The sequence below is a fragment of the Flectobacillus longus genome (assembly GCF_030056705.1).
In the GTDB taxonomy this organism is placed as follows: domain Bacteria; phylum Bacteroidota; class Bacteroidia; order Cytophagales; family Spirosomataceae; genus Flectobacillus; species Flectobacillus longus.
The window spans coordinates 115,343-173,013 of sequence record NZ_JASHIC010000010.1; the positions used below are offsets into that span (position 1 = coordinate 115,343).

Genomic DNA, 57,671 nt, shown 5'->3' on the forward strand with positions numbered 1-57,671 from the left:
AAGCTAGAATCCGAATAAAGGTAGATAAGCCTTTTGGTTGTCATGGGTAAAAAGGGTTTTAATTTCGACCCAAAATACTTGAACAAAATTGAGAAAAGGTTATCGGCATGTTATCTAATTATTATTCTTTTTTCCGTTGTTTATCAGTAAGTTACATATATTTTTCTTTAATGCTAAATTAATAATTTCATAACCTGAAAGATTACTTTGGCATGCATCTTTGCCCATTAATTATGTTATCAAACCAATTTATTTTGAAAGCGTTTTATCGACCATTTTGGCTTTTTTGTATTCTACTAATTGCTTGGAATTCTAGTGCTCAAACTTATATCAAAGTGAAAGGAAAGGTAGTTGATGCCAAAACCAACGAAGTAATTCCTTTTGCGAGTGTGCTAATTCAAGGCACCAATCGTGGAACACAGACCGACCTCAACGGGAATTTCTTTATTGAAACCTCCCCACAACACCCTTCTATCAAAATTTCGATTATTGGATATCAGCCCCAAACCAAAACCTTTCAAACTGCTAAGGATGTCCAACAACTTACTGTGCGTCTTCAATCGCTCAATACCAGTTTGGACGAAGTGGTCGTAAAAGGAAAAAAGGACAAATACCGTAATAAAGATAACCCTGCGGTACAACTGGTGCGTAAGGTTATTGAGCATAAATCCACGAATCGTCCTGAGGCGCTCAATTTTTATCAATACAATAAATACGAAAAGCTAGAATTCGATTTGAGTAATATTTCTGAAAAATTTAGAAACAAACGCTCTCTTCGCAAATTTGACTTTGTATTTAACCACCTCGATACGTCTAAAATCACTGGGAAGGTTACGTTGCCTATGTATCTCAAAGAGACTATCTCTGATGTGTATTATCGTAAAAATCCAGAATCTAAAAAAGAGGTTATTACTGGAGATAAAATGACTGGTCTGGGTGGCTATGTGGATAACAATGGGATAAAACTTTATTTGGAGGCATTGTATCAAGAGGTCAATTTTTATGACAATAATATCCTATTACTTGCGAAGCAATTTTTAGGACCTACTTCGCCGATTGCGCCGCAGTTTTATCGTTATGCCATTATTGATACAACCGTCTATAAAGATGTAAAATGCATTACCTTAGGATTTGCACCTCGCAATACCAATGACCAACTGTTTCAAGGGCAAATGCTTGTAGCAATGGATTCGAGTTATGCGGTACGAAAAGTAGAAATGGGTTTTTCGAAAGATATCAATGTCAATTTTGTAACAGATCTCAAAATTGTGCAGGAATTCGAGTTTGTAGGGGATAAGGGCTTAATGCTTACCAAGGACGATTTGATTATTGAATTTAACCCTTTGAAAAAAGAGAATGGCATGAGCTTGTTTGGACAAAGAAGCGTGTCCTATCATGATTATAAACTTGATTTACCGATTGAAGCAAGCCGTTTTGAGGGGTATCGTACCGAAGTCCTCAAAGACGCTACTCAACGGAAAGATGATTATTGGTCGCAAGCACGCCACCAACCGCTCAGTACCAAGGAAATGGGTATTTATACCATGGTAGATAGTGTCAAAAGAGTGCCAGCCTTTCAGCGATTTATGAATACGGCGTCCTTTTTGATGGAAGGTTATAAGCCATTAGGTGCTATAGAAATAGGTCCCGTAAATACTTTTTATAGCTTCAACCCTGTTGAGGGGCTTCGTCTACGTTTGGGAGGGCGTACTACTGCCAAATTTAGCGAACGAATGGCTTTTGAGGTATATTCGGCGTATGGTTTCCGTGATCAAAAATGGAAGTATTTTGCCTCGGCAACGTTATCACTAACCGACCATAATATTTATACCTATCCGATTCGTCATTTACGCTTGTCTTATCAAAATGACTTGAAAATCCCAGGACAAGAATTACAGTTTGTTCAAGAAGATAACTTTTTACTTTCTTTCAAAAGAGGTATCAACAACCAACGAACCTACAACCAAGTATGGACACTCGACTGGCTACGAGAATCGAAATCTGGGGTAGCGTGGAGTGCACAAATCAAGAAAACAATTCAAACACCTACAGGCTCGTTGACCTACGAAAATGGACTAGGACAAACCGTACCACAACTCGACAATACAGAATTTGGGGTAGGTTTGAGATATGCGCCCAATGAGCAGTTTTATCAAGGGAAAAACTATCGTATCCCGATTGTGAATCAATATCCCGTTATTCAATTACGCTATAATTATTCGCCAAAAGGATTTTTGGGAAGTGAATACGAATATAGTCGCGTGATGGCACAGATGTACAAGCGAGTAAATATTCCGCCATTGGGTTATACCAATTTAACGATTGAAGGAGCTAAACTTTGGGGAAAGGTACCATTTCCACTATTGCTCATTCATAGAGCCAACCAGACATATTCGTATCAGTTAGAATCCTACAACTTGATGAATTTCTTGGAGTTTGTGAGTGACCAATATGCTACCATATTTTTTGACCACCATTTCAACGGATTTTTCTTTAATAAAATCCCCTTATTGAACCGACTCAAAATTCGCGAAGTCGCCTCATTTACAGGTTTGTGGGGAAGCGTATCTGACCAGAACAAACCTTCGTCGGATAATCAGTTACTGGCGTTTCCCAAATATACTAATGGCGACCCTATTACCTATTCCTTAGACCATCGACCTTATATGGAGATGAGCGTAGGGGTAGAAAACGTATTTAAAATTCTTAGAATAGACCTCCTCAAACGATTGTCTTATCTCGACCATCCTAATGCGCCTAGTTCGCTTGCAGTTAGATTTAGAGTGAAGTTTGATTTTTAGGAAAAGTATTACAAAAATAGAGACGTCATGTTTGGCGTCTCTATTTTTGTAATGTCCCAATCCTATTTTAACATCATCCCTATCAAGAATTACTGGAAAAACGGTCTCATAAGTTCTATCTGATTGGCAATAGTTTTACTAAAATGAGTTTTGTAGAAAGGCCATGAATTATTAGGGTCGAATAGAAAACTTCTACGAATACCCATATATTCAAACGAAAAAATATATCCGCCTTGGTCGTAAGCATCGGGATTACCAAAAACACCTCTAGGTTCAAAAAGCATCCACAAAGGAATCGTAACTAGTAAATCGGTGTTAGAATTTTCATTTCGTTTCCATTTTGTTGGCAATAGGTTACTCTGTGACCCACAGTAAGTATTTGGATAGGATTTAGATAACCCTTGGGGACTTACTTCATATACAACTGCGCATGAGTCCATACATTCACAAGCATAAAAACCATACGACTGTATAGAGGGAGTAATAGTAATTGTTAAAGACAATAAGAAAAATAGACTCAAGCCTAGAAAAATCTTTGATGAACGTTTCATGATATTAATGGGAACTACAGTTGTAGTTTACTTGCTTCCAAACCTCATTGTAAGTTGGTAGTAATAGATTTTGATTTAGCGAAATTTTAGTTTTTTGAATTCTTTTTCTTTGAAAATCAATGAATCCCAATTCACTTGTCAAATGTCCTTCTTTGGGAAAATAGGAAACGTAATACGCCCCATTTTTATCATAAATATTCTGATATTCTAAGCCATCCATATTTTCGATACTCATGAGTGTTTTATGATTTCTTAAATCGTAAATGGTCTTTGAATATCAGAGGAGTAATTAGCAAAAAGATAATGCCCATCCTTTGACACTGCAAAAGCTCCTCCTTGCAATATGGTCGCCTTTTCACTAGTATCAATCAATAGAGTTTCACCATCATAGTCACCAAATTTAGAAATGATAAAGTAGTCTTTCAGGATCTATATCATAAAATCTCTTACTTATCGTTTTACGTTTTTTTCTAATATATAACCAAGTACGACATGCAAATTCATTGGTAGTATTTTTCTTGGGATGTATCATCGTTATAATAACTTCTAGCGAACCCCACTGCAAAGTATCACTCTGAGTAATATACTTACGATTAGGATAAGCCTCCTTTGAGTAGGCTAGAAACTTATTAGATTGCCCCCAACTCTTGAAGAATAACAAAGCGAAGAGTATAACAAATGCTTTTTTCATAGGCGTTTACTAACTAGATTTTATCGATAATACAATTTATAAAAAACAATATCATTCAGCCAAATCCTACTTGAATGATAATGAGAAAATATTTTGTAAAATTTTCACCTTTGTTACAATGTCTCTTGATTTATTTGTATTTACACTCCCTTTATTATCAAATTGTTAACTCAATAATTCGTAACCTATTCATAATATTTGGGTAACAATAATTCTCTACTTTTACATCACAGAAAACACTAAATATTACTAGTATTCTGGACTCACTAAGCTTATCAATAGCGAATGCATATACCAAAGAAAATACTGTTTATCACAGGGTCGATTAACCAAACCTCGCAGATGCACCAAATCGCTCAGCAATTGCCTGAGTATGATTGTTGGTTTAGTCAGATTTTTGCAGATTCGCCCTTGGTGAACTGGGTTATTGAGCATACTTCTTGGGCTGACCGCACGGTGCTAGCAGGACAGTTTCGTCGTAATTCTGAGACTTATTGTATCGAGCACGGTTTGCAGATGGACTACAAAGCCCAAAAGAACCGTTATGATTTGGTGGTTTACTGTTCGGATTTGATAATTCCTGATAGAATGCTTCAAACCAAAACTTTGTGGGTACAAGAAGGTATGGTAGATGAATGTACTGCTATTAGTAAATGGGTCAAAAAATTGCATTTGCCACCTTACTTGGCTATCGGAACTTCGCTCAATGGTACTTCTGATATTTGTGATGTCTATTGTGCCGCATCAGAAGGCTACAAAGGATATTTCTCAAAAATGGGAACCCAAGCTCACAAAATTATGGTCACAGGTATGCCTAATTTTGATAACTGTGAAAAGTTTGTGGATAACACCCTCGATATGAAAAACTATGTGTTGGTAACAACTTCGGATATTCGCGAATGTTACCGACCAGATGATAGAATCGGTTTTATCAAACGTTGTGTTGAAATCGCTAACGGGCGACCATTGGTATTCAAATTGCATCCTAACGAGATTTTTGAAAGAGCCATTGCCGAAATCAAAGAAAACACACCCGAAGGTACTTTCATCTATACCAATGGCAACGTTAACCACATGATTGCTAATTGTGATGAATTGATTACACAATATTCGACGCTTGTATATGTGGGTATAGCCTTGGGGAAAAAAGTACATTCATATTTTGATGTCGAAGAGCTAAATCGCTTAGCCCCTATTCAAAACGGAGGTACTTCAGCGCAAAATATAGCTCGTGTTTGCCGTGATTTTTTGGAATTTAATGGTAAAAAAGAAGACTTTACCAAACAGTACCAATACAGCGCGACACCCATTGTTAAACCTAGTCTTTGCGAAATCGCATGAGTCAAACGCCAGTTATCACCATCGTCGTACAAGCTCGCATGAGTTCGAGCCGATTGCCAGGTAAAGTAATGCTCCCTATCCTAGAAGAGCCCCTACTTTATCGCATGATAGAGCGTCTTCGAATGGTAAAGCGTATATCACATATCGTTATTGCAACTTCTGACCATACGCAGGACGATGTCATTGAGTATTTTTGTAAAAAATATGAAATAGATTGTTACAGAGGAAGTCTTAATGATTTACTAGACAGACATTGGCAAGTAGGACATTTAACAGAGGCAGATGTAGTTCTCAAAATACCATCAGATTGTCCACTTATCGATCCTCGTATTGTGGATAAAGTGTTGGATGTGTATTTGACTAATCCTGAGCAATATGATTATATAAGTAACTTACATCCTGCTACTTATCCCGATGGTAATGATGTAGAAATTATGAGTTTTAAAGCCCTGACCAAAGCTTGGGAGGAGGCTGTTCGCCCTTTGGAACTAGAGCATACAACGCCATATTTCTGGGAAAACCCAGAGAAATTTAAGTTGGGCAATGTACTTTGGGAAACAGGTTTAGATTATTCGATGTCACACAGATTTACCATAGATTATCATGAAGACTACCAATTTATTAAGCGGATTTTTGAAGAGTTATATCCTCTCAAGCCTGAATTCTCTTTGGAAGATATTTTAACATTATTGGCGCAAAAGCCTGAAATTATGGCACTTAATGCGCAATGGGCTGGGGTCAATTGGTATAGGAACCATTTGAATGAGCTAAAAACTATCGACGCCTCCATGACGGTGAAGGTAGAAGCGCAAAGCGTTGGCTCTTCCCCAGAAGTGCCGAATCCAAATGGAGAGGTTATTAGAAAATAGAATACTCTTTATATTGGCTTATTTGGTGTAAGCCACAAAGCATTGCATCTCTAAGAATAGATAATTCTTTAAAAATATAAATGAGTAATCAGATTGAAAAATACCATATTCTCTCAATCTCAACTTACTCAATAAACTCCCCATGAACGAAGTAAAATTAAAGAAATTGGAGCAAACAGCTTTGCGAGTTCGTGAGCATATCATCAAGCTTTCGACCGACGGAGGCTGTTTTGTGGGTGCATCGCTTTCAGCAACCGATTTGATTGTTTACCTCTACACAGAATTCCTCAATTTAAACCCAACTAACTTGGATGACCCCGACAGAGACTATTTGTTTTTGTCGAAGGGGCACGATGTGCCTGCACTTTATGGTACGTTGGTCGAAATGGGTGTTTTAGAAGCAGAGAGACTGCAAAATCACTTATCAACCAACGACCATATCTATTGGCATCCCAATACCCAAATCCCTGGTATTGAGTTTCATTCGGGTTCATTGGGCCATTTGCCAGCGGTATCCGTTGGTGTAGCAATGGACTTAAAAATTAGTGCTTCTCAAAATCGTGTGGTCTGTATCTTGGGCGATGGTGAGCTCAATGAAGGCTCAGTATGGGAGGCAGTTATGGTGGCGCATGCACACAAATTAGACAACCTTATTTTTGTAGTAGATCGCAATAATTTCCAAGCCAATATGGCTACAGAAGACCTCATTCCATTAGAGCCATTAGTAGATAAATTTGAAGCTTTTGGCTGGGAAGTATGTCGTATTGATGGTCACAATTTCTTGGATTTGGAAGAAGCATTTGCTGATTTGCCCTACAAAAAACATAAGCCAAGTGTAATTATCGCCGATACAATTCGTGGAAAAGGCTTACCAAGTATCGAGGCTCGTGCCGACCGTTGGTTTTGTAATTTTTCATCTACCGAAATCGAACAACTTTTGCAAGAGTTACATGGGCAACAAAAGGCTCAAATTGATTCAGAAACTCTTGTGGTAAGATAGAACGTAGAGACGTTGCACCGCAACATCTTATTGAGTGGTTGAGTGAATTATGAATGAGTGATTAAAATAAAAATGGGTATTTGGGAAAATGACAAAAAGTTGTGATAATCACTAACTCACTCAATATAGAAATCTATAAAAATATGTACGAAGAACTACTAAAAAATATAGCCATCGACGACGAGCGTATCGTAGTCATGACAGCCGAAAACCGTGCTTTGATTCGTAATTTGCCTTCAGTTTTAGGTAAAAGATTTATCGATACAGGAATTACCGAACAATGTATGGTAGGTGCCGCCGCAGGGCTGGCATTGCGTGGAAGAGTGCCTGTATTACACGCATTGGCTTCTTTTCTTTCGATGCGTGCGTTTGAGTTTGTGCGCACCGATGCAGGAATACCTAATTTACCAATCAAGTTGAGCGCCTTTATCCCAGGTTTTTTATCAGACGGAAATGGTCCCACACACCAAGCTGTGGAAGATGTCTCTCTGATGCGTGGGATTCCTAATATGCAAGTTTTTGCACCTGCCAATGAGCAAGATTTGGCCATTATGTTACCCGAAATCCTTGCCTCTAAACATCCAGCTTATATTCGTATTTGTCACCGTCCTACCTCTTTTCAACATCAAAAACACTTTGAAATTGGCAAAGTTGAAGTCATTGCTGAGGGTACAGATGTTACCTTGCTGACTTACGGTTTTATGCTTGAGCAAACGCTGATTGCTGCCGAAATTCTTAGAGCAGAAGGCAAGTCTGTGGGTATCGTCAATCTTCGTAGTCTCAAACCTATTGACGAGGCTTATCTTGTAGATTTAACACAAAAAACAGATTTGTTAGTAACCATTGAAGACCATTTTGTTACAGGAGGTTTGTACTCTATTGTTGCAGAAATTTTCCTAAAAAAACAGATACAAGCACCAGTTTTACCCATTGCTCTATTTGAAAAATGGTTCAAACCAGCACGCTTGCAAGAGGTGCTAGAATACGAAGGATTTACAGGAAAACAAATTGCAGAACGTATTTTGGGCTATCATACTGAATCTATTCAGCCACATATCGTAGCCTCTGAATTTGCTGAATAATCCCCACCCGTAGAGACGTTGTACGCAACGTCTTTTAGGCTGTAGGCATTAGGCAAAAGGTTGTGCTTGCCTAATACGTAAAGCCTAAAGCCGAGCACTTAATTTTAACATAAAAAACATTGCATTTCGAGAATCATAATTAATTCAATGTCATGCCCAACGGAGTAAAATTCAACGACCATTATCCTAATATTACCATCTCGGATATTTTATATGAACGTGCTTTGGCAGTTCAAAAACCTATTACCCAAACCCTAGCGAAAGGTCCAGGACAATTTACCAAAGGTATTGCTCCAAAGTATTTGGTAAAGGGAAAAGGCTCACACGTTTGGGATGTCGATGGCAACGAGTATATCGACTACAATGCTGCGATAGGTCCAGTATCTTTGGGCTATTGCTATCCAGCGGTTGATGAGGCCATCCAAAGCCAATTAGCGGATGGCATTTCATTCTCTCTGACGCACCCTTTAGAAGTAGAATTGTCAGAACTGATTCAAGATATTATTCCAAATGCTGAAGCAGTCAAAATCTCCAAAATGGGAGCAGATGTCTGTTCGGCGGCGATTCGTGTATCACGTGCTTTTACAGGTCGTGAAAAAATCTTCTGTTGTGGCTATCACGGTTGGCATGATTGGTATATCGGTATTACAAGTCGTAATGCAGGTGTGCCTGAAAGTACTCAAAATATGACTTATACTTTCGAATACAATGACATCGAAAGTATTCGTGCAGCCTTGGATGAAGATGTAGCAGCAGTGATTTTAGAGCCATTTATTTTTGAAGCGCCTAAAAATAATTTCCTTCAAGAATTAGCCGAAGCTTGTCGTGAAAATGGCACTTTGTTGATTTTTGATGAAATGTGGACAGGTTTTCGTATTGCCTTGGGTGGTGCGCAAGAATATTTTCAAGTAAAACCAGACTTAGCAGTTTATTCAAAAGCTTGTGCTAATGGAATGCCAATTGCCTTATTGACGGGTCGTGCCGATGTGATGGAGCTTTTCAATAAAGAAGTATTTAGTTATACCACTTTTGGTGGCGAAACCTTGTCATTGGCAGCTTGTATTGCAACCATTCGTGAATTACAGGAAAAAAATGTCCCAGCTTATTTAGCCGAAAAAGGAGCGATTTTACAACAAGGATATAACCAGATTGCAGAGGAGTTTGGCTTATCAGCATTTACCAAATGTATCGGCTATCCATGTCGCTCTATGGTAACATTTAGTCCCGAAGCGGGCAATGGCTTAGAGCTAAAAACACTCATGCAACAAGAAATGATTAAGCGTGGTATCCTATGGGCAGGTTTTCATAACATGTGCTACAGCCATACCGACGAAGATATTGCTTATACTTTGTCTGCTTATCGTGATGTGATGCCAATCATGAAAAAAGCCATTCTCGAAAAAGATGCGATGCCATTGATTCGCGGAGAAGTGTTGGAAGCTGTTTTTAGAAAAACCTCAAACTACAATATCAAACCTGCTTTGCAGAAAGCCTAACAATGAATCAGCTTATCTCGAATCCCTCTTTGGCTGTACCCCAATTGTTCTCATTGGCAGGTAAAACGGCTATTGTTACAGGTGCTACAGGATTGATCGGACAAAAACACTGTGAAGCACTCGCTGCCGCAGGTGCCAACGTGGTAGTAGCCGATGTTCTAGAATTACAAGCCAAAGGCCTAGCCAATCAATTAGGCGAAAAGCATATCGGTTTAAAACTCGATGTAACAAACCCTAACAGTTTAGAAAAAGCCAAAGCGACTATCCTCGAAAAATATGGCTCAATCGATGTATTAGTCAACAATGCGGCTATCAACGATATGTTCGAAAACCCATTGATGGCAAAAGAATTGTCCGCTTTTGAAAACTATCCTTTGGAGTCTTTCCGAAAATCACTTGAAGTAAATGTCCTTGGGGTCTTTTTATGCTCTCAAATATTTGGTTCAGTAATGGCTGAGGCGGGTACTGGTAGTATTATCAACATCGCTTCTACCTACGGTATGGTGGGTCCTGATCAACAAATTTACCGTGACGAAAATGGGGAACAGAGTTTTTTCAAATCTCCTTCGTATCCAACAACCAAAGGTGCTGTACTCAACTTCACTCGCTTTTTGGCAGCCTACTGGGGACACAAAGGCGTGCGTGTGAATACGCTATCGCCAGGAGGTGTTGAAAACGGTCAGAACGAATTTTTTATCAAAAACTACACAAATAAAACTCCACTCGGTCGTATGGCTCAGCCTAACGATTATCAAGGTGCATTAGTATTTCTTGCTTCTGATGCTTCGGCTTACATGACGGGCGCCAACCTAGTGGTCGATGGCGGGTGGACAAGCATTTAGAGTTTTGAATTTTGAGTGTAGAGTTTTGAAATAGCTACAATGTTCAAGTGAGCTCAACCACAAATTACTCAATGGAAAAATTACAACATATAAAATTGCTCCTTACCGACTGTGACGGCGTTTTGACCGATGCAGGAGTGTATTATGGAGAAAATGGCGAGGTATTGAAAAAATTCAATATCCGTGATGGGATGGGTGTCGAACGTTTACGCAACAGACAAATTGCAACGGGAATTATCACTGGCGAGCTTTCGCCTTCTGTACGCAAGCGTGCCGAAAAGCTCAAGATTACCGAATTGCACATGGGTATTAAGGATAAGCTGGCGGTACTCCAACAAATATTAGTGAATCGTAATATCCTGCCCGAACAAATTGCCTATATCGGTGACGATGTCAACGACCTCGAAATCATGAAGCACGTAGGATTTACGGCTTGTCCAGCCGATGCGCTCAAGCAAGTGCGTAGCCAAGTAGACTATATCTGCGAAGCCAAAGGTGGCGAAGGATGCTTCCGCGAACTAGCTGAACTTATTTTAGAAGCACAGACTCAAGAAGTGATAACTGAAATTTTATTAGAAGCGTAAAACAAGGGGTTAGGGGAGAGGCACTAGTCATCAGTATATAAATACTCCTTGCCTGATGCCTCTTTGCCTAATGCCTCAAAAACTAATAACAACGCATGAAATCAATTGAACTTAACACAGGAAAAGTAATTGGCGAAGGTGCGCCATGTTACATCATTGCAGAAATTGGTATCAATCACAATGGCTCGATTGATATTGCTAAAAAACTCATCGACGAGGCAGTCAATGCTAGAGTGGATGCGGTGAAATTCCAGAAAAGAACTCCAGAAGTATGTGTGCCTCGCGACCAATGGGAAATCATGCGTGATACACCGTGGGGACGTATGTCATATATCGACTACAAACGCAAGACTGAATTTGGCGCAGTAGAGTTTTCGATTATCGATCAGTATTGCAAAGAGCGTGGAATGGATTGGTTTGTTTCGGCTTGGGATGTAGAATCTGTAGATTTTATGGAGCAGTTCGAAACACCTTTGTACAAATTGGCTTCAGCGTCGTTGACAGACTTTGAATTGATTGAGCGTATTTTGAAAACGGGTCGCCCGTTGATGATTTCAACAGGGATGTCTACGCAAAATGAAATCGTAGAAACAGTTCGTTTTATCCTAGATTTTGACCCTGAATATCCTTTATCAATTGCTCACGCAACTTCGGCTTATCCTTGTAAGCCTGAAGAATTGAATTTGAATATGATTCATACCTTGAGCAATATGTTCCCTAATCACCCTATTGGGTATTCTGGACATGAAACTGGCTTGGCAACTACCGTAGCAGCAGTGGCAATGGGTGCAACTTTTGTAGAAAGACACTTTACGCTTGACCGTGCTATGTGGGGTTCTGACCATGCTGCGTCGGTCGAACCACAAGGTTTGGCGCGTTTAGTCAAAGATATTCGTGATGTCGAAATTGCAAGCGGCGACGGTGTCAAAAAGGTATATGATTCTGAAGTAGGTCAGATGAAAAAATTAAGAAAGCATATTTCTGCTGAGTATAATAAATAGCTATTGGCTTTCGGCTATCAGCCTTTGGGCGGAAAACCGAAAGCGCAAAGCTTATAGTCAATACCTCAAAAAAGACCTATAGATATAACTCTGTAGGTCTTTGTGCTAAAAAACGGAACCCTTTATTTTCATGACAACGGTTGAAATTACCACGCTGATTTTGGTAGTTTGGATTGTACTAATTATTACGCTCGAAAGACTTTTTCCTTATCGCAAAGGACTTCCTTTTTTCAGAGAAGGCTTTTGGGTTGATTTGGTTTGGTACACCCTAATTCAAAGCTATTTTCTCAAAATTCTTATTTTTCAATATATCATTGAGCCTATTCATCTGGCTTATCCTTGGTCTTCTTGGGTGTCGGTGAGTCATTGGCCTTTGGCATTACAGGTGTTCTTTTTTCTGGTAACCCATGATTTTTATATCTATTGGTTTCACCGATTTCAACACGCCAATGCCTTCTTTTGGCGGACACACGAGGCGCATCATTCGGGTAAAAATGTGGATTTTCTGAGTGGTTCACGCTCGCATATTGTCGAGATTATTATCAATCAAAGTGTCGAGTTTTTACCGATTATTTTGCTAGGAGCATCGCCCGAAGTATTACCGATAAAAGCCTTGTTTGATGCCATGTTTGGCATGTTTATTCATAGTAATCTTGATGTTAAACTGGGGAAATGGAAATACCTTTTCAACTCACCTGAGTTACATCTTTGGCATCATGCTAATTATAAGGAGGTATTTCATGCCAATTTCGCTACCAAATTTGCTGTATGGGATTATCTCTTTAAAACAGTATATAACCCCAACCAAAAGCCAGGGAATGCCCCTGAAAACTGGGGATTATACTATGATTTTCCCAAAGATTATTTCCTACAACATGCTTTTTCAGTTAAAAGATTTGAAGAAAAAAAGCTATTGAAATATCCGTTATTCAGAAAGTATTATTTCTTCAGAATCAATCTTTGGAACTGGTTTTTGCAGAAAATAAAAAGATAACAATAGCGAGTTAGACGTAATATGTTATGTCTCTACAACATCATAAATCTATGATAGACGTAACATGTTACGTCTCTACTGCGGTTTTTAAATTATCACTCAATCACAACCCACTCAATCACTCAATAATTCATGCAATGGATTTATTTATTAATTGCCGCAGCATTTGAAGCCGCATGGACATTTTCGTTGAAATATCTTGATTTTCAAAAAATCAAAACTATTCAATGGAATACAGCTTTCTCCATGAATACTTGGGTGCTTATTTCGCCTTTGCTGGGATATATCTTTTTTGGGATAGGGAATATTTACTTTTTTGCTTTGGCACTCAAAATGCTTCCTACAGCCGTGGCTATGGCCGTTTGGACAGCCCTTGCCTTGGTTTTTATCAAACTAGCAGATGTTTTTATTTTACATGAAAAATGGGTTTGGCAAGAAATCGGATGGATAGCCTTGATAGCGATTGGTATTGTAGGGTTGAAAACAACAGGAAAAGCCTGAAAACAAAAAACGGTAAGACAAAGCCTTACCGTTTATAAACGAGAACCACTTATTTCATAACTAGCTACCAAAAAAAATATTCTCAGTGCATGACGTAATAGATGAGGGAAACTACTGCAATTTGGAAATATGAGAACTTAGAATGAGGTAAGACCTAAAAGGACTTAATGTTAAAGACCTTGTCTAATGCCTACAGCTTATAGCCTAAAGCATACTTAATAACTTATATAAGTATTGGTAAACGAACCATCGTCATAAAGGTCGATGATGGCATAGCCTGCTTCGGTATGCTGGTACTTGCCAAACCACCATCTGCCAGATACAGCGCCATTACAACAGTAAGAAACGCCATTATAGTCTACTCGGTCGGTTAGGTGAATATGTCCTGAAACAGCTAATTTTACATTTTTATGGTCGTCAAAAAGATTCGAAATACGTTTGGCATCAGTGTGCATCCAACTGCCCGGTACTTCCCATTTGCCGTTATTGCTATTGTCGCCATCGAAAAATACGCAAGCTGCTAAAATCGGAATATGTGAAATCACCATCACGGGCTTGTCGTCGGGAGTGGCTTTTAAGGTTGACTTTAGCCAGTCGTATTGTTCATCGTCGAGGTGTGCCGTGTACCACGAGCCGTCTTTCTTACGTTGGACGCTATCGAGCATTACAAAACGCCACTGGTCGGTGTCATGCGAGTAATAGCGTTTGTGCATAGACATTTCGTCCATAGCCCATTTTTTACCGTCCTCGAAGGTTTTGAAACTATCACCTTCGCAACAGATATCGTGGTTGCCCACACAACTGATTACAGGTAAATTATTTTCACTTTTGAGTACTTCATTAAAAAGCTTCCATTGTTTGTCTGCATTGTGTGGTGTGCGTTTATGAGCATCCATCACACAGTCACCAGAGTTGATAATAAGGTCTGGTTTGACATCCAAAGACTGAATATGGTGTAAGCAACGTTCAAAGCCTTTTGCCGCTCCAATCAAAGGTTGGATATGCACATCGGTAATATGAGCTACACGAAGTACACGTTTAGGAGCGCTGGGTTTTTGAGCATTTGCCAACGAAGGAAGTGATAAACCTCCTGCGGTAAGAGCCAATTGTCGAAGTAAATCTCTTCTTTGCATAATATGCGATTGCTTGGTTAGAAATAGCTAACAAGTAGTGCTTGGCTAACACCTCTACCTCCTCAGAAGCACAGTGCAAAATTGTGATTTTAGTATAACTTGATGATTTGTAATAAGTTAAGAATTTGTAAAAAGAGGAGGCTCAATATAAATTTCTTGTCAAATTTTGGAGACTTCGTGGAAACTTAAATACAATCAAAGAAGATTTAACATAAACAATTCACAAAGTTTTTTTACTTTTGTCGCCCTTTAAAGAAATATAAAAGTGCTAGTTATCAGGAAGTTGGAGTGGGAAAGAATAAGTGCCTAGTAAAATTAAGACGATAACTTTACACTCAAAATTTACAACTCGTAATTCAGCATTAATGCTTACAGTCAAAAAATAATAAAATTATGAACCATCAACAGTTGCGTAAGGAAGATTTTGGAAATGATTTTGTGTGGGGCATCGCAATGTCTGCCTTTCAGAACGAAGGTGCGTGGAATGAAGGAAATAAAAGTGAATCTATTTGGGATAGATTTAGCCATAAAAAAAATAAAATTTTAGATAAAACAAATGCCGATGTAACCACCGACTTTTATCATCGCTACCGTGAGGATATTCGCCTGACCAAAGAATTAGGATTTGAAGCTTTTCGTTTTTCTTTTGCTTGGGCAAGAATCCTACCCAATGGCATTGGTACGGTCAATTGTGAAGGAATCGAGTTTTATCATAAAGTGATAGATACCTGTTTGGAATTTGGTTTAGAGCCTTGGCCAACGATTTATCACTGGGATTTACCTCAGATTTTGGAGGATATGGGTGGCTGGACCAACCGCCATATTGTAGATTGGTTTGTGGAATACTGTGAGGTATTGACCGAAGAATTTGGCTCAAAGGTAAAACATTGGATGGTGCTCAACGAACCAGCGGGTTTTACGGGCTTAGGCTATATGACGGGCTATCACGCACCTGGACGCATGGGAATGAGTAATTTTTTGCCAGCGGTTCACCATACAGCGCTGTGCCAAGCTGAAGGCGCTCGAATAATTCGTAGAAATGTGCCAGATGCAGTGATTGGTACTACTTTTTCGTGCTCGCATATCGAACCACATACACATCGCTATGCCGACTTGAAGGCCGCCAGAAAGGTTGATGCTTTGCTCAATCGTTTGTTTTTAGAGCCTGCCTTGGGGCTAGGATACCCTATCGAAGATTTACCATTTCTGAAAACCATGATGAAAAAGCATGTTTTTGAAGGAGATATGGAGCGATTGGCTTTTGATTTTGATTTTATCGGTATCCAAAACTATTTTAAATTGGTGATGGAAAGCGCTTGGTGGATGCCCTATATCAATGCCATGGAAGTAAAACCTCACAAGCGTGGCGTGCATCATACAACGGATTTGGGCTGGGAGGTATCGCCAGATGGAATGTATGAAATTATCAAGAAATTTGCTTCGTATCCTCAAATCAAGCAGTTGATTATTACTGAAAATGGAGCTGCATTTAAAGATACTCTTCGTCATGGCGAGATACATGACCCCGAGCGAACAGCTTTTTATCAAACATATTTACAGAGTATTTTAAAAGCAAAGCAAGAAGGTATCAATCTGGGAGGATATTTGGCGTGGACGCTAACCGATAATTTTGAATGGAGAGAAGGTTATCAACCCAAATTTGGCTTGGTATATGTAGATTTCGAAACCCAAGAAAGAATCGTAAAAAGCTCTGGAAAATGGTTTAAGGAATTTTTAACAGCCGAAAAAGAACATCAGCAAGCAGATACTTTAGTTTCGGAAAAAGTTATTTGTTAAGTGATGAATTGTGAATGGTGTATTTTAGTACTGATACATCATTCACAATTCACCCAATCACTAAATCACTCAATAGTAAGAGCTTATTTCACCGTAAACCCTCCCGTACCGATTTGATAACCTTCGGCGTATAATTCTACCTTATAGTTGCCCGCACGATAGGGGATATTGCCACTACGTTGATAAGTAATCTCTACATTTTGATTATTATTCTGAAAGAAAATAGATTTTTTAGCAGTGAAATTAGTTTCTTTTCCAAATACCGTAAAACTTCCAGAACCAGCCGCTGTGTCAAACAATACTGCTCCATCAGGGTCGAGTACACGAAGGTAGATAGCTTTTTCGTCTTGTTTGGCAATTGGGTTGGGCATTAAGCTAAACGCCACTTTGATTTTGCTCACTTTTGAGGCTCTGTAGGTACCGCCATCACGCTCTTTTCCTCTGTCTGATATGGCCAATACTTGTACTTCTTGAGCTTGTAAAGCGGAGGCTCTACTCACTTTTGCCGAAAGCTCAGAATTTTTACGAGATACATTTTCAACCGAATCACTTAAAGATTTTTTGATACCTTTTAACGAAACATTTTCGGTACTCAAGTCGGTATTTTCAGAAGTTAATGTGCGATTTTTTTCTGCCAAAACCCCATTTTCTTTACGTAGGCGATTGAGTTCGGCGTCTTTGTTGTTGAGGAGACTAATATATTCGGCTATTTTACCTTCATATTGCTGTTTAGACAACTCCCCTGCTGATTTGAGTCCAGCAACATCGGATTCCAACTGTTTTTTGGCAGCTTCTAACTCTTCTACTCGTCCACCCAAAGATTTGATTTCTGCAATTTTGGCATCCATTTGCATCCCAATCGAGTCCAAACTCATGCGTGCCGACGAAATTTCGGCTACACGCTGGTCTATCATTCGATTTTGCTCTTTACTAATACCTTTTGCTTCAAATAATAAATAACCTAAAATGGCTGATATGACTGCAAATGCACCTGTACCAGCTTTCCAGAGACTATTGTTGGACTTGTTTACATCCATAAAAGAGTTGATTAAATATGAAGACTTTCGTCAAGATGCTTTTGGAAAACGATAAGTATGTCATTTTCTCAAAACTCGAAAGCACTTTTCAAAGCCCGAAATTAAACAATTTAGCCTGATTCAAGAAATCTCTTTCTCGAAACTGTATAAACAAATATAGAATTTTGAAGATAGCCTATTATCCTGTTTCTGACGGTTTTTCAAAATACCACAGAATAGTACTAATATTTGTGATTAAATTTAGAGATTGTATGACTAACTTGATATTTCTTATAAATATTTTCTTTTAAACTCAAGATGATGTTGTCTTTGAACGTAACTTTGGCGACATTTCAACATGGCTTTAGGCTGTGAGTCATAGGCTTTAGGCAAAAATATTTCTATAATTTTATTAAGATACACTTTTAAGCTTAATCATATTTTTTCTATCGAAGTAGTACAGACTTTTTTCTAATGCCTAAAGCACATTAATGCAAATACTTAGATTAGACACAATTCAATAGCTGATTGCTAAAAGCTGATAGCCGATAGCCAAGATAAACATATTTCAAAATAATGCCCAAATACGATTTTTTAGTCATAGGCTCTGGTATTGCAGGACTTTCCTATACAGCCAAACTTGCTTCACATTTTGCTGATAAAAAGCAAGATGTCAAAATCGCAGTCATCACCAAAACGGTGGCCGAAGAAACCAATACCAAATATGCACAAGGAGGTATTGCTGCTGTTTGGAATAATGAGGATTCCTTCGAAAAGCATATTGAAGATACCATGATTGCGGGCGACTTTTTGTCTACCCCCGAGGTTGTAGAAATAGTGGTGAAAGAAGCTCCCGCTCGTTTGCAAGAGTTGATTGATTATGGGACAGAATTCGACAAAAAAGTCGATGGCTCTTATGACTTAGTCAAAGAGGGCGGTCATTCGGATCACCGTATTTTGCACCACAAAGATTCGACGGGCAATGAAATCGAACGTGCTTTATTGGCGAAGGTAAAGTCCTTTCCAAGTGTTGAGATATTTACACATTATTTTGCAGTAGACTTGATTACACAGCACCATTTGGGTGAAAAAGTAACGAAAGATACGCCCGATAAAAAATGTTATGGCGTTTATGTATTTAATACGTTTACAGGTAGACCCGAAACTTTTCTTGCTAAAACTACGCTACTAGCAACGGGCGGTATTGGTCAAATATATCAGAGTACAACGAACCCTACTATTGCGACGGGTGATGGTATTTCGATGGCTTATCGTGCCAAAGCCTTGGTAGATAACATGGAGTTTATCCAGTTTCATCCAACATCTCTCTATCAGCCTGGCAAAAAGCCTTCCTTCTTAATTTCGGAAGCGGTGCGTGGGCATGGCGGTATTTTGAAAGATAAAGATGCTCATACGTTTATGGAAAACTACGACCCACGTTTGTCGTTGGCACCACGTGATATTGTTGCAAGAGCCATAGACTCTGAAATGAAGAAGAATGGGGTCGATCATGTCTATCTGGACACTCGTCATTTGGAGGCAGAAGATTTTAAGCACCATTTTCCGATGATTTACAAATACTGTAAAGATAATTTAGGCTTGGATATTACAGGAAACGACATGATTCCTGTAGTGCCAGCACAGCATTATTTGTGCGGTGGTATTAAGGTAAATGAATATTCACAAACAACGATTAATTATCTTTTTGCCGCAGGCGAATGTTCGTGTACAGGATTGCATGGCGCAAACCGTTTGGCGTCTAATTCTTTGCTCGAAGCGATTGTTTATGCGCATCGTGCGTTTGAAAAAACGATTGAGATTTATCAAGAAAATACCATTCCTGATAATATTCCAGACTGGAACGATGACGGCACAACTCATCCAGAAGAATTGATTTTGGTGACAGAAATGACTCGTGAATTGGAATCTATTATGAGTAACTATGTCGGAATTGTAAGAACAGACCGTCGTTTGAAGCGTGCGTATGACCGTCTGGAACTGATTTATATTGAACACGAAGAATTATATCGTGAATCCAAACTATCAGTACCGATTTGTCAGTTGAGAAATATGATTAATGCGGCATACTTGGTGATTAAACATGCCATTGCTCGTAAAGAAAATAGAGGCTTACATTATAATTTAGATAATATCAGATAAGTGAGGAGTTTTGAGTGAGGAGTTTTGAAAATTATTATCCAAGGTTTTATCAAAAAAGCGGTCGAAAAATATTTTTCGACCGCTTTTTTGATGCTACTATGCTAGATATGAATTAGCTTAAGACGCAATCATTACGTCTCTACTGCGAGAATACAAATTTTTACATAATCACTCACTCGCTCAATCACTAAATCGCTAAATTCGGGATGCCTCATGTTTAGTGAACAGTTAGTAAACAATCACTCAATATCATTAGCTAAACAATTCTTTTAGTTTAAGAGCAACCATAACATTTCCTGCAAATTTTAATTTTCCTGTGATTACCGCACTCATAGGGTCAATATGACCATTGATAAGGCTTTGTAATACAGTAGTAGTTGTTCTAAAGGAACAATCTGCTGTTTGGTAGTCGTCGCTTACATGACCCTTTGTACAAATCATGATACTTCCTTCAGGCAGGTCAAAACGAACTGTGCCACCCATTTGCATTAATTTTTCTTGATGTTGTGCGATTTGATACATTAATCTTTCCATAGCCGTATTTTTTTACTTGTTTAAGTTCTTATATCAAATCTAGTAAATTGAAAAATTAAATACAAGCGAAATTTCGCTAAAATATATATTTTCGCAAATAGATGTTTCAAAACACCTCAGAAACCCTATTCAGGGCTAATAATTTCCTGTTCACCAGTATATTAGGACTTCTTGGTAACGAAACTTCCTATATATCAGTCAATATTTCATAATAAATCCAACCACATTTTGGGCATCTAAATAGTATCTTTGTGAATAAGTAACCTACATTCACAACAGACTAAATCCTATTTTCGCTCAGACAAAGCGATGTTTATCACATGCAAAAACTTTTTACAACCTTAGTGGGGCTATTATGGCTTTCTACTTTTGGCGTTATTGCTCAGCATTTTACACTAAAAGGACAAATTATCAATCAAGCTACGCAGTTGCCTATCGAAGGGGCAATTGTTCGAACTACGCCCAATGGTTATGCGATTACCAATTCTTTGGGAGAATTTTCTATCTCAAAACTGACTTCTGCTGAAGTACAGGTGCAAGTTTCGCATATTGGTTATCAGAAATACGAAGCCAAAGTAAAAACTAATCAAACCCTTAAAATTGCTTTACCAGTTGCGATGGTTCAGCTTGACGAGGTAGAGGTTCATCCCGAAAATGCGCACCAGCAACAAACAATCAGCAGTATAGATTTGCAATTACGTCCTATCAATAATTCGCAAGAAGTCTTGCGTTCGGTGCCAGGATTATTTATTGGTCAACACGCAGGAGGAGGCAAAGCAGAACAGATTTTTTTACGAGGATTTGACCTTGATCATGGCACAGATATTCGCTTGACAGTGGATGGCATGCCCGTAAATATGGTATCGCATGCACACGGACAAGGATATGCCGATTTACATTTTGTGATTCCTGAATTAATAGAAAGAGTAGATTTCAAAAAAGGACCATATTATGCCGATAAAGGTAATTTTACCACAGCAGGTTGGGTAGATTTTAGAACAAAAAATGTCTTAGACAAAAATTTTGTCAAAGTTGAAGCGGGACAATTTAATACCTATCGTGCTGTCGGTGCGTTTAATCTTTTAGGACAAAAAGCCCAAGAACGCAACGAGTCGATGTACGTAGGAGGGGAGTATAGTTATTCTGATAGTTATTTTGACTCGCCTCAGCATTTTCGTCGTGTCAATGCTGTTACTAAATACAATCGACAGTTTTCGAGTAAATCACAACTAACTTTGACTGCTTCTACCTTCTGGAGTAAATGGAATCACTCAGGACAAATTCCCGATCGTGCGGTAGATTCTGGGCAAATTTCATTTTATGGAGCCATCGATGATACTGAAGGAGGCGAAACCAGTAGAACGAATCTCAATGCGCAATTGGTAACACAATTAGGCAATGGCGTGTTGAAAAACCAATTATTTTACTCCAACTATAACTTTTTGTTATTCTCCAACTTTACCTTTTTCAAAGAAGATCCTATTAATGGAGACCAGATAAAGCAACATGAAAACCGCAATCTTTGGGGAGGAAATACCAGCTATTCGTTGGAACACAGCAATGGTGCTAGTTCGAATATTGGGATAGATTACCGAGAAGATTTTGTGAATAACCTTGAGTTATCTCGAACAGTAAATCGCACTTTCGTCAGTGATTCGTTGAAATATGGCAAAGTGATGGAACAAAACTTAGGTTTCTACTACGACTATACCATGAGACTATCTGAGCGATTTACTGCCAATGTTGGCTTGAGATATGATGTATTCTGGAATCGCTATAACAACTTTTTGAGTGATTCGAGTAAATATACTTTGAAAGCCAATGCTTCGATATTGAGTCCTAAATTCAACCTTTATTACACACCAAACAATCGCCTGCAATTGTATTTGAATACGGGTAAAGGTTTTCACTCAAACGATACACGTGTAGTGGTAGCTACCCAAGGGCGAGAAGTATTGCCAGCAGCGTATGGGTCAGATTTAGGAGTTGTTTGGAAACCGTTTTCTAAATTGTTACTCAATATGTCGGCATGGTATTTATGGCTTGATCAAGAGTTTGTATATGTGGGTGACGAAGCCGTAGTTGAACCAAGTGGCAAAACCCGTCGTATGGGATTAGACTTTTCGTTGCGTTACCAAATTACAGATTGGTTGTATGCCGATATGGATTGGAACTTGGCAAAGCCAAGAGCTTTGGGTGTAAATGAACTACAAGCGTTTTTGCCATTGGCTCCAACCCGAACCTCAACAGGAGGGCTGAATGTAAGAACACAAAATGGGTGGAGTGGTTCGTTGCGTTATAGATATATGGCCGACCGACCAGCCAACGACGATAATACCATTATTGCCAAAGGGTATTTTGTCAATGATATGCAGGTCAATTATCAATATAAGGCATACAACTTTGGCTTATCTATCCAAAACCTTGCTAATGTGCGCTGGAAAGAAACTCAGTTTGCTACCGAAAGTCAGCTGAAAAATGAAACAGAACCCGTAAATGAAATCCATTTTACCGCAGGCACACCATTTTTTGCCAAACTGTCGGTAGGTATATCATTTTAGAATAGAATCTAAAAAAATTGAAAAGGGTACGAAATAAACAATTTGTTTACATCGTACCCTTTTCTTGCAAATGTCTTTAAGCTTACTGATGAGTTTTTGCTTTCAAGAAACTAACCAATACATCTAGTCCACGGTCGAAGCTATGGTTGTTTGGAATAACAATGTCGGCCGCTTTTCTGTAAGGTTTGATAAATTTCTTGTAGGTGGGGTTTACGTGGTTTTTCCAACGATACATCACATCCATCAAATCATATCCTCTTTCTTCGGCGTCACGTTTGATACGACGATTAAGTTTGATTTTGTTGGTGGCATCAATAAATACCTTTAAATCCAATTGATTGGATACCTCTGGATAGTGAAAAACAAAAATTCCTTCAACCACCACGATAGGAGCAGGTTTAAAGCATAACATTTTGGGTGTTACAGCCTTGTTGTTGAAAGTGTATTCTTCTTTGTTCACTTCCATTCCTTTTTTCAACATTTCAACATCGTGGGCAAAAGCCTCTCCATCAATTGACTCAGGAAGGTCAAAATTTTCAACACCATTTTCATCTTTCAGTTGAAGATGACGTGGGCGATAATAATTGTCTTGTGAAATCAAACAAATTTCATTTTCAGGAAAAGCCTCAAGCAATCGCTTCAGGAACAAAGTTTTGCCCGAAGCACTGCCACCAGTAATACCTACGAGATACGGTCGTTGGGGAATAGCCATTGATTGGATTAATGTTAAACAAATTTTTACTACTAGAACTCCGCCCAAAGGGCAATGGATTGTGCTTATACACATAAAGTCCCCCAACCGATAGAATAGTTTCTTAGAATGGGGGAATTATTTATAGCGCTGAATAGAGAGAAAGGTTTGATGAATTCAACACCCACTTTCAATTTAGACTATTGTATATTTCAGCAAAGTTCGGAAAGATTCATGACTTTATTTTCGTCCAGTAATAATTTTCTTATCTAAAGCTGTCCAAAGTTGGTTGCGATAGGTGTCTCCAAGAGGAATGGAAGTTTCGTTATCCAAGAAAATTTGGTTGCCTTCCACAAAATCTATTTTACCCAACGATATAATATATGAGCGGTGAACCCTCAAAAATAGGTCAGGAGAAAGAGCTTCTTCTAAGTCTTTGACATTGAGTAGTGACACAAATTTTCCACGGGTGGTATGCACCGTTACATAATTTCCTAAGCCTTCTACAAAGAGTATGTCATTGAGTTCAATTTTTTGAATTCTACTTTCAGTTTTGATAAAAACATAATCATCTGCCGTACCTGAGCGATCGCTTTCGGTATTTCTTCTTAAGATTGACTGAGTTTTATCAATTGCCCGAACAAATCGTTCGAAAGGAACGGGCTTGACCAAATAGTCGATATTGTGATATTGGTATCCTTCAAGAGCATATTCTTCATAGGCAGTAGTAATAATGAATCGGCAGCGACTGCCCGCCAATTTCATGAGTTCGATGCCCGATAGTTCAGGCATTCTTATATCCACAAAAGCTAAATCAACGGCCTGGGTTCTGATTAATTCGAGTGCTTCAACGGGACTTGTAAAGGTGGCTAGTAAGTTTAGTTGAGGCAAACGATTGACATAATTGCTTAATACATCAATGGCGGCACGTTCATCATCTATAATGATACAATTCAACATTTTAATAAAGTATTTAAAGTACTAAGTGTAGTGTCAAGCTAAAGAAATCGCCTTCGTCACTGGTGGTTAGTTTGTGCCTATTAGGGTAGGCTAGTAGTAAACGACGGCGGGTATTGCTCAAGCCAATACCTCCTGATTGTTTTTTAGCTTCAGAACACTTCTTATTATAAGTTTTAAATATTAAGTGGTTTTCTTTGACTGAAATTTCTATCAAAAGTGGATGATTAGGGTTCGATAAATCTCCAAATTTGAAGGCATTTTCTACAAAGGTTAATAAAATCAAAGGTACAATACGGCGGTATTCCAGATTACCTTTTATATCTAATTGAACACTTAACTGATTATCAAAGCGCAGTTGATTGAGCTCGACATAGTTCTGAATTTGGGCAACCTCTTTGTTAAGATGTACTTTCCCCTCTTCGTCGTCATCTTTTATCGCATAACGCATTATTTCAGATAGCAGCAGGATACCTCTCGAAAGGTTTTCAGAATATTGAACTGATTGTGCATAAAAGAAATTAAGCGTATTATAAAAAAAGTGTGGACTAATTTGTTTTTTCAGACTAGTTAACTCTGCTTGTTTGATGGCGTCATTCAAGCGTTCTTTTTCTATTTTTTCAATTTGTTGTTGTTGTGCCTGTTCAAAAAAGCTTTGAGCATACCAAAAGGCCAAGCCCCAAGTAATAATAACGGTATAAGTACTAGCGTGAAACCAAAGGTCTTTGCGCCAGTGTGAATATTGAGAAACTTCAAACCATTGTGGAATCAAGAGAAAATGAACTATTGATGTCCATACCACAACCATTCCAATGATGAGCCCCAATCGTATTACTAAGTTTCCTGCTGAGCTTGATTGGGCTTGGCGCGGTAGTACATATATAGTAACTAATATAAAAACACAAAGCTTACAAACACAATGTAATATGATTGGCACAATCGTCTTGATGCTGAAGGGTACCTCTATTAATCCATAGTACACTGCTACCTCACAAAACACGTATAACAACCATACCAAAAGATATATCCAGACAAGCCGCAATTTGTTATTCATTTTCAAATTTACCATGAACTAATGCACATATCATCAAAAAAAACATCATTTTATAAATTTCATAACCTAAGTTAAGAGACTCCTTTTATTTAGCTATGTTTTAAGAATAGCTTCATACATTATTCTGACTTGTTGACCATCTTTATAACCCCGTCCACGTAAATAATTTTTAGAATTGTGTATTAATAATGAAATTTGATTTCCAAATAATATTTGGTATGAGTACACCTCAAAAGCATTTAAAGTTTATAGTCTCTACTCCTATTTTCCCTTCAAAGGACTCACTTGTTGAGTCCTTTGTAATTTACGGCTATCGCCAATTTGGCAATTTCCTCTTCACTTCCTAGCACTTAAAGAAACTTACAAGCTATCTTTGTAGTTAAGATTAATAAACGATAGTGATAAGATACTCAAATCTTGTCTAAATGGCATTAGTTTAATTGCCACTAATTTCGAAAAACATCATGGGCGATTTAAAAATCAATAAAGAAGAAATTCTCAAGGCTTTATCGACGGTTCCTGAACCAGATTTGAAAAAAGACTTAGTTACCCTCAATATGATAAAGGACATAGAGTTGGGTGTAGGAGAAGTACGTTTTACAGTAGTACTTACAACACCTGCGTGTCCTTTGAAAGAAAAAATCAGAAAAGACTGCGAAAATGCTATCCACGAACACGTAGACCCTAATCTGAGAGTTGTAATTAATATGACCGCTGATGTAACTACTACTCGTTTTGGTAATTCTACTTTGTTGCCAGATGTAAAAAATATTATTGCAGTGGCTTCAGGTAAGGGTGGAGTTGGTAAATCTACAGTAACTGCCAATTTGGCTATGGCACTCAAATTATCTGGTGCTAAAGTAGGTATTATCGATGCCGATATCTCTGGACCTTCGATTCCTGTGATGTTTGGTGCCGAAGATTTGCAACCAATGGTTCAGCAGATAGATGGCAAAAACATGATTCAGCCTATCATGCAGTACGGCATCAAGATGATTTCAATGGGCTTTTTGGCTCCTCAAGACAATCCTGTGCCTTGGCGTGGTCCAATGGCTACACAGGCTTTGCGTCAGTTCTTTGGCGATACACACTGGGGTGAATTAGATTATTTATTGATTGATCTTCCTCCTGGTACTTCAGATATTCACTTGTCATTGGTACAACTAGTGCCAGTTACTGGTGCAGTAGTAGTAACTACTCCACAAAAAGTGGCTTTGGCCGATGCTACCAAGGGTTTGATGTTCTTCCGTCAAGCTCAAATCAATGTTCCTGTACTAGGAGTTGTTGAAAATATGGCTTATTTTACACCAGAAGAGTTACCAAACAATAAATATTATATTTTTGGTAAAGATGGTGGGAAAGAATTGGCTGCAAAATACGAAACAGAATTATTAGGGTCTATTCCTTTGGTACAGGGTATTCGTGAAGGTGGCGACGACGGTAAGCCTGTTGTTATGGGTGATTCGATTATGACACAAGCCTTTAAAGACCTTGCCGAAAACGTAGCACAACAAGTAGCTATTCGTAATGCAACGATAGACAAAACTACGCCAGTGCAGTTGAAAGTGTAGACGATGAATACATATAGCTAAATTTCCTAGCTACCTGTCGGCTTTAGTATCAAATAATTACGATATTTGTATTACTAGCAAAATCGAATAGGGCAGAAGCAAAATTCTAGCTTGAATATATTTATGGATCTTGCTAAAAGACCATACAACCAACTTGTTATAAAGCATGGAAACAACGTTTGAGAATTCTCTAGCAGAAAAAGTAGAAGCGGCCTTAAATAAGATTCGTCCTTATTTGGTAGCTGATGGTGGCAATGTGGAAGTTATCGAAATCACAAATGATTTGGTTCTTCGATTACAATTTGTGGGCGCATGCAGTTCGTGTTCAATGTCTGCCATGACTTTCAAAGCTGGTATAGAGGAAACCATCCGTCGTGAAGTTCCTGAAATTGCTCGTGTCGAAGCTGTTGTGGCTTAATTCACTTAAAGCTTTGCCCAAAATATATATATAGCCCTTGCAAATTATTTTGCAGGGGCTATTCGTTGTGTAGGAGTAATAATCAATTTCGGATTTGGGATTTCGGATTTTAAAAAACGTAAGCAATACTTCCGAAATCAAACATCCGAAATCCGCAATACTTAATCATTCACTCAATAACAACCGTATGAAAAAAATTGCTTTACTATTTGTCTTCGTAGTAGGTTTTGTACAGGCTCAGGCTCAAGTACAACGAGGAGGTATCAACTTTTTTAAAGGAACGCTCAAGAGTGCATTTACCTTGGCACAGGCTCAGAATAAACCACTTTTTGTAGAAATTTATGCAATAGGTTGTCCTCATTGTGAAAATTTTAAAAAGACTTTCGATACTAACCCTAGAGTAGGGGCTTTTTTCAATAAAAAATTTGTTAATTATCAATTAGAAGTAAACTCTCCTGAGGCAAGAGCTTTTCGTCAAAAACATAATATTTATGTACTGTCAACGCCCTTAATGAGTTTTTGGGACAAAGACGAAAAATTACTGCATATCCAGTCGGCAGGCGATGAGCAAAACAACGAAGCCTATATCATCAATATGGGCGAGCGTGCTATTAATCCACAAATGCAATCGGCTACTTGGAAAAACTATTTCAAGCAGGGTATGAACGACGATAATTTCTTGATTGAATATGCCTACACTTGTCGTTTGTTATGCGATACTACTGATAACCTAGCGGCAATGCGCACGTATGCACAAAAACAAAAACCAGAGATGCTGTCTAGCCCGACAAACTTTGTTGTTCTACAAAAAATTATCATGGATGACGAAAACCCCTTGTTTATCAACATGATGAATCATCTGGAAGAATTCAATAAAAAATTTGGAGCACAGAATGTTAAGGTGACTGCCGAAAATATCGTCATGTATAGCTTGTATTGCAGCCGAGCACAACAATATTCGCCTGAAAAATTCACTCAAATGAAAGAATATCTTCGTCGTTTGGGTATCGACGAACAATCGATTCGTGGGCGTTTTGTATGGACAGAATCGACCGTACTTTTCAAAGCAGGTAGAGACCTCGAAGCTGCCAATTTGATTGATGCTTTTTGTAAAAATATAAAGCAAATCGACAAAAAAGATGCTACTTTCATAGAAACTTTTGTCAAAACTAAAACAACAAATTCGGCTGCGCTCGAAAAACTAGATTGGATTTTTAAGAAAAAATAAACTACTAGGGGTAGAGACATCAAGTGTAGGGGTGAATTCTTTTACTCGCAGTACACATAGGCATCTCTATCCCATTTTTATTCACTCTACTACCTCAAAACCCCACTGTCTCGCCTAAATTTGCTATATTGCACGCCAAAAATAGCATTCTCTTCAACGTTTAATCCCGATTGGTTAATCGGGCATTTCAACATGAATATAGGTATCTTCTTTGGCGGGCCCGCTCGTGAACGTGAAATTAGTTTTGCTGGTGGTAAAACTGCGATGGAAAACATCGACAAATCACTTTTTACTCCTATTCCCATTTTTGTAGATGGCACAGGAAATTTCATCATTCTCAATGAGTCGTTGGTATATTCTAGCGCTATCCGTGATTTTTATCCCCCAAAATCTTATCAAGGTGATTACACGATTTACTCAGAATCACTAGGGCAATTATCTGACGAAGAACTTGATACCATGCTCCAAACAATTGGTACACGTATTTCGCCCGACAAATTTAAGTCTTACATCGACTTTGCCTTTATTGCTATGCACGGACCAGGTTGCGAAGATGGCAGTATTCAAGGTTTATTAGAGTGGTACGGTATTCCATATTCAGGGCCAAGTGTTATGGGTTCTTCGATTGGTATTGATAAAATTGCCCAAAATGATTTGATTCGTTTGGCAGTAGGTCTTAACAAAAGAACAGCTACTTTAACTCGTCAATCTTTTGAGCAAGAGGAGGCTAGTATATTGTTTGAGCAAATCAAAGCACAAGTAGGATTACCATTTGTGGTAAAAGCACCACACCAAGGCTCGTCTATTGGAGTTGCTTTTGTGAAAAAAGATGAAGTAAGTGATTTTGTAAAAGCAGTAAAACAGTGCTTTTTTATTCGTGAGGTAAGTGCTGAAGAATGGAATACAACTGATAAGAAAGAGTATGTTCAGAAAATGGCTAATCTCGATGAAGGTATCGGTTTGCCAGTGGCCTTGAACAACGAATTAATATATCACCCAGCTGAATTATTGACGAAACTTGATGCACATTTTGCACAAGCAAATGCCAAAGCTGAGTTGATTTCGAGTAATGCTGAAGATGCCGTTTTGTTTGAAAGTTTTGTAAAAGGACAAGAATTTAGCTGTGGGGTAATCCAAACACCAGATTGTGTTTCAGTAGCATTACCACCAACCGAAATTATCGCAGGAGTAGAAGTATTTGATTTTAAAGCAAAATATCAATCTTCTGCTACTCGCAAGCGTATTCCAATCGCAACGTCATTGGATAATCTTAATAAGGTACAAGCTGATGTCAAAAAAGCTTTTGACTCATTGAAATTTGGTGTTTGTACTCGTATTGATGGTTTCTTGACACCAGAAGGCGAAGTGCTATTACACGATCCAAATACCATTCCAGGAATGTCACCAACGTCGTTGATTTTTAAACAAATGGGCGAAATTGGATTGAATGTAACGGATGCTATTACTTATTTTATCCGCCAGTCGATTCGTGAGCGTATTCGTACTGGAAAGAATACCATTAAATTTCAGTTATTGTTAGAAAAATTAGATGCAGCAATTGCTACTCGTATCGAAGGGTTGGCATCTCGTAAGCAGGTAGCATTCTTGTTTGGAGGATTCGACGCCGAAGCGCAAGAAGCATCTTATGCCGAAGCCAAAAAAGTGTATGGTCGTTTGGCCGCTAGTACTGACTCACTACCTGTTCCAATTTTTGTAATAGGAAACGATGCTTTCTCAGCAAAATACTACAAACTTCCAACGAACATCATGTTCAAAGAATTTGCCGAAGATATTGTGAAGGCATTAGATGGCTCGGTACACCCATTGATTACTCAAACTCGAATCAATGCGGAGGCAATTACACTACATTTTACGGGTAAATTAGTAGGTTCTGTGGAAGAAATCGACTTGTCCACAATCTTATCAACATGTCAAGCGCAACAAAACTTTGTAGCTGGTTTAGAGATTGCGCTGTAGTATTTAGTGATTGAGTGGTTGAGTAATTATTTGAATCCGTAGAGACGTAATACTTTACGTCTTAAGCCGAGTCAGACATAGCGTAGTAGTACCAAAACATAAGTCATCCCGAATTTTGGAACAAGGATGATTCAATAATTTTTATCAAAAAAAGCGGTCGAAAAACAATTTTCGACCGCTTTTTTTGGTGCTAGATAGAACTCAGTTTTAGACGTAAAGTATTACGTCTCTACGGTTGATATACCAATTTTAACATAATTGCTCAATTTATTTTACGCTAAATACACCCTGTCCAATTTTAAATCCTTCAGCATACAATTCTACGGTATAATTTCCAGAATTATATCTTGAGTTTTCGCCACGGCTAAAAAGCATTTCAACTCTTTGGTCGTTACTGGTATATTCTATAATTTTTTTAGAAGTATAGGCTGTTTCTATGCCATTAAATTGGAAAATCCCAGAACCTAAGGCACTATCTGAAATTACAGCACCTGTTGGATCTAAAATACGAAGAATAATTTCCTTTTCATTTTGTTCGGTCAAAGGGTTAGAAGGTAGGTTGAAAATAACCAATAATTGATTCATTTTCTTAGATTTATAATTACCACCATCTTGTACTTTTCCACGAGAATTAACTGCCAATACCTGAATATTGATTGCTTTTAATTGAGCACCAATACGTACTTTTTTACTCAGCTCTTCATTTTTGGTACGTTCTTCAGTAACCGACTGGGTCAGCACTTCACGTTCGGCACGTAAGCCTGTATTTTCGCGTACTACACCTTCTTTCTCTTGTGTCAAAATTCCTTTTTCTTTCACCAAACTTTCGTTTTCAGAACGAAGCTTGCTAATCTGCTGGTCTTTTTCAGATAGTAAAGCAATATATTCTTGAATTTTTTCCTCGTAGGTGCTTTTATCAAACTTACTGGTATTCTTTAGTTCAGCTTTGTCATGATTTAAACGAGCCTTCAGGCGCTCCAGTTCTTCAACTTTACCACCAAGTTCCTTAATTTCAGCAATTTTGGCATCTAGTTGGGTCGAAATAGAATCCAAACGAGTACGTACTGTAGTCAGCTCTTCAATTTTCTGATTAATAATAGATTCCTGACTTTCAGTCTTTTGATTTGCATTAAAAAGCATATATCCTAAAACCAATATAACAACCGCTGCAAGTCCCAAAATGATTTTGAGTAGGCTATTGTTGACCGAATTAGGCGCATTTTGATTATTCATAATAATAAAGTACTAAAAATGAAAAAGATAAATTTTATCATAAATTACGGTTGCAATAATAGATAAAGTTTTGAACCGAAATAAATTTTCATTTGAAATATCAATATTTTGTGCGCATTGATGAAAATAGGATTTTATAGGTGAAAATTTGATGCAAATAAAGTGTAAGGTAGAACTACCAAAAGCGTGTAATAGATAGGTTGAGATAAAATTAGCAGAAACACTGTAAGGTTTATAACTCAGAAAGCTTTACTAATGTACATTTTTCTGAGCATATAAACATCATTTGTAGCATACCGTTAACTCGATTATTGTAAAATATACTTACTTCTTCAGTCTACTTACTTTGATGGGCATATTGCCTTTGGGTTTGAGGGTAATTTGTGGGTCAGGAAAGACCTCTTCTATTTTTTCAAAATCAAAATATTTGACCAATAGTATCAGCATAATTTGCATTTCCATAAGGGCAAAATTATTGCCAATACAAAGTCTAGGGCCACCTCCAAATGGTAAGTAGGCATAACTTGGACGTTGCTTGATTTGCTCAGGTAAAAAGTTGTCAGGATTAAATTCCTCTGGGTTTGTCCAATAAGCTTTATTTCGATGAAGTAAATACGGACTGAAAAATACTTGCTCTTTAGCAGGAATCAAATACTCACCAATACTTTGATTTTCCATTACTTGCCTGCTAATTGCCCAAGCTGGAGGGTATAGTCGTAGCACCTCACTTATTACTTGTGAAGTATATGTTAGTTGTCGGATATTCTCAAAATTGGGTAAATTTTCCCCTAATATCTCTTGCGATTCAGAGCGCATTTTTTGAACTATTTCGGGATGTTGCGACAAAAGATACATAGCCCATGACATCGCCATTGCTGTGGTTTCATGACCAGCAATAAACAAAGTGACAATCTCATCTCGCAGTTGTTTATCTGTCATTTGTTCATTAGTATCTTCGTCTTTTGCTGTGATAAGCATTTGCAATAAATCGTCAAATTGCGCTTCTGGATTAATCTTAATTGCATTTCTACGAGTACTAATAATTTCTTGAATTACGGTATTCAATCGATTCGACGAAGCTTTAAATTGTTGATTTACCTTGGTGGGTATCCACATCGGAAAGCGCACTGGCGTACGCATTTGTACACTCAAAATTTCATTAAGAGTATCAATGTCGTGAGAAATATGGGCGATTTGGTTGGTATCTATACTTACCCCAAATAGAGATTTTGTGACAATCAGTAACGTGGTTGCCATCATTTCTTTTGTCATTGCTAGAATATCAGAACCATTCTGTTGTTCGATGGTAGTTTCCCAACGTTTAATCATAGTCATTGTTTCGTCGTTCATAATATCGACTAACAAGGCCAAACGTTGCTTGTAAAAAGCAGGTTGAGCTAATTTACGTTGGCGATGCCAAAATTCGCCGTGACTTGTAAGCATTCCATTTCCCAATATTTGTCCTAAAACCCTGTAAGCACGTCCTTTGATAAAAGCCTTGCTGTGTTCTTGTAAAACATACTTGATATCCTCAGCATTGAGCAATAAGTTGACATTGAGATATACAATACGTAACTGCACTATACGCTCATTTTCATGCTGTAGTTTGAGCAAAAAATTGAGAGGATCACGGCCAAATTCTAATGCGTGCCCAAAGAAAAAAACACCCTTGACCACTGGGACTTTTTTAAGAAACATAGATTGTTTGAAAAAATGAAAGGAGTTGAGTATTGGTGCTTTATGAATGATTTTAATAATCATCCATTTCAGATATCGGATGTTGGATTGCGGAAATGTAACTTACTTTTCAGTATTTCCGAAATCAGAAATCCCAAATCTACAATAGTTTAAAATCCTATATTAACACTTACCTGACTGTAAATGATGTAATTGTGTAAAAATCACTCAATCAAAGGTATATCTGTACCATTTTTCGCCAATATCGAGCTTTGTGAGCTTCTTCATCCCAGACGTACAAATGATGGTGAATATCTTTATGGTTAAGAATTTCGCTAAAATGAATATTGTTTTCTAAAAAAGCATCTTCTTGTCCAATGGCTAGAATAATATCCATTTTACGTAAATCGGAAAGTGTTTTTTCATCTTGAAGATTCGGAATAAATTGAATAGGCGTGTTGAAATAAATATCCTCGTCGTGATAGCCACTAAACAAATCCCTAAAATATCCTGTCGCCCAAGTCAAGTCATAACGTCCACTCATACCTACAGCTTTGCAGAAATAATGAGGGTATTTCATTGCTATATTGATAGCATGATAGGCACCTAAGCTACAACCTGCCGAAATCATATCGCTAAAAGGATTCATTTGGTGCATAAAAGGGATAACCTCTTGTATAATATAGTGCTCGTATGCAATATGGCGTACAATACGTTCACGAGGAGAGATGTGCTCATTGTACAAACTTTCGGCATCGATACTATCTACACAAAAGACCTGTAAATATCCTGCGTCAATTTTATCTTGAATCGAAGCAATAACCCCCCAGTCTTCATAGTCATAAAATCTAGCAGCCCTCGTAGGAAAAAATAATACACGTGTTCCAGTATGCCCAAAAACCAGTAACTCCATGTTTTTTTGAAGATTTGGACTAAACCATTGGTGGTATGAGCGGGTCATGATAGCAGAATTTAAAAAGGGATTGATAGGTCAGAAATTTAATAGGAAAACTTTTAAACTTGTTTAATTTGAGATAAATGTTTTAATAAAATTTCTTTCAGCATGTTATGCCCTTGAGTATTGAAATGTAAACCGTCGTTTTCGTAGTATTGTGGATTAGGTCGATTGTCGTATCCCAAATAATTATCATAAATGTTGACAAAATGCCAATAGGGATTTTGACGAGCTTCAATCTCATTTTTTATAATCATATTGGTATATTTTACCTGGTCATTCAGATACCAACGGATTGGACTGGGCTTTATCGAAACATAAGAACAATGTATATTGCCATAACGCTCCTTTACTTTTTCAAAAAGCTGAAAAAGAAAAATATAAATTTCTTCAGGATGACGATTATTGCTTAAATCGTTGTCACCTGCGTATATAACTATATTATCGAGTGATTTTTGGTATTTGAATACTCGGTCAAAATACCAAGTGCAAGCGGCCAATGTAGAACCCCCAAAGCCTAAGTTTACAGGTTGGAAAGCAGCAAATTCGTGATAAAGCGATTGCCAAAGAGTAAAGGTCGAACTTCCATAAAAAGCCGTTTGAGGTTGATATTCTAAGGTTTTTTGTAATTTCTCTAATCGTTTAACTTCTTCTTCGTACCAAAACATGACTTTAGTGGATAACAGGGTTATTATAATTGGGTGTGGGCTGTTGACTTTCAGGAAGGGTACAGCATCTTTCAAATATAACCAAAAGACTTTAAACAAAAGGGTAGGCTGTGTCAATTTTACACTAACCTTGGCATAGATAAAGGAGATGATTTATCTAAAAGACCTATAAATAGTTATTTGTTTTAGATAAAATTGCCTTAAAGCACTACGAAAAATACAAAATTGATTATTTTTGCACTTTCATTCTGACGAGGTTAGTTGTAGGGTAAAACGCATATAGTAAAGCCCTAACGAGCAGCTAGCCGAAAATGTATCAAAACAATGTCATCCAAAAAAATCCAATCAGCCCTCATTTCGGTTTATTACAAAGACGGACTCGCTCCAATTGTTGAACTCCTCCACAAGAACGGGGTAAAAATTTACTCAACAGGTGGTACTCAAACTTTCATAGAAGAAATGGGTATTCCTGTAACTGCCGTAGAAGACCTTACTAGCTATCCTTCTATTTTTGGTGGTCGTGTAAAAACTTTGCACCCAAAAGTATTTGGTGGAATTTTATACCGTCGTGACAATGAAGGTGATGTGCAAACGGCAGCTCAATTCGAAATCCCTTCGATTGACTTGGTAATTGTTGACCTTTATCCATTTGAAGAAACTGTAGCAGGTGGTGCTTCTGAAGACGACATCATCGAAAAAATCGACATCGGTGGTATTTCATTGATTCGTGGTGCTGCTAAAAACTTCAATGATGTATTGATTGTTTCTTCTCGTACACAATACGCAGAGGTATTAGCATTGTTAGAAGCTAAAAATGGTGGAACTGACTTGGCAGACCGTAAGCGTTTTGCTATGTTGGCATTTGGCGTGTCATCTCATTATGATACTGCTATTCACGCATATTTTTCTGGTAACACAACAGATATTTATGATTTCAAAGCTTTACCAAACCACTCGTTGCGTTATGGCGAAAACCCTCACCAAACTGCTACTTTCTATGGTGATTTGGAAGCGCTTTTCGAGAAATTAAACGGTAAAGAACTATCTTATAACAACTTGGTTGACGTAGACGCTTGTATTACTTTGTTGGATGAGTTTATTCAAACTTCATTTGTAATCATCAAGCATACAAATGCTTGTGGTGTAGCTTCTGCCGAAACGGTAAAACAAGCGTACTTGAATGCTTTTGCTTGTGATACTATTTCAGCGTTTGGTGGCGTGTTGGCAACCAATGGCGAAGTAGATGCTGAAGCAGCTGAGGCAATGAACTCATTGTTTTTCGAAATTTTGATTGCTCCTTCTTTTACTCCAGAGGCGCTTGAGATATTGAAAACAAAGAAAAACCGTATTTTATTGAGACGCAATGAAGTGGCATTTGGTAAGAAAATGTTCAAAACTTTGTTGAACGGTGTTTTAGAGCAAGACAAAGATTTAGCTACAGAAACAGCACCTCAAATGCGTACTGTAACTGAAAAAGCTCCTACTGAAGCAGAATTGAAAGCTTTAGAATTTGCGTTGAAAGTTTGTAAGCATACAAAATCTAACACAATTGTATTGGCGAAAGACGGTCAATTAATCGCCTCAGGTGTAGGTCAAACTTCACGTGTGGATGCGTTGAAACAAGCCATCGAAAAAGCAAACGAATTTGGTTTTGATTTGACTGGTTCAGTAATGGCATCGGATGCATTCTTCCCATTCCCTGACTGTGTAGAAATTGCTCATAAAGCAGGAATTGCTGCGGTTGTACAACCTGGCGGTTCAATCAAAGATAAAGATTCTATTGCCTATTGCGATGCCAATGGCTTAGCAATGGTAATGACTGGTGTGAGACACTTCAAACACTAGAAAATACAGAACGCCTCAGTCTACTAAGATTGAGGCGTTTTATGTTATTTGATAGATACATTTTACTTTGTTTAGGCAAAATATTTTCTTTAAAACTGATATAAAAACACTTCCTTTTTCTCCAATTATTTTTGATTTTATCTTCAAAAAAATATTTCCTGAAAAATTCAAAAGTCAACCCCCTAGAAATGGCCTTTTTTTAGGCTTTTAAAGCCCTTAAAATGCCGTTATTTGTAGGTAAAGCAATACTTTTTTCGTATTTTTACGTTTTAAAGCAAAATTTCAAAGAAAGTGACTTGTAATCCTTACAGATTCTTAGCATACAAACCCACAAATTACTCTGGTTTTTAATCGTTGCCCAAGTCCACTCAAGGAAGCACATCATACTTCCTTTACTTTCTGGTACGTTTTATCATTAACAAACTGTAATTTATAAAAAGCTACGCATGCTAATTGCGCCCTAATTAAAGTAACAACTTCAAAGAAGATATGTCAGAAATTCAAGAAACAATCGACAACAAAGCAAACTATGGTGCCGACAATATCCAAGTTCTAGAGGGTTTAGAGGCAGTACGTAAACGCCCATCCATGTATATTGGTGATACGGGTATTAAGGGACTTCACCACCTAATTTGGGAAGTTGTAGATAACTCAATTGATGAGGCTTTGGCGGGTCATTGTGATACAATCAAAGTAACTATCAATGTTGACAACTCGATTACAGTAGAAGATAACGGTCGTGGTATTCCTACGGGAATGCACTCTAAAGAGAAAAAGTCTGCTTTGGAGGTTGTAATGACAGTATTACACGCAGGGGGTAAGTTCGATAAAGATACCTACAAAGTATCTGGTGGTTTGCACGGTGTGGGTGTATCTTGTGTGAACGCCTTGTCTACCGACTTGAAAGTAACAGTATATCGTGAAGGAAAAATTTTCCAACAAGAATATAAAATTGGGGTGCCTCAATACCCTGTAAAAGAAGTAGGTATTGCTGACCGTACAGGTACAACCGTACATTTCAAACCAGACGATACGATTTTTACGGTTACAGAATACAAATACGAAACTGTAGCAAACCGTTTGCGTGAGCTTTCGTTCTTGAATGCAGGTATCAAAGTATATTTGACCGACCTTCGTGACTTGGATGAAAACGGTGCGCCAAAATCAGACGAATTTTTCTCTGAAGGTGGTTTGCGTGAGTTTGTGACTTATTTGGACTCTACTCGTGAACGTTTGATTGCAGAGCCAATCTATATGGAGGGCGACAAAAATGGCGTTCCTGTACAGGTGGCTATGATGTACAACACTTCGTATTCAGAAAACGTTGTGTCGTATGTAAACAACATCAATACAATCGAAGGTGGTACTCACGTAGCGGGTTTCCGTGGTGCGTTGACTCGTACTTTGAAAAACTATGCAGATAAATCAGGTGCTTTAGATAAACTAAAAATTGATATTGCTGGTGATGACTTCCGTGAAGGTTTGACGGCCGTAATCTCAGTAAAAGTAGCTGAACCGCAATTTGAAGGTCAGACGAAAACAAAATTAGGTAATGGTGAAGTTTCGGGTGCGGTATCAGCAGCTATGTCTGATATGCTTGAAACTTGGTTGGAGGAGCACCCAAAAGAGGCTCGTCAAATCGTTGCTAAAGTTATCTTGGCGGCACAAGCTCGTCATGCAGCTCGTAAGGCTCGTGAAATGGTACAGCGCAAAACGGTATTGGGTGGTAACTCATTACCAGGTAAATTGGCTGACTGTTCGGATAGTGATCCTGCTACTTGCGAATTGTACCTTGTAGAAGGGGACTCAGCAGGTGGTACGGCAAAACAAGGTCGTAACCGTGCTTTTCAAGCAATTTTGCCTTTGCGTGGTAAAATCTTGAACGTAGAAAAAGCGCAAGAATATAAAATTTACGAAAACGACGAAATCAAGAATATGATTACGGCACTTGGCGTAAGTTTTGGTAAAGATGGCGATGAACGTGCTTTGAATATCGAAAAGTTGCGTTACCACAAAATCATTATCATGACCGATGCCGACGTCGATGGTTCTCACATTCGTACTTTGATTTTGACGTTCTTCTTCCGTTATATGAAAGATTTAGTTGACAATGGATATATCTACATTGCTCAACCTCCTTTGTATTTGGTGAAAAAAGGTCAACAATCACGTTACTGTTGGACTGAACCACAACGTGATATTGCAATTCGTGAATTGGGTGGTGACAAAGAAAGTTCAGTGGGTGTACAACGTTACAAAGGTTTGGGTGAAATGAACGCCGAACAGCTTTGGGAAACAACCATGAACCCAGATACTCGTACTTTGAAGCAGGTAACAATCGAGTCGGCAGCAGAGGCAGATCACTTGTTCTCGATGTTGATGGGGGATGAAGTAGCTCCACGTCGTGAATTTATCGAGAAAAATGCGAAATATGCAAAAGTAGATGTTTAGGCATCTTGCTATTTAGTGAGTTGTGATTGAGTGATTATTTTTTATAATTTTTACTCGTAGAGATGCAATATTTTGTGTCTAAAGCTTATAAACTATCTGCTAAAATATTCTATTAAAAAGGCGGTCGGAATTGGTTTTTCGATCGCCTTTTTAATATATACCATAGATGAATCGGCTTAAGACGCAAAATATTGCGTCTCTACTGGTGGGATACAGTTTTTTAAAAAATCACTCAATCACTCATCCACTCAATCAACAACTATCCATGCAGATAACCACGCATACCATACCACAAGATTTATTTCAGAAGGGAGATTTACCTGAATTGAATGTCTTTGATTACCATGCTGCCGAAGATCACCTTAATAGCAAAGTGACTTTGCGTCAGCATGTGATTAGTTTTTTGGTACATGGACAAAAGAAAATACATTTCTCGAACGATACCGTGGAAGTCAACAACCAATATGCTGTAGTGATGGCATCAGGCAATTGTTTGATGTCCGAGTGTTTGGGCGATAGTAATTCTTATCAGAGTGTGTTGTTATTCTTTTCGCCAGAAAACGTATCTAACTTTTTTCTGAAATACCCTCAGTTTGTTCGAGCGAAAGTGGAGGGACAAAATGCTTTTTTTGTCTTAGAGCAAGATAACTACATTCAGCATTTAGTTGCATCGTTGAGGTTATATCTGCAAAAGCCTCAGTTGCTCAATTCGGCTATATTGACCTTAAAATGGGAAGAAATTATGCTTTATTTGATAGACAAATATGGCGACGCATTTGTGGTGTTTCTTCAAGGTTTATTACATAATCAGCAAGAAGTTTCGTTTAGAAAAGTCATAGAAGATAATCTTTACACCAATCTCAATTTAGAGGAACTTGCTTTTTTGTGTAATATGAGCTTATCGACATTTAAGCGACATTTTACGAGTATTTATCATGAAAGCCCTGGTAAATGGTTGCAAGCCAAACGCCTTGAGCGTGCCAAAGAGATATTGAGTCAAGGAGAAATGAAAGCCTCGGAAATATATCAGCTGTTTGGCTATGAGAATTTATCTAATTTTAGTGCAGCGTTCAAACATCAGTTTGGTATCAGCCCAAGACAAATAGCTTGACTTGACCTTTTTTCATAAGTAATTAAGCTAAAAACAATACCAACTCCTTATCGAAATCAAGTAATTTTGTTCTGTACAAAAGGGTATGAGCTTTTGAGATCTTTTCAATAGCTCAAAATATGTTTTTTCTTATCATTTAAAACCTTATTAATATGTTACGCTCAAAATTACTACTTACTATTGCCTTAGTTCTAACAGCATTTATAGGTACGAATGCACAAACTTTTACCTTAAAAAGCAACGATATTGGTGGACAATTCACCAAGAAACAAGAGTTTAACGGTTTCGGATGTAGTGGTGAAAATGTTTCACCGCAATTATTGTGGGAAAATGCTCCAGAAGGAACAAAGAGCTTTGCCATTACGGTATATGACCCAGACGCCCCAACAGGAAGTGGATTTTGGCATTGGGTAGTTTTTGATATCCCAGCCAATGTAAAAGAATTAAAATCAGGTGCAGGTGACTTGACAAAAGGATTGGCTCCAAAAGGAGCTATCCAAAGTGTTACTTCGTATGGAGCTAAAGGTTTTGGAGGAGCTTGTCCACCAGTAGGGCATGGTTTTCACCAATATATTTTTACAATTCATGCTTTGAAAACAGATAAATTGGGCTTAGATGAAAATACGAATCCTGAAATTGTAGGGTTCTATTTGTGGCAAAATACCTTGGCGAAAGCGTCTATCGTGTCTTACTACAAAAGATAGGAAAGCTTCGAAAGCGAGAAAATCAACAGAATTATCTTGACAGTTTATCAAAAAAGGCGTTCGAAAGCTCATTTCGAACGCTTTTTTGATACTATACCTCAAAACGAATCCATCTTTAGCCGCAAAACATTGCGTCGATACGGGTGTTAATCATATAAAAATAATCGCTCAACCACCATTCACTCAATCAGGAGAGACTCATGGCTTTGATGTTTATTTGAAATAGAGCGAGGAGCAATCTTTTTTAATACAATTTTGAAATAAAGTAATCTATCAATAAGTTATAGTTTGAGAAAGGGTACAAAACTGACTTTAAAAAAATGAGTCGCAAAAGCCTTATCTATGTCAGATATACCTCTCTATCGGCGATAGAATCATATTTTTTCTACAATAGGATAAACATTTCGCTCCATAAATTTTTTAAAAGGCTTGGCATTTGTTAATTTAACGTTTTGTTAATATTACAATGAATGATAAACCTTAAATTTGTCTATTCCACCATTTATAATGTCAGAATTTAATTTTAAACAATTTCACATTCGATCAATGAATGCCTCTTCGGCTGAGGAAAGAGCTACAATAAACCAAGAATTGAAGGATTTGTACGCTTCTTTATCTCCAGAAGATCAAAAGGAGTTTAATGCACAATTACAAACCTTTTTGGTAAAAGAAATGGGTCGTTTACGTTCTGATTATGAAGCAATTAAAGGTGGTATGCAAGAATAAAATAGCAAGGTTTTCGTTAAGGTTTTATAGTATAACCTCTGAAAATTTATGCAACGACTAAGAAGAAAATATCGTAAACGCGGTGAAATAGGTTCTCTAGTCGAGAATCTTTTTTCATTTTTGGGTAATTTTATGAATACGAAACAAACACCAGAGGAAAAACGTCGTCTTGAAAAAGTCATAAATCGCTCTTATGACGTTATAGAGAAGTCGGATTATATCAGCCGAGATTTGAGTTGGTTAAAATTCGATGAAAGGGTATTAGACCAAGCACGAGATTCAAGAAGAAATGTATTTGACCGACTGAAATTTTTAGCAATCACGGCTTCAAATCTTGACGAGTTTTTTTCGATTAGAGTTGGTTCTTTGTATAACTATATCGACTTTGGTAAAGAGCGCAGCGACTATTCTGGTTTGAGAGAAATCCCATTCAAAAAAACTTTGATGGCTGCTACTCAGGCTTTTGTCCAAGAAAAACAACGCCTTTATAAAGAAGAAATCGTACCACTATGTACTGAAAACGGCTTTAGAATTATTAAGATTGGTGATTTGTATTCTGAAGAACTTGAAAAAGTAACGGATTACTTCAATCGCACGATATATCCAATGCTAACCCCAATGGTGTTTGACCAGACGCATACTTTCCCAAGTTTGCTGGCAAAGACACTGATTTTTGGGGTGGTTACTCGCATACCCTCTGGCGAAATTGATTTTATTAAAAACGAACCTCTTAAAGGTGGTGAAAATAGTAAAATCAGCTTTGTACAAATCCCACAAAACCTTAAACGTTTTTTTGTTTTTGAACGTGAAGACGAAATCGTTTTCTTCCCTATCGAAGAGATTATTCGTCACGAAATGTGGAAACTCTACAAAAATGTAGAAATCGAATCGATTGCCCTTTTCCGTATTACTCGTAATGGAGATTTTGATGTAGTTGAACACGAAGATTCGGAAACAGACTTTATCGACGAAATCAAAAAGAAAATCAAGGATCGTCGTTTGGGGCGTGTAACCCGTATCGAAATCGAACCTGATTGCTCACCATGGATGCTCGAAATGATGATGAAACGTTGGAAGCTGGAAAAAGATGGTGTTTTCTACAATGGAAACCTCATTGATTTTACGGCTTTTTGGCAAATTATCAAATATCCAGAATTTAAAGGCCGTTTAATTCAGCAACATCCAGCGGTGCCTCCACTAGGTTTATCTACAGTAAAACAGGCTGATATTTTTGAGACAGTACGCCAAGGCGATATTTTGATGCACCATCCGTACAACAATTTTGAACCTGTTTTGCAATTGCTCGAACAGGCTGCTGACGACCCACAGGTTTTGGCAATTAAGATTACGTTGTATCGTATTTCCAAAAACTCACGTATTGCCGATGCACTCCTTCATGCTGCCGAAAATGGTAAACACGTTTCTGTATTGTTTGAGGTAAAAGCTCGTTTTGATGAAGAAAACAACATTCGTGAAGCATTGCGCCTTCAAAATGCTGGCTGTTTTGTGATTTATGGTATTCCTGGTTTGAAAACACATACAAAGCTTTTGCAGGTAATTCGTTCTGAAGGTAATCAAGTAGTAAGTTATGCGCACTTGTCGTCGGGTAATTATAATGAAGATACGGCAAAACTTTATACTGATATTGGATTGTTGACAACCAATGAAGTAATTACACGTGATATTTCGGAATTTTTTAATGTAATCACGGGACATTCACAGCCTCACAGTTACAAATATTTGATTACGGCACCTCGTGAGATGCGTAACAAATTGGTGGAAATGATTCGCAATGAGGCCAAAAATGCTCAAGCAGGTTTGCCTAGCGGTATTTGTATCAAGATTAACTCTTTGCAGGATAAAATCACCATTGATGAGTTGTACAAAGCCTCTCAAGCAGGTGTACCAATACAGCTAATTGTGCGTGGCATTTGTTGTATTCGTCCTGGTCGAAAAGGTTTGTCAGACAATATCAAAGTACGCTCAATTGTAGGGGATTTCTTAGAGCACACTCGTGTATATTATTTCCACAACAATGGTAACCCGAAGGTATATGGAGGTTCTGCCGACGTAATGGTGCGAAGCTTTGACCGTCGTATTGAGTCGCTATTTGAGTTGGTAACCAACCAAGTAAGACAACAAGCTATCCATATTTTACAATGTAACTTGCGTGACAATGTTAATACTTATGAGATGCAAGAAGATGGTTCTTATAAGCACTTAGCCAATCCTGAAGATTTAGGAATAGAGCCTTTTGACATTCATAAGGTATTCTTTAATGTAAAAATAGAAGATGTCATGAAAGCTCGTTTGTTTGCTGAAACAACAGAGCCAGAACATATAGAGTTAGAAAGTATTTAATCTAATTTTTCCAGAAAAACCAGCACGACCCTCATTTCGGTGAGGGTTTTGTGTTTTTAGAAATAATGAAAAAATCTTTTGACGCATATCAGTTAAAGGCAGGTGATGTTATTGCTTCTATAGGTGCCGCCTCTGGCGTTTGGGAAATAGGCTTGGCAGGAATGCAATCTGGCTTGACATTTTATATTCAGGATATAGATGAATATAGTTGTAATGAAGAAGAAATAGCCTATACAAAAGCTTATTGGGAACGTCAGATTGGTCGAAAAATAAATGGTACATTTTATGCTGTAGTTGGAACACCACAAAAAACAAATCTACCTAAAGATACCTTCGATAAGGTATTAATCATTAACGCTTTTCATGAATTTCAATATCAAGAAGTAATATTGTTAGAAATAGCTCAAATTCTTAAATCAACAGGAAAGCTTATTATTGAAGAGGAAATAGCCTTAGAACAAGGACAAGTACACGAAGGATGTGGATTACCTCTTTTTTCAGAAACTCAACTTGTAAATCTACTAGACGCAAATCAATTTGCATTAAAGACTGTCGTTGAGAAAGAAAGATATTTAAAGGTATTCGTTTTTGAAAAAAAATAGATTTAGAGTAAAAATGTGGTATGTACTATCGTATCAAATTGGGTCTTAATGTAGACCTTCTTTGAGTAAGTCTTTGTATCCGCCCTTAAGATTATAAATTTTTTTGAATCCATACTCCTTCAAAAGTTCGGCTATTTCAGAGCTTCTTCCGCCAGTTGCGCAATACAGCAATACGGGCTTGTCTCTGTCTAGAGTTTCAATTTTTTCTAAAATATCAGGGTCAAAATAATCAATACATTTAGCTGATGTGACTTTCCCTTCTTTCCATTCTTGGGGAGTTCGCACATCAATGATTTGTATATCAGGATTACTTTTGACTATGTCCGCAAATTCATGAGGACTTACATTGAGGTTTTCCTCAACGACACAGCCTGTCAGAAATGTGGCACAACTGATGAAGTATAATACAAGTAAATGTCTCATAAATGGTTAAATAGTGATTTTGTTGCAAGTTATAGTGATTAGAGGAGTTTTGACAATATTAAATTTTAGAAAGTCATTAGAGTTTTGATATTACTGAAAAATTCGAGTGAACCTAAGCATTTTTTTTAGCCGAAGACCTTATGATAAACTTATGAGTTGTATAATTGTCTATTTTTTTCTTGTAATAGACTTTAACGGATAAACTCTCACGTAGTCTATCTCCATACGCTGAGGAAAAATACTTTCATCTATGCCTTTAAGTCCGCCCCATCCTCCGCCTATAGCAATGTTTAGCAATAAATGAAAAGGCTGGTCAAAAGGGTAGTCTTCCCATTTGTTACTCACTTTCGGAAAAGATAGAACCAATTCATTATCGATAAATGCTTCTATTTTATCGGGCGTCCAATCAATGTGGTAGGTATGAAATGCGGAGTGAAAATCGGCTAGTTTTCTATTGCCAGATGGCTGAGTACCCTTATTTTGATTAAAGTTTTTGGTATGTAATGTAGTATGTACACGTCCAGGGTCGTAACCAACATGCTCCATTATATCGATTTCGCCATTATTAGGAAGGTAGTTTTTATCATAAATGGGATTAGTTGCTAGCATCCAAATAGCAGGCCATGTACCTCTTCCTATTGGTAATTTGGCCCTAATTTTAAATCTTCCATAAAGAAAATCTCCTTTGCCTTTGGTAACCAAGCGAGCCGAAGTGTAGGCATTATCATTCAGTCTTTCTTTATGAGCTTCAATAATCAGAATTCCGTTTTCGATACGAGTATTTTTAAGGTTTTTTTCTGTATAATATTGCAGTTCATTATTGCCCCAACCATGACCACCCACATCATAATTCCACTTGGTGGAGTCGGGAAGTCCGTTCTTATTAAACTCGTCAGCCCACGAAGGTTTTGAGGCAAATTGATAAGTTGTTGTTGGCGTGTTTTGTCCCAAAGACCAAAATTGTAAGCAAATACATAGCTCAGTGAATACATGGCTTTTTTTCATAGTTTACCGATTAATGTATTGATAATAAGTATTTTATTAGAAAATCTGATAGATACCCAATTAAAGATATTTTATATTAATATTTTAATATAAAATTAGAAAAATTACATTTTGTTGACGCTATTTTGAATGATTTCTTGCATTGAAACAGTAAAATTTCTATATTTAATATAAGGAGTTGAGATAATTATAACAAACAAAAGCATACTCAATAATTCAACCTCCTATTATATCGAACTGCTAACGCATAGTATTAATGAATACTTTCTAAAGTTCGAAAAACACCTTGATGGTAAGTTTATTTACCGAGTATTTCCTTTCCCTACTTGACGAACATAGCTTGTTATTTTAGAAGTAAACTATGTGATTGTTATAGCCAAAACCAATATTCTTTCTAGAAATTACCTCTATTGTCTCTCAAAATTGAGAGGCATAAATTTATATTGTTCAATTTAAACCTAAATACTCTATCATGACTGATATTCACGATTTTTTCAAACGTACATTTCCAGATGCTTTAATTGCCAATCCAAGTGTTGCATCGTTACATCCGATGAAGCTTCGTTTAATTATCCACGGCGAACGAGAAGGAGAATGGATAGTTGATACGACAGGTGTACCAACATGCTATGCAGATTCTTCAGAATATTGTGAAAACTCGATTAATATGTCATATTCGGCATTCCAGAGTTTTATCAAAGACCCAATAGGTTTGGCATCGTCGTATGCTTCGGAGGGTCTGATAAAAGTAAATGGACGCTTGAATCTGCTTTCGCACTTTTCAAAGTTATTTAAAGTAGTAAAAAAATAGGGTATAGGCAATGTGTCACTAGTTGTGATAAATTGAATACCTTTAAAAACCAAAGAGGCTGTTCCGAAGGAACAGCCTCTTTGGTTTGATTTAAGCTTTTGCCAACAAACTATTTCTTATTAAGATTGTTAATCCAAGCAGCAATTTTCTGAATATCCTTTTTTGGAACGTGGCTCATTGGTGCCATTGGCGTAGCAAAATCTGGCCAGTTTTCTGGTTTAGGTTCTGCAATCAAAGCTTCCAACTGAGCATTGGTATATTTACGTTTTGCTACTTCCGAATACGCAGGGCCTACAGCACGCTCATTTACTTTGTGACAAGCCAAACAAGTATGTTTTGACAACAATGCCATTGCCTCTTTGTCAGAAATAATTGACGATACCGCAGCAGTTTTAGCACCAGCTTTTGGTTTAGCGCTACCTTTCATACCTTCAGTACTTGGAGCCGCTTCTTTCATCTGATTGTCTGGCGTATTGGCAGCCGCACCAGCATCTACTCTTTCACGTTGAGCTCTTGTTTTTGGAGTTACCAACGTAATGTTTGCTTTTGGGCCAGTAGGAATGCTATTCAATGTATAATAAGCGCTTCCGTGCAACAATGTCAAACCGTCTTTTGCAGATTTAATACCTTCTGGCTTGATGTCGTGGATATAACCCTCACGAAGACCGTCTACTACGATTCTTACTTTCAAACCATCTTCTGACGTTTTAGCACCACGAACAGCATTGTCTTTACGATCTACGATTGGACTACCATACACTGGGTGATATTTGTAAGTATAGCTCGACACATCGTAGTTGTTTACATCTTCAGCCGTCTTTTTGTCAACTGGTGCTGTAAATTCGATTTCAAAACCATCTGGCATAGCACGAACAGCTTTCATTTCGAAAGGTGTTTTTCCTGTGTAAACCAATCTTTCTAAACCGAAATCTTCTTTACCTACAGAACCCCAACCACGGTTTGTACCACCTACATACATACCTTTGTCTGTACCCCATGACATACGCAAAACACCCGAACGGAAGCCAGAGCGGAAGTCAAAAGAAGCACCTTGGTATTGTCCGTTTACTTTTTCAAGAAATACACGAGCAATTTTTGACATACCTTGGTCACCTACAAAAAGTTGACCAGCAAATGGACCAAATGCACCGCTAGTTTCGTCAGCAATGATTTCAGAAGTAGAAACGCCCAATACACCATGAGGCAACCATACTGCTGGTGATTTGATATTCATGTTTGGATATGTCTTATGAGCCATTTCATAAATGGTAGTCATAGGCTCATTTTTCACATATTCAGGTTTTACTTTCGGATCGTCGCGAGGATCAACTTTTGAGAAAATCATATCCGCACGCATCTTTACTGGCGATTCAGGACGGCTAGCCCATTGCAATGAAGCAGGGTGACCCAAGAAATCTCCTTTTTCTACATTGGTAATAAAACCAGAACCCATCCAGTCGCCTTGGTTATCACCATAGAAAAACTCGCCATTCAACATACCAATACCGCAAGGCGAGCGCATACCAGCTGCGTAAGGTTGCATGTTACCGTCTTCGGTAATACGCATAGTCCATCCACGCCAAGGTACGAGTGATTTACCAGCCCACCAGTCTGAGTTACCAAAACCTACGTTGCCAGTTACATAAAATGCGCCATCTGGACCGATTTTTGGACCAAATGAGTACTCATGGTAGTGACCAGAAATAGGCCAAGCATATACCGTTTCATAACGTTCAGCTTTGCCGTCGCCGTTTTTGTCAACCAATTTAGTCAACTCACCACGTTGTGCACAGTAAAGACTTCCGTCTTTGTAAGCCAAGCCCAAAATTTCGTGCAAGCCACTCGCAAATTTGCGATAAACAGGCTTGGTTGATGTTGGGTTTTCGATGATGTAAACATCACCACGACGTGTTGAAACAGCAATATCGCCATTTGGTAAAGTGACCAAACCACCTACTTCAAGAACGATACCTTCAGGAATTGGTACTTTTACGATTTTATAATAATCATTTTCAGTTGGGCCATCTTGAGCAAAAGCCCCAGCACTCATACATCCTGCCAATAGGAGTGCCTTAGATACTGAGTTGAATACAGATTTTATTTTCATTGTTTTGAAAGTCAAAATTGATGTTTTTCATGCCAAAAGGTTTTCTTTTAGCTTAAAAAAGTAGTAGATCAATGTTCTAAAAAAGCATTTATATTTATAAAAAATGCCCTATCCGACTGATAATTACCACATGATAGCGTACTGTACTTTTTCTGAAGCTGGTACAGTCAATACTTTCTGAGCACCTACCGATTCGATAGTAGCACCCGAAGCCTTGATATAGTAGCTTTTGCCGTCTACTGTGTAAGTATCTTCAGCAACTTTGCTGATTTCGTTACCCAAAGCCAAACGAACTACTTGACCCGCTGGATTTTTGATACTCAAAGTACGAGTCAAATACTTGTTGTCAGTAACACGGATTTGGTCTTCTACATCGCTACCCAACATTTTATAACGGAAAGTAGGAAGGTCGTTAGCATCTAAGTCATATCCTAATGGACGATACGCAGCCGCCTCAGCAGGAACATCAGAAGAAGTACCTTTGTCAGCACTAGCTACCAATACAGGGCTGTCTGGCAAAGTTAACAATGCTCCACGTGCACGTGAAGAACCATCGCCACGGTCATCCCACATTGGAGATGTATCCAAGAAATCACCTTTCCAGATTTGAACGATAGCTCCGTTGTCTAGATCGTAAGTATAGTGCAAGTTGCTAGGGTTACCTACATTTACCGAGTGAACCACACGCTTCAATTTTTTACCTTCTTTGAAAAGATCTGTAAACGAACGGAATACGATTGATTCTTTGGCATCTAACAAAATTGGATCAGCAGGAGGTCCAGCCAACGTAGAAGCTAAACTATGATAAGCCGTTGAGCGGAAACTTGGGCCTTGTACCCACATACCTAAGATTGGAGGCATCCAACCATCAGTTTTATATACCGTAATTTCTACTGGTACTTTGCCTGCAGGCAAATCCATTTCAGCAAAACGCTTATCTCTTGAGAAAGTCCATGCATCTGGTAATAATTCTTTACCATTTACATTTACATAATATTTACCAGCAAGTTGGAATTCGAATGAATGTTTCCCTGCTTTTGGAACATCAAGGGTAGTTGTGAAGATTTGAGCAAAATCGTTAGTTTGCTTACTTACATCCCAAGAAAGGTTATTGATTGTGCCAGTAGCATCTGGTTTTTTCGAAAGGAAATCTTTTGGCTCTTTAAATTTGCCATAGAACACTTTATAAGCGATAGGTGCCATTACAGCAGGCTTGCCGCTAAGGTCAGCCACTTTGAAATTACGGAAAGCTACAGCACCGTGGTCACCTTGAATCATAAATGGACCAAGTGGAGCTTCATCTTCAGAGATAGGTCCACCTGTAGGACCAGTCAATTCTACATTTTCATGAAGAACATAACCGTTTAACCTAATAGAAATAACCTTAGCATTCGCGATTTTTTTACCAGCAGCATCAAAACGAGGTGCTTGGAAAGAAATCTGAATATGTTGCCATAAGCCTGGTGCTAAACAAGCATTGATACGTGGTGCATGACCTTCGTAAAGATATTCTTGTGGAATAAACTTACGACGTTTGTAAATACCACCGCAATCACCATAAGCAGGTTTTTTTACACCCCAACTGTCAAGCAATTGGATTTCGTAACGTCCTTGCAAATAGAATCCAGAGTTAGAGTGAGAAGCCATCATAAAGTCAAACTCTACATCTACGTCACCGTATTCGGCAGCGGATAATAAGTTTGCACGGTTGTTGGCGTCAGGGAGGTTGACCAAAATGCCTTTACCAGCCTGAGTGGTCATTGTTTCATTTTTTGTGAGGTCGGCAGTTACGTCACCAGCGATTTGCCAGTTGGCTTTACCCGTTGGCTTCCAGAATGATAAATCATTCAAAGAAACAGTCTCTTGTGCGAAGCTTCCTAAGGGCAAACACAAAGACATGACCAAAAGTAATTTTTTCATAAAAAGAGTTTTTGATATGAATAAAAATAGAAATTGGGAATTTGCCCTTAAATTTAACATTATACTTGGTATTTGTTATCCTGAAAAGCAAGAATCGGTAATAGGTTGTCGATTTATCATAATTTCTGAAAAGCTAAATACAAGTTTTGTTAGAAATGGCATAATGTCTTTTTGTAATTTAAAACAAAAACTATGGAAAAAGTATTTATTGCTCCAAATGCTTCGGTGATGGGAGATGTTACCTTCGGGAAAGGAGTATCGGTTTGGTATGGTGCTGTGATTCGTGCAGATGTGGAAATAATCATAATCGGTGACAATACCAATATTCAAGACACTTCGGTATTACATGCCGACCCGGGCGATCCTACTATTATTGGTGACTCTGTTACGGTCGGTCATGGGGCTATTGTACATGGTGCTGTAGTTGGTGACGGCTCACTGATTGGTATGCGAGCTACCGTTTTGAATAAAGCCAAAATAGGGAAAGGCTGTATTATTGGTGCACATGCGCTTGTGACAGAGAAAATGGAAATTCCTGATTATTCCTTGGCTGTAGGGGCGCCAGCGAAGGTGATTCGTCAACTTACTCCTGAACAAGCTGAAAAGATGAAGCTTGGTGCTCAACATTATGTTGATATGGCCGAACGCCATGATCGTGGAGAGTTTCCTTTGATGTCAATTGACTAATTGAGTGAATTGGAGATTGAATGAATGGTTATTTTAAGCTACTATTGACTATTAATCAAAAAAGGCGTTCGAAAAACTAATTTCGAACGCCTTTTTGATAATATATATATGCGGTATATATTAATTGTATCCTTCTGATTATGAGTCTATTCTTGTAACTGATAATAACTTTCTTTTACAACAAAAGTCCTGCTAAAGTAGCTGACAGATAACTTGCTAATGTCCCACAAATTAGTGCCTTGAAACCTAGTTTAGCTAAATCAGCACGACGACTAGGCGCTAGCTCACTAATACCTCCAATTTGGATAGCTACCGAGCTAAAGTTTGCAAAACCACATAGGGCAAAGCTGGTAATAGCAATTGTTTTTGGCGCTAAAGTATGTTGTTGCTTAATCAAGTCAAGATATGCTACAAATTCGTTTACTACCATTTTAGTACCCATCAAGGCACCCGCAGCTTCAATATCTTTGGAAGGCACACCCATTGCCCAAGCAAAAATGGCGAACAATTTACCCAAGATAAAGTTGAAACTCAACTCTGGCAAACCAATCATAAAACCAACTTTACCTAAAATTAAATCTAATAATGCGATAAGAGCAATAAAACCAATCAACATGGCGATAACGTTCATACCCACTTTTAAACCATCACTAGCACCACCAGCAATGGCATCGACTAGGTTAACGTGAGCTTTTTCAACCTTTAATTTTACTACACCTTGCGTTTCTGATTCTTCTGTTTCGGGCATTACGATTTTTGAAATCACCAAAGCCCCAGGCGCGGCCATAATACTAGCCGCCAACAAATACTGAGCAGGAACTCCCAATGCAATATAAGTAGCCATTACACCACCTGCAATACAGGCAAAACTACCCGTCATCGAAGCCAAAAGCTCCGAATTGGTCATGCCTTTAAGGTAGGGTTTAATCATAATTTGGGCTTCTACCTGTCCTACAAACGTACTTGCTACGTTCGATACCGCCTCAGCACCACTTACACCCATCAACCATTTCATGCCTTTGGCCATTACCGCAACTACACGCTGCATCAAGCCTATATGGTATAAGATATTTACTAATACCGCCACAAAAATAATCGTTGGCACTACTTTGAAAAAGAAGATAAATCCATTTTCTGGACCGAATACTTTACCCAAAAGCTCCTGCTTTACTAATGGACTAAATACAAACTCGGCACCTTTGTCTGACATTTCTAATAGGCGCTTGATTTTTTCGCCAAGCCATTGGAAAATGTTTTGACCAAGGTCAGTTTTTAAAATAAAAATAGCTAGTGAGGCTTGTAAACCTAGTCCCACACCAACTGTACGGTAGTTGATTGCCTTTCGGTTGTTCGACATCAAATAGGCGATTCCTAGTATCAATACAACTCCGATTAGTCCTGTAAAGCGTTCCATGTTTTATGTAATTAGACCGAGATTAGTGCTTAGTTTTTTAGTTGATGAATTTTGCAAAAACAGGTAAAGATAGGAAAAAACTTCTAAACCTATACGAATATATAGGTGATAGAACGCAAATAACCGTTTTGAGCAGAAAATCCCTGAAGAAATAACGTGTTTTGTTATGATACCGTTTTTACCAATTCATCCGTTTTCGCAGATCCAATATATGTGCTACATGATGACGTCCATGCCACGAATACATGCCTGCCATTACGTTCAAGGGATTGGTATGACGGGTAGCGGGATGAAATAATTGCTTATTAAAATCAGCTTTTGTCATGTTTTCCAATAACATCCCCCATCTCAAGTGTAGCGCTTCCAATAAAGCCAATGACCATTCGATAGGGGCATTTTTGCCATCATATAACTCTGCCCAAAGTTGTTCTTCGTAGGGTCTTATCGTAGGAATACTTTCTGTTAAGGCTAATTTGAATCTTGTATAGGCATTGATATGCGAGTCGGCCACATGATGTACTGTTTGTCTGACAGTCCAACCGCCAGGGCGATATGGTGTTGCTAATTGCTCTTTGTTGAGTCCTTCAACAGCATCTGTAAGCTGTTTGGGTAACCTTTTAATGTCAAGAATCCATTCTGCTAGTATAGATTCTGTGATTTCATTGGGTTTTTCGAACTGTCCAATCGGGTATTTTAGTAATTCGATATCGTCTTTTTGCATAAAGTAAAAGTTGTTTACAACGAAGTGATAGTCTTCTAGGATAGAAGGTTTCCCTAATATATCTATTTCAGTTGTAAAATAGCTATACTAAAAGTAAAAATTAAGCAATTGGTTATTTACAGGTGCTTTGATAAAACTATAAAAGTGCAATTTATAATTTTTACCGTTGTTGAGCAGTAACTATATGGTAACTATCTTAAGTACAAATGCTTATGGCGGTATTGAAGGTGATAATACTTTTTGATTTTTGATGAAAAATACTCGACTGATGGTTTTGTATTATAAATTCTTCGAATAATTTAATTTCAAAAATTAACATATATGTCAATTCAAAGAATAAATTGAAAAACGTATAAAATTTTGAAATTATATTTTGATTTTTATAATTTTTTTGTAAAATAGTATATGCTTTTTTCGAAAACACAAAATATAATATTGATTTTGGAAAAGTATTTAAAATAAATAAACGTACCTGTTAAGTATTATTTCTTAGACCAATTATATCGTTCAAATAATCTCCAGATTGCTACAATGTATAAAATTTACCTATTAATCAAGTGGAACCCGTCCTCAATGTTACTTGCATTAATAGTTTTCAAAATAAAGTTTTTTCTATAAATCAGTACCATATCAAAATCAGTATTCACCCTTAAAAAACACGTTATGAAACATTTAGACAAATTGCCTCCAGTGGTGTTAATTATGTTATTTGTTTTGTTGACATTGGTTAGTGCTTAATAAGTAATGCCATGGTCTTCGAAACACTGCGATAATCCTTCGCTTATAACATGCAACGCCTTGTTTATGACAGATGATTGGTGTAATTATCTGGAAATCTCACATTATTTAAACCCATTTTATAAAATTTACTTGATTACAATCTTATCAGCTTTTGCCGAGCTACATAGTTAATAGACCTGTGAAGTTTTATTTTACAGGTCTTTTTATTGTTATTGAGTTTAGCTCATTTGTTGCATTGATTCTAGCCAACTGTCTTCAAGACGCATAAAACGATAAAATATAGCTATGTATCAAAATAAAGAAATTGTGTTATCGATGCCCGCCTTTATTTCCCTCTTTAGCTTTAGTATATAGACTATGTGGGTCAAAAAAATATTCAAATAGTACAATATTTGCATTTTCTTACGCCTCAAAATATCTTCTAATTATTGTTTTGATTTAATCCTATTTTTGTTAATTTTACATAAATGAAAAGATATATGCTATTTTTCTAAACCTATTTTTTGATTTTATTTAAAAATTTAGCAAAAAATAAGTTTAATTTAATGCAATTTTTGTAATTATTGATAAATTTGTATTATTGAAAAAGTGCTATATGCTGTTTCATTTTTTTCCCTTAACTATCAAATTATAATCAACAAGCTAGAGCCGTACTCCATCCTTTGTTTCACTACTAACTAAGACGTGTTATGAAAACAGTACTCAAACTCTCAGACTACCTTAAAATGTTGTTGGCAGCAATCGGTGCCTATTTTGGTGCATGGATTTTAGCCTAATGCTTGTTCATGTTGTTTGTGAGTATTCTAGAAGGGCGTCCTTCGCAATTTTCTGCTTATTCGACTTTCTAGGATACTCTCACAACAGTTGTTAAAATACTGCTTTACTTTTTCATAAATAGACTATCATTACGCAAATCACTTCAAAAACAACGTCTTACCATGTCATTCAATATCAATCGCCGTGATTGGCTCAAAAAAAGTCTTATAGCCACCGCAGGTTTGGGCGTAGCTTCAACCTATATCCAGCGTGCACAAGCAAATCCTCTTGTAAGAAGAGAATTGCAAATGAGCTTGTCACCAGATTTTCAGTTAGAAAAATCACTGATAGGAATCAACCCTCCCGTGGTTATGAAGGCTCGTTTGGGTGCTAATGAAAATCCTTGGGGGCCTTCGGCAAAAACTAAGGAGGCATTGATTGAGGCTGTTGGTGCATCAAATCGCTATGGTATGCAGAGTCGCTCGGCGTTGATTAAGTTGATTGCAGAGAAAGAAGGTGTACCAGAAAGTCATATTTTATTGGGTGCTGGTTCTTCTGAGTTGTTGACAGCATCGATGGTAGCTTATGGTTTGAAAGGAAAGATTATTTGTGGTGACCCATGCTACATTTCAGGTAATGAAGAAAAGATCCCGATGGAGAAAGTGCCATTGACCAAGGATTTTCAATATGATTTGGATGCTATTGCAGGTCGTTTAAACGGCTCACAAAGTTTGGTGTATATCACAAATCCTAATAATCCAACAGGGGCGATTTTGCCAGCTGACCAACTAACAGCATTTATCAACAAAGTTTCTGACAAAACACCAGTTTTGGTGGATGAAGCTTATATCGATTATGCCAAAAATCCTAAAACAGATTGTATGGTAGCATCAATTAATGCAGGTAAAAATGTATTGATTTTGCGTACCATGTCTAAGCTTTATGCTTTTGCTGGTTTGCGTGTGGGATATGCCATTGCCAAACCTGAAATCTTAAAAACAATTGCACCATATTGCTCTGGAGGTTTTGATATTTCGGTTCCTTCTTTTGCAGCAGCAATTGCAGCGTTAAAAGACACAGATTTTCAACAATTGACCTTAACTAATACTGCCGAGTCAAAGAAATATCTGTATGACTTCTTGACCAAGGCTGGTTATAACTACGTTCCTTCTTCAGCCAACTTTGTATTGTTCCCAATCAAAATGAAAGGACAAGACCTCATGAGCAAACTTATGGCTGAGGGCGTTATGGTAAGAAGATGGGAATTTGACCACCAACATTGGTGCCGTGTTTCGATTGGAACCATGGACGAAATGAAGGCATTTACTGAAGCTTTCTCGAAAATCGCCTCTTAGATAATTGATAAAAGTCACCGATTTGGATTGTTGAGTAACCAGTTGATTTTCTTATTTTTAATATTTTTTTCTAATAAAAAATCAAAGATTGTTTCTCAACAAAATACAAATCAAGCATTTCAATTATTAAGACACAACATTATGACGAGAAGAGATTTTATAGAAAGAACAGGTGCTGCTAGCTATTTGACATTATTAGGATTAGGAATGATTCCAGAAGCAAATTCACAACCCTTGGATTTGCAAAGAGGAAAGGCCGATAAAAAAATTATTATCCTAGGAGCTGGTTTAGCAGGCTTATGTTCGGCTTATGAGTTAACAAAATTAGGCTATCAGGTTACAGTATTAGAAGCACGCAGTCGCCCAGGTGGACGTGTTTGGACTGTAAGAGGTGGCACCACAGAAACTGAAATTGGAGGTCCTTCACAAACGGCTCAATTCGATAAGGGACTTTATTTAAACGGTGGTGCGGCACGTATTCCGCACAATCACGAAACGACGCTCCATTATTGTCGTGAATTTAATATTCCGCTCGAAATATTCATGAA

Annotated in this window: 48 protein-coding genes (2 of these 48 running past the window's edge); 29 read left to right on the top strand and 19 right to left on the bottom strand. The window is 37.8% G+C overall.

Going from position 1 to position 57,671, the window contains the following annotated elements; genetic code table 11:
- On the bottom strand, window positions 1-44 hold the start of the coding sequence (locus QM491_RS08500) for an ATP-grasp domain-containing protein (protein WP_283327072.1). It extends 904 nt beyond the left edge of the window; the window shows 44 of its 948 coding nt (coding positions 1-44); the start codon lies at window positions 42-44; the stop codon falls past the left edge of the window.
- A 189-nt stretch (window positions 45-233) separates the two neighbouring features.
- Here QM491_RS08500 and QM491_RS08505 point away from each other — a divergent pair, with 189 nt between their 5' ends.
- Entirely contained in the window at window positions 234-2,801 is a 2,568-nt protein-coding gene (locus QM491_RS08505; RefSeq protein WP_283327073.1) for a DUF5686 and carboxypeptidase-like regulatory domain-containing protein, read from the top strand.
- Between the two features lie 89 nt (window positions 2,802-2,890).
- Here the strand turns inward: QM491_RS08505 and QM491_RS08510 are convergent, their stop codons facing one another.
- The gene (locus tag QM491_RS08510) at window positions 2,891-3,352 is read right to left on the bottom strand and encodes a hypothetical protein (RefSeq protein ID WP_283327074.1); all 462 of its coding nucleotides are present in this window, start codon (window positions 3,350-3,352) and stop codon (window positions 2,891-2,893) included.
- A 4-nt stretch (window positions 3,353-3,356) separates the two neighbouring features.
- Window positions 3,357-3,587 (bottom strand): hypothetical protein, encoded by a 231-nt coding sequence (locus QM491_RS08515; protein WP_283327075.1) that lies wholly within the window; start codon window positions 3,585-3,587, stop codon window positions 3,357-3,359.
- A 741-nt stretch (window positions 3,588-4,328) separates the two neighbouring features.
- Here QM491_RS08515 and QM491_RS08520 point away from each other — a divergent pair.
- The 10 genes from QM491_RS08520 (at window position 4,329) to QM491_RS08565 (ending at window position 13,753) form a co-directional block, all read left to right on the top strand.
- Window positions 4,329-5,384 carry a hypothetical protein gene (locus QM491_RS08520; RefSeq protein WP_283327076.1) on the top strand — a complete coding sequence of 352 codons (1,056 nt, stop codon included), beginning with the start codon at window positions 4,329-4,331 and terminating at the stop codon, window positions 5,382-5,384.
- Window positions 5,381-6,253 carry a cytidylyltransferase domain-containing protein gene (locus QM491_RS08525; RefSeq protein ID WP_283327077.1) on the top strand — a complete coding sequence of 291 codons (873 nt, stop codon included), beginning with the start codon at window positions 5,381-5,383 and terminating at the stop codon, window positions 6,251-6,253. Before QM491_RS08520 ends, QM491_RS08525 begins: the two co-directional genes overlap by 4 nt.
- 142 nt (window positions 6,254-6,395) lie before the next feature.
- Entirely contained in the window at window positions 6,396-7,253 is an 858-nt protein-coding gene (locus QM491_RS08530) for a transketolase (protein WP_283327078.1), read from the top strand.
- A 143-nt stretch (window positions 7,254-7,396) separates the two neighbouring features.
- Entirely contained in the window at window positions 7,397-8,335 is a 939-nt protein-coding gene (locus tag QM491_RS08535) for a transketolase family protein (protein ID WP_283327079.1), read from the top strand.
- 152 nt (window positions 8,336-8,487) lie between these two features.
- A complete protein-coding gene (locus tag QM491_RS08540; RefSeq protein WP_283327080.1) occupies window positions 8,488-9,831 on the top strand; it encodes an aminotransferase class III-fold pyridoxal phosphate-dependent enzyme in 1,344 nt (447 codons plus the stop codon).
- A gap of 2 nt (window positions 9,832-9,833) precedes the next feature.
- Window positions 9,834-10,673 (top strand): SDR family oxidoreductase, encoded by an 840-nt coding sequence (locus QM491_RS08545; RefSeq protein WP_283327081.1) that lies wholly within the window; start codon window positions 9,834-9,836, stop codon window positions 10,671-10,673.
- Window positions 10,674-10,744: 71 nt separating this feature from the next.
- Window positions 10,745-11,257: a KdsC family phosphatase gene (locus QM491_RS08550; protein ID WP_095161434.1), complete on the top strand. Its 513-nt coding sequence runs from the start codon at window positions 10,745-10,747 to the stop codon at window positions 11,255-11,257.
- A gap of 95 nt (window positions 11,258-11,352) precedes the next feature.
- Complete coding sequence (locus tag QM491_RS08555; RefSeq protein ID WP_283327082.1) at window positions 11,353-12,258, top strand: N-acetylneuraminate synthase family protein; 906 nt, start codon at window positions 11,353-11,355, stop codon at window positions 12,256-12,258.
- Between the two features lie 130 nt (window positions 12,259-12,388).
- On the top strand, window positions 12,389-13,252 hold the full coding sequence (locus QM491_RS08560) for a sterol desaturase family protein (protein WP_283327083.1): 864 nt from the start codon (window positions 12,389-12,391) through the stop codon (window positions 13,250-13,252).
- Window positions 13,253-13,384: 132 nt separating this feature from the next.
- A complete protein-coding gene (locus QM491_RS08565; protein ID WP_283327084.1) occupies window positions 13,385-13,753 on the top strand; it encodes a DMT family transporter in 369 nt (122 codons plus the stop codon).
- Window positions 13,754-13,968: 215 nt separating this feature from the next.
- Here the strand turns inward: QM491_RS08565 and QM491_RS08570 are convergent, their stop codons facing one another.
- Window positions 13,969-14,886: a metallophosphoesterase family protein gene (locus QM491_RS08570; protein ID WP_283327085.1), complete on the bottom strand. Its 918-nt coding sequence runs from the start codon at window positions 14,884-14,886 to the stop codon at window positions 13,969-13,971.
- 393 nt (window positions 14,887-15,279) lie between these two features.
- On the opposite strand from QM491_RS08570, the gene QM491_RS08575 reads away from it, so the two are divergent.
- Window positions 15,280-16,683: a GH1 family beta-glucosidase gene (locus QM491_RS08575; RefSeq protein WP_283327086.1), complete on the top strand. Its 1,404-nt coding sequence runs from the start codon at window positions 15,280-15,282 to the stop codon at window positions 16,681-16,683.
- 83 nt (window positions 16,684-16,766) lie between these two features.
- On the opposite strand, the gene QM491_RS08580 is transcribed toward QM491_RS08575, so the two are convergent.
- Complete coding sequence (locus QM491_RS08580; RefSeq protein ID WP_283327087.1) at window positions 16,767-17,720, bottom strand: DUF8428 domain-containing protein; 954 nt, start codon at window positions 17,718-17,720, stop codon at window positions 16,767-16,769.
- Between the two features lie 555 nt (window positions 17,721-18,275).
- Between QM491_RS08580 and nadB the strand changes: the two genes are divergently transcribed.
- Window positions 18,276-19,859 (top strand): L-aspartate oxidase, encoded by a 1,584-nt coding sequence (gene nadB / locus QM491_RS08585; protein WP_283327088.1) that lies wholly within the window; start codon window positions 18,276-18,278, stop codon window positions 19,857-19,859.
- A 252-nt stretch (window positions 19,860-20,111) separates the two neighbouring features.
- Here the strand turns inward: nadB and QM491_RS08590 are convergent, their stop codons facing one another.
- Window positions 20,112-20,393 (bottom strand): SCP2 sterol-binding domain-containing protein, encoded by a 282-nt coding sequence (locus QM491_RS08590; protein WP_166551669.1) that lies wholly within the window; start codon window positions 20,391-20,393, stop codon window positions 20,112-20,114.
- Window positions 20,394-20,713: 320 nt separating this feature from the next.
- On the opposite strand from QM491_RS08590, the gene QM491_RS08595 reads away from it, so the two are divergent.
- Window positions 20,714-22,954 (top strand): TonB-dependent receptor, encoded by a 2,241-nt coding sequence (locus QM491_RS08595; RefSeq protein WP_283327089.1) that lies wholly within the window; start codon window positions 20,714-20,716, stop codon window positions 22,952-22,954.
- 82 nt (window positions 22,955-23,036) lie between these two features.
- Here QM491_RS08595 and QM491_RS08600 read toward each other — a convergent pair whose 3' ends face one another.
- The 3 genes from QM491_RS08600 to QM491_RS08610 form a co-directional block, all read right to left on the bottom strand.
- Window positions 23,037-23,666, bottom strand: coding sequence for a uridine kinase family protein (locus QM491_RS08600; RefSeq protein ID WP_283327090.1), 630 nt, complete (start codon window positions 23,664-23,666; stop codon window positions 23,037-23,039).
- A gap of 219 nt (window positions 23,667-23,885) precedes the next feature.
- Entirely contained in the window at window positions 23,886-24,605 is a 720-nt protein-coding gene (locus QM491_RS08605; protein WP_283327091.1) for a LytR/AlgR family response regulator transcription factor, read from the bottom strand.
- Between the two features lie 13 nt (window positions 24,606-24,618).
- On the bottom strand, window positions 24,619-25,428 hold the full coding sequence (locus tag QM491_RS08610; protein WP_283327092.1) for a sensor histidine kinase: 810 nt from the start codon (window positions 25,426-25,428) through the stop codon (window positions 24,619-24,621).
- A 692-nt stretch (window positions 25,429-26,120) separates the two neighbouring features.
- Here QM491_RS08610 and QM491_RS08615 point away from each other — a divergent pair.
- From QM491_RS08615 to QM491_RS08630, 4 genes are all read left to right on the top strand, one after another.
- Window positions 26,121-27,227: an Mrp/NBP35 family ATP-binding protein gene (locus QM491_RS08615; RefSeq protein WP_283327093.1), complete on the top strand. Its 1,107-nt coding sequence runs from the start codon at window positions 26,121-26,123 to the stop codon at window positions 27,225-27,227.
- A 166-nt stretch (window positions 27,228-27,393) separates the two neighbouring features.
- The gene (locus QM491_RS08620) at window positions 27,394-27,645 is read left to right on the top strand and encodes a NifU family protein (protein WP_283327094.1); all 252 of its coding nucleotides are present in this window, start codon (window positions 27,394-27,396) and stop codon (window positions 27,643-27,645) included.
- A gap of 187 nt (window positions 27,646-27,832) precedes the next feature.
- Entirely contained in the window at window positions 27,833-28,873 is a 1,041-nt protein-coding gene (locus QM491_RS08625) for a thioredoxin family protein (RefSeq protein ID WP_283327095.1), read from the top strand.
- A gap of 192 nt (window positions 28,874-29,065) precedes the next feature.
- Entirely contained in the window at window positions 29,066-30,850 is a 1,785-nt protein-coding gene (locus QM491_RS08630) for a D-alanine--D-alanine ligase family protein (protein ID WP_283327096.1), read from the top strand.
- A 267-nt stretch (window positions 30,851-31,117) separates the two neighbouring features.
- Here QM491_RS08630 and QM491_RS08635 read toward each other — a convergent pair whose 3' ends face one another.
- The 4 genes from QM491_RS08635 to QM491_RS08650 form a co-directional block, all read right to left on the bottom strand.
- Window positions 31,118-32,083 (bottom strand): DUF8428 domain-containing protein, encoded by a 966-nt coding sequence (locus QM491_RS08635; RefSeq protein ID WP_283327097.1) that lies wholly within the window; start codon window positions 32,081-32,083, stop codon window positions 31,118-31,120.
- A 324-nt stretch (window positions 32,084-32,407) separates the two neighbouring features.
- On the bottom strand, window positions 32,408-33,781 hold the full coding sequence (locus QM491_RS08640; protein WP_283327098.1) for a cytochrome P450: 1,374 nt from the start codon (window positions 33,779-33,781) through the stop codon (window positions 32,408-32,410).
- Window positions 33,782-33,992: 211 nt separating this feature from the next.
- The gene (locus QM491_RS08645) at window positions 33,993-34,721 is read right to left on the bottom strand and encodes an esterase family protein (protein WP_283327099.1); all 729 of its coding nucleotides are present in this window, start codon (window positions 34,719-34,721) and stop codon (window positions 33,993-33,995) included.
- A gap of 53 nt (window positions 34,722-34,774) precedes the next feature.
- Complete coding sequence (locus QM491_RS08650) at window positions 34,775-35,383, bottom strand: GDSL-type esterase/lipase family protein (RefSeq protein ID WP_283327100.1); 609 nt, start codon at window positions 35,381-35,383, stop codon at window positions 34,775-34,777.
- 324 nt (window positions 35,384-35,707) lie between these two features.
- On the opposite strand from QM491_RS08650, the gene purH reads away from it, so the two are divergent.
- The 7 genes from purH to QM491_RS08685 all read left to right on the top strand — a co-directional run bounded on the left by purH (window position 35,708) and on the right by QM491_RS08685 (window position 45,183).
- Window positions 35,708-37,228, top strand: a complete 1,521-nt coding sequence (gene purH, locus QM491_RS08655) for a bifunctional phosphoribosylaminoimidazolecarboxamide formyltransferase/IMP cyclohydrolase (protein ID WP_283327101.1) — start codon at window positions 35,708-35,710, stop codon at window positions 37,226-37,228.
- 489 nt (window positions 37,229-37,717) lie between these two features.
- Window positions 37,718-39,679: a DNA topoisomerase (ATP-hydrolyzing) subunit B gene (gene gyrB, locus QM491_RS08660; protein ID WP_283327102.1), complete on the top strand. Its 1,962-nt coding sequence runs from the start codon at window positions 37,718-37,720 to the stop codon at window positions 39,677-39,679.
- Window positions 39,680-39,944: 265 nt separating this feature from the next.
- Window positions 39,945-40,790 (top strand): helix-turn-helix domain-containing protein, encoded by an 846-nt coding sequence (locus QM491_RS08665; RefSeq protein WP_283327103.1) that lies wholly within the window; start codon window positions 39,945-39,947, stop codon window positions 40,788-40,790.
- 152 nt (window positions 40,791-40,942) lie between these two features.
- Entirely contained in the window at window positions 40,943-41,494 is a 552-nt protein-coding gene (locus tag QM491_RS08670) for a YbhB/YbcL family Raf kinase inhibitor-like protein (protein WP_283327104.1), read from the top strand.
- 546 nt (window positions 41,495-42,040) lie between these two features.
- The gene (locus QM491_RS08675) at window positions 42,041-42,220 is read left to right on the top strand and encodes a hypothetical protein (protein WP_310589559.1); all 180 of its coding nucleotides are present in this window, start codon (window positions 42,041-42,043) and stop codon (window positions 42,218-42,220) included.
- Window positions 42,221-42,268: 48 nt separating this feature from the next.
- Entirely contained in the window at window positions 42,269-44,581 is a 2,313-nt protein-coding gene (ppk1, locus tag QM491_RS08680) for a polyphosphate kinase 1 (RefSeq protein ID WP_283327105.1), read from the top strand.
- A 65-nt stretch (window positions 44,582-44,646) separates the two neighbouring features.
- Entirely contained in the window at window positions 44,647-45,183 is a 537-nt protein-coding gene (locus tag QM491_RS08685) for a class I SAM-dependent methyltransferase (RefSeq protein WP_283327106.1), read from the top strand.
- Between the two features lie 45 nt (window positions 45,184-45,228).
- Here the strand turns inward: QM491_RS08685 and QM491_RS08690 are convergent, their stop codons facing one another.
- Both QM491_RS08690 and QM491_RS08695 read right to left on the bottom strand, forming a co-directional pair.
- Window positions 45,229-45,606 carry a rhodanese-like domain-containing protein gene (locus QM491_RS08690; RefSeq protein WP_283327107.1) on the bottom strand — a complete coding sequence of 126 codons (378 nt, stop codon included), beginning with the start codon at window positions 45,604-45,606 and terminating at the stop codon, window positions 45,229-45,231.
- A gap of 168 nt (window positions 45,607-45,774) precedes the next feature.
- Window positions 45,775-46,611, bottom strand: coding sequence for a glycoside hydrolase family 16 protein (locus QM491_RS08695; protein ID WP_283327108.1), 837 nt, complete (start codon window positions 46,609-46,611; stop codon window positions 45,775-45,777).
- A 472-nt stretch (window positions 46,612-47,083) separates the two neighbouring features.
- Here QM491_RS08695 and QM491_RS08700 point away from each other — a divergent pair, with 472 nt between their 5' ends.
- Window positions 47,084-47,422 (top strand): hypothetical protein, encoded by a 339-nt coding sequence (locus tag QM491_RS08700; RefSeq protein ID WP_283327109.1) that lies wholly within the window; start codon window positions 47,084-47,086, stop codon window positions 47,420-47,422.
- Window positions 47,423-47,531: 109 nt separating this feature from the next.
- On the opposite strand, the gene QM491_RS08705 is transcribed toward QM491_RS08700, so the two are convergent.
- Both QM491_RS08705 and QM491_RS08710 read right to left on the bottom strand, forming a co-directional pair.
- The gene (locus QM491_RS08705) at window positions 47,532-49,529 is read right to left on the bottom strand and encodes a c-type cytochrome (protein ID WP_283327110.1); all 1,998 of its coding nucleotides are present in this window, start codon (window positions 49,527-49,529) and stop codon (window positions 47,532-47,534) included.
- A gap of 123 nt (window positions 49,530-49,652) precedes the next feature.
- Window positions 49,653-51,449, bottom strand: coding sequence for a 3-keto-disaccharide hydrolase (locus QM491_RS08710; protein ID WP_283327111.1), 1,797 nt, complete (start codon window positions 51,447-51,449; stop codon window positions 49,653-49,655).
- A gap of 192 nt (window positions 51,450-51,641) precedes the next feature.
- On the opposite strand from QM491_RS08710, the gene QM491_RS08715 reads away from it, so the two are divergent.
- Window positions 51,642-52,136: a gamma carbonic anhydrase family protein gene (locus tag QM491_RS08715; RefSeq protein WP_283327112.1), complete on the top strand. Its 495-nt coding sequence runs from the start codon at window positions 51,642-51,644 to the stop codon at window positions 52,134-52,136.
- A gap of 175 nt (window positions 52,137-52,311) precedes the next feature.
- On the opposite strand, the gene QM491_RS08720 is transcribed toward QM491_RS08715, so the two are convergent.
- Together QM491_RS08720 and QM491_RS08725 are read right to left on the bottom strand one after the other, a co-directional pair.
- Window positions 52,312-53,550 carry a NupC/NupG family nucleoside CNT transporter gene (locus QM491_RS08720; protein WP_283327113.1) on the bottom strand — a complete coding sequence of 413 codons (1,239 nt, stop codon included), beginning with the start codon at window positions 53,548-53,550 and terminating at the stop codon, window positions 52,312-52,314.
- A gap of 178 nt (window positions 53,551-53,728) precedes the next feature.
- Window positions 53,729-54,271, bottom strand: a complete 543-nt coding sequence (locus QM491_RS08725) for a YfiT family bacillithiol transferase (protein WP_283327114.1) — start codon at window positions 54,269-54,271, stop codon at window positions 53,729-53,731.
- Window positions 54,272-55,950: 1,679 nt separating this feature from the next.
- On the opposite strand from QM491_RS08725, the gene QM491_RS08730 reads away from it, so the two are divergent.
- Complete coding sequence (locus QM491_RS08730) at window positions 55,951-57,123, top strand: pyridoxal phosphate-dependent aminotransferase (protein WP_283327115.1); 1,173 nt, start codon at window positions 55,951-55,953, stop codon at window positions 57,121-57,123.
- A 141-nt stretch (window positions 57,124-57,264) separates the two neighbouring features.
- A protein-coding gene (locus QM491_RS08735) for a flavin monoamine oxidase family protein (RefSeq protein ID WP_283327116.1) crosses the window boundary here: on the top strand, window positions 57,265-57,671 show its 5' portion. 1,141 nt of this gene lie beyond the right edge of the window; the window shows 407 of its 1,548 coding nt (coding positions 1-407); it begins with the start codon at window positions 57,265-57,267; its stop codon lies beyond the right edge, outside the window.

What these genes read in the sequence shown, in the direction of transcription:
- QM491_RS08505 (WP_283327073.1), top strand. Translation starts at nt 234, where the DNA reads ATGTTATCAAACCAATTTATTTTGAAAGCGTTTTATCGACCATTTTGG.
- QM491_RS08510 (WP_283327074.1), bottom strand. Translation starts at nt 3,352, where the DNA reads ATGAAACGTTCATCAAAGATTTTTCTAGGCTTGAGTCTATTTTTCTTA.
- QM491_RS08515 (WP_283327075.1), bottom strand. Translation starts at nt 3,587, where the DNA reads ATGAGTATCGAAAATATGGATGGCTTAGAATATCAGAATATTTATGAT.
- QM491_RS08520 (WP_283327076.1), top strand. Translation starts at nt 4,329, where the DNA reads ATGCATATACCAAAGAAAATACTGTTTATCACAGGGTCGATTAACCAA.
- QM491_RS08525 (WP_283327077.1), top strand. Translation starts at nt 5,381, where the DNA reads ATGAGTCAAACGCCAGTTATCACCATCGTCGTACAAGCTCGCATGAGT.
- QM491_RS08530 (WP_283327078.1), top strand. Translation starts at nt 6,396, where the DNA reads ATGAACGAAGTAAAATTAAAGAAATTGGAGCAAACAGCTTTGCGAGTT.
- QM491_RS08535 (WP_283327079.1), top strand. Translation starts at nt 7,397, where the DNA reads ATGTACGAAGAACTACTAAAAAATATAGCCATCGACGACGAGCGTATC.
- QM491_RS08540 (WP_283327080.1), top strand. Translation starts at nt 8,488, where the DNA reads ATGCCCAACGGAGTAAAATTCAACGACCATTATCCTAATATTACCATC.
- QM491_RS08545 (WP_283327081.1), top strand. Translation starts at nt 9,834, where the DNA reads ATGAATCAGCTTATCTCGAATCCCTCTTTGGCTGTACCCCAATTGTTC.
- QM491_RS08550 (WP_095161434.1), top strand. Translation starts at nt 10,745, where the DNA reads ATGGAAAAATTACAACATATAAAATTGCTCCTTACCGACTGTGACGGC.
- QM491_RS08555 (WP_283327082.1), top strand. Translation starts at nt 11,353, where the DNA reads ATGAAATCAATTGAACTTAACACAGGAAAAGTAATTGGCGAAGGTGCG.
- QM491_RS08560 (WP_283327083.1), top strand. Translation starts at nt 12,389, where the DNA reads ATGACAACGGTTGAAATTACCACGCTGATTTTGGTAGTTTGGATTGTA.
- QM491_RS08565 (WP_283327084.1), top strand. Translation starts at nt 13,385, where the DNA reads ATGCAATGGATTTATTTATTAATTGCCGCAGCATTTGAAGCCGCATGG.
- QM491_RS08570 (WP_283327085.1), bottom strand. Translation starts at nt 14,886, where the DNA reads ATGCAAAGAAGAGATTTACTTCGACAATTGGCTCTTACCGCAGGAGGT.
- QM491_RS08575 (WP_283327086.1), top strand. Translation starts at nt 15,280, where the DNA reads ATGAACCATCAACAGTTGCGTAAGGAAGATTTTGGAAATGATTTTGTG.
- QM491_RS08580 (WP_283327087.1), bottom strand. Translation starts at nt 17,720, where the DNA reads ATGGATGTAAACAAGTCCAACAATAGTCTCTGGAAAGCTGGTACAGGT.
- nadB (WP_283327088.1), top strand. Translation starts at nt 18,276, where the DNA reads ATGCCCAAATACGATTTTTTAGTCATAGGCTCTGGTATTGCAGGACTT.
- QM491_RS08590 (WP_166551669.1), bottom strand. Translation starts at nt 20,393, where the DNA reads ATGGAAAGATTAATGTATCAAATCGCACAACATCAAGAAAAATTAATG.
- QM491_RS08595 (WP_283327089.1), top strand. Translation starts at nt 20,714, where the DNA reads ATGCAAAAACTTTTTACAACCTTAGTGGGGCTATTATGGCTTTCTACT.
- QM491_RS08600 (WP_283327090.1), bottom strand. Translation starts at nt 23,666, where the DNA reads ATGGCTATTCCCCAACGACCGTATCTCGTAGGTATTACTGGTGGCAGT.
- QM491_RS08605 (WP_283327091.1), bottom strand. Translation starts at nt 24,605, where the DNA reads ATGTTGAATTGTATCATTATAGATGATGAACGTGCCGCCATTGATGTA.
- QM491_RS08615 (WP_283327093.1), top strand. Translation starts at nt 26,121, where the DNA reads ATGGGCGATTTAAAAATCAATAAAGAAGAAATTCTCAAGGCTTTATCG.
- QM491_RS08620 (WP_283327094.1), top strand. Translation starts at nt 27,394, where the DNA reads ATGGAAACAACGTTTGAGAATTCTCTAGCAGAAAAAGTAGAAGCGGCC.
- QM491_RS08625 (WP_283327095.1), top strand. Translation starts at nt 27,833, where the DNA reads ATGAAAAAAATTGCTTTACTATTTGTCTTCGTAGTAGGTTTTGTACAG.
- QM491_RS08630 (WP_283327096.1), top strand. Translation starts at nt 29,066, where the DNA reads ATGAATATAGGTATCTTCTTTGGCGGGCCCGCTCGTGAACGTGAAATT.
- QM491_RS08635 (WP_283327097.1), bottom strand. Translation starts at nt 32,083, where the DNA reads ATGAATAATCAAAATGCGCCTAATTCGGTCAACAATAGCCTACTCAAA.
- QM491_RS08640 (WP_283327098.1), bottom strand. Translation starts at nt 33,781, where the DNA reads ATGTTTCTTAAAAAAGTCCCAGTGGTCAAGGGTGTTTTTTTCTTTGGG.
- QM491_RS08645 (WP_283327099.1), bottom strand. Translation starts at nt 34,721, where the DNA reads ATGACCCGCTCATACCACCAATGGTTTAGTCCAAATCTTCAAAAAAAC.
- QM491_RS08650 (WP_283327100.1), bottom strand. Translation starts at nt 35,383, where the DNA reads ATGTTTTGGTACGAAGAAGAAGTTAAACGATTAGAGAAATTACAAAAA.
- purH (WP_283327101.1), top strand. Translation starts at nt 35,708, where the DNA reads ATGTCATCCAAAAAAATCCAATCAGCCCTCATTTCGGTTTATTACAAA.
- gyrB (WP_283327102.1), top strand. Translation starts at nt 37,718, where the DNA reads ATGTCAGAAATTCAAGAAACAATCGACAACAAAGCAAACTATGGTGCC.
- QM491_RS08665 (WP_283327103.1), top strand. Translation starts at nt 39,945, where the DNA reads ATGCAGATAACCACGCATACCATACCACAAGATTTATTTCAGAAGGGA.
- QM491_RS08670 (WP_283327104.1), top strand. Translation starts at nt 40,943, where the DNA reads ATGTTACGCTCAAAATTACTACTTACTATTGCCTTAGTTCTAACAGCA.
- QM491_RS08675 (WP_310589559.1), top strand. Translation starts at nt 42,041, where the DNA reads ATGAATGCCTCTTCGGCTGAGGAAAGAGCTACAATAAACCAAGAATTG.
- ppk1 (WP_283327105.1), top strand. Translation starts at nt 42,269, where the DNA reads ATGCAACGACTAAGAAGAAAATATCGTAAACGCGGTGAAATAGGTTCT.
- QM491_RS08685 (WP_283327106.1), top strand. Translation starts at nt 44,647, where the DNA reads ATGAAAAAATCTTTTGACGCATATCAGTTAAAGGCAGGTGATGTTATT.
- QM491_RS08690 (WP_283327107.1), bottom strand. Translation starts at nt 45,606, where the DNA reads ATGAGACATTTACTTGTATTATACTTCATCAGTTGTGCCACATTTCTG.
- QM491_RS08695 (WP_283327108.1), bottom strand. Translation starts at nt 46,611, where the DNA reads ATGAAAAAAAGCCATGTATTCACTGAGCTATGTATTTGCTTACAATTT.
- QM491_RS08700 (WP_283327109.1), top strand. Translation starts at nt 47,084, where the DNA reads ATGACTGATATTCACGATTTTTTCAAACGTACATTTCCAGATGCTTTA.
- QM491_RS08705 (WP_283327110.1), bottom strand. Translation starts at nt 49,529, where the DNA reads ATGAAAATAAAATCTGTATTCAACTCAGTATCTAAGGCACTCCTATTG.
- QM491_RS08710 (WP_283327111.1), bottom strand. Translation starts at nt 51,449, where the DNA reads ATGAAAAAATTACTTTTGGTCATGTCTTTGTGTTTGCCCTTAGGAAGC.
- QM491_RS08715 (WP_283327112.1), top strand. Translation starts at nt 51,642, where the DNA reads ATGGAAAAAGTATTTATTGCTCCAAATGCTTCGGTGATGGGAGATGTT.
- QM491_RS08720 (WP_283327113.1), bottom strand. Translation starts at nt 53,550, where the DNA reads ATGGAACGCTTTACAGGACTAATCGGAGTTGTATTGATACTAGGAATC.
- QM491_RS08725 (WP_283327114.1), bottom strand. Translation starts at nt 54,271, where the DNA reads ATGCAAAAAGACGATATCGAATTACTAAAATACCCGATTGGACAGTTC.
- QM491_RS08730 (WP_283327115.1), top strand. Translation starts at nt 55,951, where the DNA reads ATGTCATTCAATATCAATCGCCGTGATTGGCTCAAAAAAAGTCTTATA.